Source organism: Nocardia wallacei (genome assembly GCF_029868745.1).
Taxonomy (GTDB): Bacteria; Actinomycetota; Actinomycetes; order Mycobacteriales; family Mycobacteriaceae; genus Nocardia; species Nocardia wallacei_B.
The window spans coordinates 1-47,552 of the sequence record NZ_JARWOP010000282.1 but is presented as its reverse complement, the minus strand read 5'-3'; the positions used below and the strand labels follow the sequence as shown (position 1 = coordinate 47,552).

General features: G+C 70.2%; 46 protein-coding genes and 1 pseudogene. 21 read left to right on the top strand and 26 right to left on the bottom strand.

Features of this window, described 5'->3' with window-relative positions; genetic code table 11:
• The 5 genes from QH470_RS25630 to tpiA all read left to right on the top strand — a co-directional run.
• Nucleotides 1-302: hypothetical protein (locus QH470_RS25630; protein ID WP_280274901.1), on the top strand; the 302-nt coding region annotated here is incomplete at its 5' end.
• A complete protein-coding gene (locus tag QH470_RS25625) occupies nt 299-631 on the top strand; it encodes a DUF427 domain-containing protein (protein ID WP_280274900.1) in 333 nt (110 codons plus the stop codon). The genes QH470_RS25630 and QH470_RS25625, both read left to right, overlap by 4 nt.
• Before the next feature lie 137 nt (nt 632-768).
• Nucleotides 769-1,788, top strand: coding sequence for a type I glyceraldehyde-3-phosphate dehydrogenase (gap, locus tag QH470_RS25620; protein WP_280274899.1), 1,020 nt, complete (start codon nt 769-771; stop codon nt 1,786-1,788).
• Between the two features lie 4 nt (nt 1,789-1,792).
• On the top strand, nt 1,793-3,022 hold the full coding sequence (locus QH470_RS25615; RefSeq protein ID WP_280274898.1) for a phosphoglycerate kinase: 1,230 nt from the start codon (nt 1,793-1,795) through the stop codon (nt 3,020-3,022).
• Complete coding sequence (gene tpiA / locus QH470_RS25610) at nt 3,022-3,807, top strand: triose-phosphate isomerase (RefSeq protein ID WP_280274897.1); 786 nt, start codon at nt 3,022-3,024, stop codon at nt 3,805-3,807. The genes QH470_RS25615 and tpiA overlap by 1 nt, the downstream gene beginning before the upstream one ends.
• Nucleotides 3,808-3,874: 67 nt before the next feature.
• On the opposite strand, the gene QH470_RS25605 is transcribed toward tpiA, so the two are convergent.
• Complete coding sequence (locus QH470_RS25605; protein ID WP_280274896.1) at nt 3,875-4,687, bottom strand: SAM-dependent methyltransferase; 813 nt, start codon at nt 4,685-4,687, stop codon at nt 3,875-3,877.
• A 90-nt stretch (nt 4,688-4,777) separates the two neighbouring features.
• Between QH470_RS25605 and QH470_RS25600 the strand changes: the two genes are divergently transcribed.
• Complete coding sequence (locus QH470_RS25600; RefSeq protein ID WP_280274895.1) at nt 4,778-5,956, top strand: cytochrome P450; 1,179 nt, start codon at nt 4,778-4,780, stop codon at nt 5,954-5,956.
• A 5-nt stretch (nt 5,957-5,961) separates the two neighbouring features.
• Here the strand turns inward: QH470_RS25600 and QH470_RS25595 are convergent, their stop codons facing one another.
• Together QH470_RS25595 and QH470_RS25590 are read right to left on the bottom strand one after the other, a co-directional pair.
• Complete coding sequence (locus QH470_RS25595) at nt 5,962-8,268, bottom strand: transketolase C-terminal domain-containing protein (protein ID WP_280274894.1); 2,307 nt, start codon at nt 8,266-8,268, stop codon at nt 5,962-5,964.
• The gene (locus QH470_RS25590) at nt 8,265-9,047 is read right to left on the bottom strand and encodes an META domain-containing protein (protein WP_280274893.1); all 783 of its coding nucleotides are present in this window, start codon (nt 9,045-9,047) and stop codon (nt 8,265-8,267) included. The genes QH470_RS25595 and QH470_RS25590 overlap by 4 nt, the downstream gene beginning before the upstream one ends.
• Before the next feature lie 78 nt (nt 9,048-9,125).
• On the opposite strand from QH470_RS25590, the gene secG reads away from it, so the two are divergent.
• Nucleotides 9,126-9,359, top strand: coding sequence for a preprotein translocase subunit SecG (gene secG / locus QH470_RS25585; protein ID WP_187683467.1), 234 nt, complete (start codon nt 9,126-9,128; stop codon nt 9,357-9,359).
• Nucleotides 9,360-9,586: 227 nt separating this feature from the next.
• Here the strand turns inward: secG and QH470_RS25580 are convergent.
• Nucleotides 9,587-10,519, bottom strand: a pseudogene (locus QH470_RS25580) (YbfB/YjiJ family MFS transporter); the annotation flags it as partial.
• A gap of 141 nt (nt 10,520-10,660) precedes the next feature.
• On the opposite strand from QH470_RS25580, the gene QH470_RS25575 reads away from it, so the two are divergent.
• The gene (locus tag QH470_RS25575; RefSeq protein ID WP_280274892.1) at nt 10,661-11,494 is read left to right on the top strand and encodes a LysR family transcriptional regulator; all 834 of its coding nucleotides are present in this window, start codon (nt 10,661-10,663) and stop codon (nt 11,492-11,494) included.
• Between the two features lie 4 nt (nt 11,495-11,498).
• Here the strand turns inward: QH470_RS25575 and QH470_RS25570 are convergent, their stop codons facing one another.
• The 4 genes from QH470_RS25570 to QH470_RS25555 all read right to left on the bottom strand — a co-directional run bounded on the left by QH470_RS25570 (nt 11,499) and on the right by QH470_RS25555 (nt 14,730).
• A complete protein-coding gene (locus tag QH470_RS25570; RefSeq protein WP_280274891.1) occupies nt 11,499-12,413 on the bottom strand; it encodes an alpha/beta fold hydrolase in 915 nt (304 codons plus the stop codon).
• 32 nt (nt 12,414-12,445) lie between these two features.
• On the bottom strand, nt 12,446-13,234 hold the full coding sequence (locus QH470_RS25565; protein WP_280274890.1) for a siderophore-interacting protein: 789 nt from the start codon (nt 13,232-13,234) through the stop codon (nt 12,446-12,448).
• A 41-nt stretch (nt 13,235-13,275) separates the two neighbouring features.
• Nucleotides 13,276-13,827, bottom strand: a complete 552-nt coding sequence (locus tag QH470_RS25560) for a PadR family transcriptional regulator (protein WP_280274889.1) — start codon at nt 13,825-13,827, stop codon at nt 13,276-13,278.
• Nucleotides 13,828-13,890: 63 nt separating this feature from the next.
• Nucleotides 13,891-14,730 (bottom strand): SDR family NAD(P)-dependent oxidoreductase, encoded by an 840-nt coding sequence (locus QH470_RS25555; protein ID WP_280274888.1) that lies wholly within the window; start codon nt 14,728-14,730, stop codon nt 13,891-13,893.
• A 54-nt stretch (nt 14,731-14,784) separates the two neighbouring features.
• On the opposite strand from QH470_RS25555, the gene QH470_RS25550 reads away from it, so the two are divergent.
• Nucleotides 14,785-15,762: an alpha/beta fold hydrolase gene (locus tag QH470_RS25550; protein WP_280274887.1), complete on the top strand. Its 978-nt coding sequence runs from the start codon at nt 14,785-14,787 to the stop codon at nt 15,760-15,762.
• Here the strand turns inward: QH470_RS25550 and QH470_RS25545 are convergent.
• From QH470_RS25545 to tkt, 6 genes are all read right to left on the bottom strand, one after another.
• Nucleotides 15,742-16,242, bottom strand: coding sequence for a nitroreductase family protein (locus QH470_RS25545; RefSeq protein WP_280274886.1), 501 nt, complete (start codon nt 16,240-16,242; stop codon nt 15,742-15,744). The genes QH470_RS25550 and QH470_RS25545 overlap by 21 nt on opposite strands.
• A 156-nt stretch (nt 16,243-16,398) precedes the next feature.
• Complete coding sequence (gene pgl, locus QH470_RS25540) at nt 16,399-17,133, bottom strand: 6-phosphogluconolactonase (protein ID WP_280274885.1); 735 nt, start codon at nt 17,131-17,133, stop codon at nt 16,399-16,401.
• Between the two features lie 23 nt (nt 17,134-17,156).
• Nucleotides 17,157-18,065: a glucose-6-phosphate dehydrogenase assembly protein OpcA gene (gene opcA, locus QH470_RS25535; RefSeq protein ID WP_342213843.1), complete on the bottom strand. Its 909-nt coding sequence runs from the start codon at nt 18,063-18,065 to the stop codon at nt 17,157-17,159.
• A complete protein-coding gene (gene zwf, locus QH470_RS25530) occupies nt 18,062-19,624 on the bottom strand; it encodes a glucose-6-phosphate dehydrogenase (protein WP_280274883.1) in 1,563 nt (520 codons plus the stop codon). Before zwf ends, opcA begins: the two co-directional genes overlap by 4 nt.
• 4 nt (nt 19,625-19,628) lie before the next feature.
• The gene (tal, locus tag QH470_RS25525) at nt 19,629-20,834 is read right to left on the bottom strand and encodes a transaldolase (protein WP_280274882.1); all 1,206 of its coding nucleotides are present in this window, start codon (nt 20,832-20,834) and stop codon (nt 19,629-19,631) included.
• Nucleotides 20,835-20,839: 5 nt separating this feature from the next.
• Nucleotides 20,840-22,984, bottom strand: a complete 2,145-nt coding sequence (gene tkt / locus QH470_RS25520) for a transketolase (RefSeq protein WP_280274881.1) — start codon at nt 22,982-22,984, stop codon at nt 20,840-20,842.
• 419 nt (nt 22,985-23,403) lie between these two features.
• On the opposite strand from tkt, the gene QH470_RS25515 reads away from it, so the two are divergent.
• A complete protein-coding gene (locus QH470_RS25515; RefSeq protein WP_280274880.1) occupies nt 23,404-24,390 on the top strand; it encodes a heme o synthase in 987 nt (328 codons plus the stop codon).
• 81 nt (nt 24,391-24,471) lie between these two features.
• On the opposite strand, the gene QH470_RS25510 is transcribed toward QH470_RS25515, so the two are convergent.
• From QH470_RS25510 to QH470_RS25500, 3 genes are all read right to left on the bottom strand, one after another.
• Entirely contained in the window at nt 24,472-24,870 is a 399-nt protein-coding gene (locus QH470_RS25510) for an NUDIX domain-containing protein (protein WP_280274902.1), read from the bottom strand.
• 126 nt (nt 24,871-24,996) lie between these two features.
• Nucleotides 24,997-25,389 carry a hypothetical protein gene (locus QH470_RS25505; protein WP_280274879.1) on the bottom strand — a complete coding sequence of 131 codons (393 nt, stop codon included), beginning with the start codon at nt 25,387-25,389 and terminating at the stop codon, nt 24,997-24,999.
• An 11-nt stretch (nt 25,390-25,400) separates the two neighbouring features.
• Entirely contained in the window at nt 25,401-26,849 is a 1,449-nt protein-coding gene (locus QH470_RS25500) for an NsdA family TPR-like regulatory protein (RefSeq protein ID WP_280274878.1), read from the bottom strand.
• A 348-nt stretch (nt 26,850-27,197) separates the two neighbouring features.
• Between QH470_RS25500 and QH470_RS25495 the strand changes: the two genes are divergently transcribed.
• Entirely contained in the window at nt 27,198-27,350 is a 153-nt protein-coding gene (locus tag QH470_RS25495) for a hypothetical protein (protein ID WP_280274877.1), read from the top strand.
• 526 nt (nt 27,351-27,876) lie between these two features.
• Here QH470_RS25495 and QH470_RS25490 read toward each other — a convergent pair.
• Together QH470_RS25490 and QH470_RS25485 are read right to left on the bottom strand one after the other, a co-directional pair.
• Nucleotides 27,877-29,691, bottom strand: coding sequence for a hypothetical protein (locus tag QH470_RS25490; RefSeq protein WP_280274876.1), 1,815 nt, complete (start codon nt 29,689-29,691; stop codon nt 27,877-27,879).
• Nucleotides 29,692-29,981: 290 nt separating this feature from the next.
• On the bottom strand, nt 29,982-31,448 hold the full coding sequence (locus tag QH470_RS25485) for an FAD-dependent monooxygenase (RefSeq protein WP_280274875.1): 1,467 nt from the start codon (nt 31,446-31,448) through the stop codon (nt 29,982-29,984).
• An 83-nt stretch (nt 31,449-31,531) separates the two neighbouring features.
• On the opposite strand from QH470_RS25485, the gene QH470_RS25480 reads away from it, so the two are divergent.
• Nucleotides 31,532-32,152: a TetR/AcrR family transcriptional regulator gene (locus tag QH470_RS25480; protein ID WP_280274874.1), complete on the top strand. Its 621-nt coding sequence runs from the start codon at nt 31,532-31,534 to the stop codon at nt 32,150-32,152.
• Nucleotides 32,153-32,185: 33 nt separating this feature from the next.
• Here the strand turns inward: QH470_RS25480 and QH470_RS25475 are convergent, their stop codons facing one another.
• Entirely contained in the window at nt 32,186-32,464 is a 279-nt protein-coding gene (locus QH470_RS25475) for a hypothetical protein (RefSeq protein ID WP_280274873.1), read from the bottom strand.
• Between the two features lie 189 nt (nt 32,465-32,653).
• Between QH470_RS25475 and QH470_RS25470 the strand changes: the two genes are divergently transcribed.
• Nucleotides 32,654-33,874, top strand: coding sequence for an NsdA family TPR-like regulatory protein (locus QH470_RS25470; RefSeq protein WP_280274872.1), 1,221 nt, complete (start codon nt 32,654-32,656; stop codon nt 33,872-33,874).
• Entirely contained in the window at nt 33,874-34,755 is an 882-nt protein-coding gene (locus QH470_RS25465; protein WP_280274871.1) for a phosphotransferase enzyme family protein, read from the top strand. Before QH470_RS25470 ends, QH470_RS25465 begins: the two co-directional genes overlap by 1 nt.
• A gap of 111 nt (nt 34,756-34,866) precedes the next feature.
• Here the strand turns inward: QH470_RS25465 and QH470_RS25460 are convergent, their stop codons facing one another.
• A complete protein-coding gene (locus QH470_RS25460; RefSeq protein ID WP_280274870.1) occupies nt 34,867-35,832 on the bottom strand; it encodes a quinone oxidoreductase family protein in 966 nt (321 codons plus the stop codon).
• Between the two features lie 35 nt (nt 35,833-35,867).
• On the opposite strand from QH470_RS25460, the gene QH470_RS25455 reads away from it, so the two are divergent.
• The 3 genes from QH470_RS25455 to QH470_RS25445 are packed head-to-tail and all read left to right on the top strand — an operon-like array spanning nt 35,868 to nt 37,914.
• Nucleotides 35,868-36,212, top strand: coding sequence for a hypothetical protein (locus tag QH470_RS25455; RefSeq protein WP_280274869.1), 345 nt, complete (start codon nt 35,868-35,870; stop codon nt 36,210-36,212).
• Between the two features lie 3 nt (nt 36,213-36,215).
• Entirely contained in the window at nt 36,216-36,989 is a 774-nt protein-coding gene (locus tag QH470_RS25450; protein WP_280274868.1) for a transporter substrate-binding domain-containing protein, read from the top strand.
• Between the two features lie 46 nt (nt 36,990-37,035).
• Nucleotides 37,036-37,914 carry a class I SAM-dependent methyltransferase gene (locus QH470_RS25445; protein WP_280274867.1) on the top strand — a complete coding sequence of 293 codons (879 nt, stop codon included), beginning with the start codon at nt 37,036-37,038 and terminating at the stop codon, nt 37,912-37,914.
• A gap of 15 nt (nt 37,915-37,929) precedes the next feature.
• On the opposite strand, the gene QH470_RS25440 is transcribed toward QH470_RS25445, so the two are convergent.
• Nucleotides 37,930-38,142, bottom strand: coding sequence for an FmdB family zinc ribbon protein (locus tag QH470_RS25440; protein WP_280274866.1), 213 nt, complete (start codon nt 38,140-38,142; stop codon nt 37,930-37,932).
• A 297-nt stretch (nt 38,143-38,439) separates the two neighbouring features.
• Entirely contained in the window at nt 38,440-39,408 is a 969-nt protein-coding gene (locus QH470_RS25435) for a COX15/CtaA family protein (protein ID WP_280274865.1), read from the bottom strand.
• A 76-nt stretch (nt 39,409-39,484) separates the two neighbouring features.
• Here QH470_RS25435 and QH470_RS25430 point away from each other — a divergent pair, with 76 nt between their 5' ends.
• From QH470_RS25430 to QH470_RS25420, 3 genes are all read left to right on the top strand, one after another.
• Nucleotides 39,485-40,021, top strand: coding sequence for a P-loop nucleotide/nucleoside kinase family protein (locus tag QH470_RS25430; RefSeq protein ID WP_280274864.1), 537 nt, complete (start codon nt 39,485-39,487; stop codon nt 40,019-40,021).
• A 4-nt stretch (nt 40,022-40,025) separates the two neighbouring features.
• Nucleotides 40,026-40,610 carry a G/U mismatch-specific DNA glycosylase gene (mug, locus tag QH470_RS25425; protein WP_280274863.1) on the top strand — a complete coding sequence of 195 codons (585 nt, stop codon included), beginning with the start codon at nt 40,026-40,028 and terminating at the stop codon, nt 40,608-40,610.
• Between the two features lie 81 nt (nt 40,611-40,691).
• Nucleotides 40,692-41,966: an MFS transporter gene (locus tag QH470_RS25420; RefSeq protein ID WP_280274862.1), complete on the top strand. Its 1,275-nt coding sequence runs from the start codon at nt 40,692-40,694 to the stop codon at nt 41,964-41,966.
• Between the two features lie 31 nt (nt 41,967-41,997).
• Here QH470_RS25420 and QH470_RS25415 read toward each other — a convergent pair whose 3' ends face one another.
• The 3 genes from QH470_RS25415 to QH470_RS25405 are packed head-to-tail and all read right to left on the bottom strand — an operon-like array spanning nt 41,998 to nt 44,137.
• Entirely contained in the window at nt 41,998-43,224 is a 1,227-nt protein-coding gene (locus tag QH470_RS25415; protein ID WP_280274861.1) for a cytochrome P450, read from the bottom strand.
• Nucleotides 43,225-43,269: 45 nt separating this feature from the next.
• The gene (locus QH470_RS25410; protein WP_280274860.1) at nt 43,270-43,467 is read right to left on the bottom strand and encodes a ferredoxin; all 198 of its coding nucleotides are present in this window, start codon (nt 43,465-43,467) and stop codon (nt 43,270-43,272) included.
• A 19-nt stretch (nt 43,468-43,486) separates the two neighbouring features.
• Nucleotides 43,487-44,137 (bottom strand): DUF4097 family beta strand repeat-containing protein, encoded by a 651-nt coding sequence (locus QH470_RS25405; protein WP_280274859.1) that lies wholly within the window; start codon nt 44,135-44,137, stop codon nt 43,487-43,489.
• A 163-nt stretch (nt 44,138-44,300) separates the two neighbouring features.
• Here QH470_RS25405 and QH470_RS25400 point away from each other — a divergent pair.
• On the top strand, nt 44,301-47,552 hold a 3,252-nt coding region (locus QH470_RS25400; protein WP_280274858.1), incomplete at its 3' end, for an ATP-binding protein.

Here is a 47,552-nt window from a genome sequence, read left to right as displayed (position 1 = left end):
GGTCGGCCGACAAGGGCCGGATGGACGCGATCTTCCTCGACATCGCGACCACCGAAGACCGGCCGCTGACGGATATCTACATGCCGCCGGACGCGGTGGGTGACGATCTCACCGCCTACGCCAACAATCCGCGCGCCGGGCTCCCCGCCCAATGGCTTCTAGCCGGGGGGCCGCGGGGGGGCGGTTTTATCCCCCGCCCCCGATTCCGGCGGAACGGGAAGAAACCGGCCCGTGGGCGGCGCTGTACTCGACGCGTGCCCCCACCGCACGTTTCCGCTCCCGACCGAAGGACACCATCGTGACCGTTGGACATCGCATCACCGTCGAGCAGGGCGCCCAGCACGTGCGAGTACGGCACGGCGACACGATTCTCGCCGAGAGCAGCCGCCCGCTGGTGCTGCGCGAGACCGGTTGTCCCGTGCGCTACTACCTCCCGCCGGAGGACGTGCGCACGGACCTGCTGACACCCTCGGACACCACCTCGTTCTGCCCGTTCAAGGGCACGGCCTCGTACTGGTCGGTTCCCGACGCGCAGGATCTGGTGTGGGCCTACCCGCAGCCCAAGGACGACGTGGCCGAGATCAAGGACCACTTCTGCTTCTACGACACCGAGGAAGTGCCCGCGGGCTGACGCCCGCCCGGCCGCGACCATGACCCGAGATCCGATGTGGCGCAGTGACCACGAGGGGCGTGGCGGCGGCATAATGCGCGGGCATTAGGGTGGATCTGCAACGGAACGAATCCGCTTGAAAGCTGAGGAGCGATAACGTGACTGTCCGGGTAGGTATCAACGGCTTCGGCCGCATCGGTCGGAACTTCTTCAGGGCGGTCGAAGCGCAGAAGGCGCTCGGCACCACGGATATCGAGATCGTCGCGGTCAACGACCTCACCGACAACGCCACGCTGGCGACGCTGCTGAAGTACGACTCCATCCTGGGCCGCCTGCCGCAGGAGGTCTCGCTCGACGGCGATGACACCATCGTGGTCGGCGACCAGCGGATCAAGGCGCTCGCCATCAAGGAGGGCCCCTCGGCCCTGCCGTGGGGCGACCTCGGCGTCGACGTGGTGGTCGAGTCCACCGGCATCTTCACCGACGCCACCAAGGCGAAGGGCCACCTGGCCGCCGGCGCCAAGAAGGTCATCATCTCCGCGCCCGCCAAGGGCGAGGACCTGACCGTCGTCATGGGCGTCAACGACGACAAGTACGACGGCAGCCAGAACATCATCTCCAACGCGTCCTGCACCACCAACTGCCTGGGCCCGCTGGCCAAGGTCCTCAACGACGAGTTCGGCATCGTCAAGGGCCTGATGACCACCATCCACGCCTACACCCAGGACCAGAACCTGCAGGACGGCCCGCACAAGGACCTGCGCCGCGCCCGCGCCGCCGCCCTGAACATCGTGCCCACCAGCACGGGTGCGGCGAAGGCCATCGGCCTGGTGCTGCCCGAGCTGAACGGCAAGCTGGACGGTTACTCGCTGCGCGTCCCGATCCCCACCGGCTCGATCACCGACCTGACCGCGGACCTGGAGAAGAAGGCGACCGTCGAGGAGATCAACGCGGCGTTCAAGGCGGCCGCCGAGGGGCCGCTGAAGGGCATCCTGAAGTACAGCGTCGACCCGATCGTCTCCAGCGACATCGTCACCGACCCGCACTCGTCGATCTTCGACGCGCCGCTGACGAAGGTCATCGACGACCAGGTCAAGGTGTACTCCTGGTACGACAACGAGTGGGGCTACTCCAACCGCCTGGCCGACCTGATCGGCCTCGTCGGCAAGTCGCTGTAAAGCTATGGCAGTCAAGACACTTCAGGATCTGCTGAACGAGGGTGTCGAGGGTCGGGGCGTGCTGGTGCGCTCCGACCTGAACGTTCCCCTCGACGGCGGCACCATCACCGATCCCGGCCGCATCATCGCCTCGGTGCCGACCATCAAGGCGCTGGCCGAGGCCGGAGCGAAGGTCGTCATCACCGCGCACCTGGGCCGTCCGAAGGGCGAGCCGGATCCGAAGCTGTCGCTGGCCCCCGTGGCGGCGAAGCTGGCCGACGAGCTGGGCCGCAATGTCCAGCTCGCCGGTGACGTGGTGGGCCAGGACGCGCTCGCGCGCTCGGAGGGCCTCACCGACGGTGACGTGCTGCTGCTGGAGAACATCCGCTTCGATCCGCGCGAGACCAGCAAGGACGACGCCGAACGCGGCAAGCTGGCCCGGGCACTGGTCGAGCTGGTCGGCGACGACGGCGCGTTCGTGTCCGACGGCTTCGGTGTGGTGCACCGCGAGCAGGCGTCGGTCTACGACGTGGCGAAGCTGCTGCCGCACTACGCGGGCACTCTGGTTGCCGCCGAGGTCGAGGTGCTGCAGAAGCTGACGACCGAGCCGGAGCGGCCGTACGCGGTCGTGCTGGGCGGGTCGAAGGTCTCCGACAAGCTCGATGTCATCGAGGCGCTGGCGCCGAAGGTCGACACCCTGGTCATCGGCGGCGGCATGTGCTTCACCTTCCTTGCCGCACAGGGTCTTTCGGTGGGTACTTCGCTGCTGCAGCCGGAGATGGTGGACACCTGCAAGGGCCTGCTGGACCGCTTCGCCGACGTCATCCACCTGCCCGTCGACATCGTGGTGGCCGACAAGTTCGCCGCCGACGCGGAGTCGAAGACGGTGCCCGCCCACGAGATTCCCGACGGCTGGATGGGCTTGGACGTGGGCGCGGAATCGGCCAAGCGCTTCGCCGCGCTGCTGACCGAGGCGAAGACGGTGTTCTGGAACGGCCCGATGGGCGTGTTCGAGTTCGAGAACTTCGCCGCCGGTACCCGCGGCGTCGCCGAGGCGATCGTCACGGCCACCGGCAAGGGCGCGTTCACCGTGGTCGGTGGCGGTGACTCGGCCGCGGCCGTCCGTTCGCTGGGTCTGCCGGAGGATGGTTTCTCGCACATCTCCACCGGCGGCGGCGCGTCGCTGGAATACCTGGAGGGCAAGGAACTTCCGGGCATCAGCGTTCTGGAACAGACAGCTCGGGAGTCCGAATAATGGCACGTAAGCCCCTGATCGCGGGCAACTGGAAGATGAACCTCAATCACCTCGAGGCCATCGCTCTGGTGCAGAAGATCGCCTTCGCCCTGCCGGACAAGTACTTCGCGAAGGTCGATGTCGCGGTGCTCCCGCCGTTTACCGACATCCGCAGCGTGCAGACGCTGGTGGAGGGTGACCGGCTGCTGATCACCTACGGCGCGCAGGATGTGTCCACGCACGACTCGGGCGCGTACACCGGCGAGATCAGCGCTCCCATGCTGGCCAAGCTGGGGTGCACCTACGTCGTGGTCGGCCACTCCGAGCGGCGGCAGTACCACACCGAGGACGACGCCATCGTCGCCGCCAAGGCCAAGAAGGTGCTCGACAACGGGATGACCCCGATCGTCTGCATCGGCGAGGGCCTCGGTGTCCGGGAGGCGCAGACGCACGTCCAGTACAACCTGGAGCAGCTGCGCGGTTCGCTGAAAGGCCTGTCGGCGGAGGAGTTCTCGAAGATCGTCATCGCCTACGAGCCGGTGTGGGCCATCGGCACCGGCCGGGTCGCCACCCCGGCCGACGCGCAGGAGGTGTGCGGTGCGCTGCGGGGCGAGCTGGCGCAGCTGGCCGACCCGGACATCGCCGCCACCGTGCGCGTGCTGTACGGCGGCTCGGTCAACGCCAAGAACGTCGGCGAGCTGATCGCGCAGACCGACGTGGACGGTGCACTGGTCGGCGGCGCGTCGCTCAAGGGCGACGAGTTCGCCACCCTGTCGGCCATCGCCGCAGGCGGCCCGCTGCCGTAAGTATCTGCTGCACAACGGCATTCGGCCCGGCATCGCTTCGGCGGCGCCGGGCCGATTCGTGTCGCCGTCAGGGAATGCGGGCTACCGCGCCGAGCATGGAGACGGCTTCCGGGCGGGGGTGGGCGCGCCAGCCCTCCGGTCGCCACGACATCACCGAGCCGATGCCCGGCGGCACCACCTCGAGGCCGGTGAAGAAGCGGCTGAACTCGGCGGTGGAGCGCAGCCGGAACGGGATGCCGCTGCGGCGGTTGGCCTCGTCGCTCTGGGCCAAGTCCTCGACGGTGAGATGGTCGCTGGTGGCATGGGTCATCACCAGATAGCTGCCCGAGGGTAACGCGCCGCGTAATCGCTCGACCACCTCGTAGGGCCGGTCGTCGTCGGTGAGGAAATGCATCACGGCAACCAGCATCAGCGCCACGGGGCGGGTGAGGTCCAGCGTGTCGAGCAGCTCGGGATGGGCGAGGATGCGCTCGGGCTCGCGGACATCGGCCTCGAGGTACGCGGTGCGGCCCTCGGGGCGGCTGTTCAGCAGGGTGCGGGCGTGGATCAGCACGATCGGATCGTTGTCGACGTAGACGATGCGCGATTCGGGCGCGATGTCCTGCGCGATCTCGTGCACATTGCCCGCGGTCGGCAGCCCGGCGCCCAGATCGAGGAACTGCCGGATCCCGGCTTCGGCGGTCAGATAGGTGACCACCCGCCGCAGGAAGGCACGATTCTCGAGGGCGGAGAACTGCACACTGGGAAAGGCCTCGGCGACCGCTTCCGCCGACTCGCGGTCGGCCTCGAAATTGTCCTTGCCGCCCAGCCAGTAGTCGTACCGGCGGGCCGGGTGCGGCTTGGTGACATCGATGCCGGGAGGCGCCTGCTCGGAGTCCACGCCGCCCTCCTTCCTCTCGACTACTGTGATCATGTCAGTTCGCAGTGTCGGATCCGGTAGCGCCCCGGGCGCGCCGTGCGGAGGCTTGCCATGTCAGTGCAGTACAGCCCGTATGATTTCGCCGTCCACGCCGACCCGTACCCGTACTACGCGCGGCTGCGCGCCGAGGCGCCGGTCTTCCGCAACGAGACCGACGACTTCTGGGCGCTGTCGCGGCACGCGGATGTGCTTGCGGCGCTGCGCGATTCGCAGCGCTTCTCCAGCGCGAACGGGTTGCGGATGGAGCCGGCGTTCTGGGGACCGCAGGCGGAGCAGTTCTTCTCCTTCGTCGCGATGGACCCGCCCAAGCACACCCGGATGCGCGGCCTGGTCACCCGGGCGTTCACGCAGCGCCGGGTGCAGTCGCTGGAGCCCCGCCTGCGCGAGATCGCGCGCGGACTGCTCGACCCGCTGGTGGCCCGGGGGAACTTCGATCTGATGGCCGAGTTCGCCGGACCGTTCCCGACCGAGGTGATCTCGGAGCTGGTCGGCGTTCCCGAGGCGGATCGGGAGATGCTCCGCAAGCTCGGCATGGAGATCATGTACACCGAGGAGGAGTCCACCGACCTGCGCCCGGAGGCGATGCAGGCGATCGGCGCGCTGGTCGGCTACTACACCGAACTGACCGTCGAGCGCAGCCGCAGCCGCGGCGACGACCTGCTGTCGGGGCTGCTGGACGCGGCCGACGGCGACGACCGGCTCAGCCCGCAGGAGATCGTCGGCGTGCTGATTCTGCTGGTGGGCGCCGGTATCGAGACCACGATGCTGACCCTCGGCAACCTGTGGCACGCCGGTTGGCAGCATCCCGCGCAGCGGCGAGCCGCGTTCGACGGCCGCATCGATGACTGGATCGCCGAGGGCATGCGATACGACCCGCCCACCCAGTCGAACCTGCGCACCACCACCGAGGAGGTGGAACTGCACGGCGTGCGCATCCCCGCCGGTGCGCGCATGCTGCTGCTCACCGGCTCGGCCAACCGGGACCCGGAGGTGTTCGCCGACCCGGACGGCTTCGACCTGGACCGCGACACCGGCCCCTCGCTGGTGTTCGGCAGCGGCCGTCACCACTGCCTCGGCTCCAATTTGGGCCTGCTGGAGTTGCGCATCGCATTGCAGGAGATCGTCGACCGGATCGCCGACTACGACATCGACACCGAGGGCGTGCGCCGCATCCACTCCTCCAACAATCGCGGATTCGCCGCCCTGCCGACCACGGTCGTCGCCCGCTGAGGGTGTCAGGCGCCGGTGAGTCGCTCGGCGGCCGCCTCGATCGCGGCCTCGTCGAGTAGTACGGTGTGCGCTGCGGGGCCGAGCGGGACGAAACTGTCGGCGCTGGTGACCCGGCCGATGCGGCCGTCGAATCCGACGTCGAGCAGTGCGGCGCAGACGGATTCGGAGACGCCGCCGCTGCGGCGGGTCTCGTCGGCGATCAGGACGCGGCCGGTGGCGCGGGCGTGCCGCAGCAGATCGTCCTCGGGTAGTGGTGTCAGCCAGCGCAAGTCGAGCACGCGGGCACGAATTCCCTTGGCGGCCAAGCGTCGTGCGGCGCGCAGGCTCATGGGGACACCGTTGGCGAAGGTGACGATGGTGAGGTCGGCGCCGTCGCCGTAGACGCGCGCCCGGCCGATGTCGGCGGGTGCGCCCGTGGTCGTGGCGAGCCAGCCCTCGTCGCCGGAGTCGTGCAGGTCGCGGGTGTGGTACAGCGCGATCGGTTCCAGGAACACGCACACCCGGCCGTCCACCCGGGCCGCGGACACGCAGGTGCGCAGCATGGCCGCCGCGTCGTCGGCGCGGGCGGGGGAGGCGACCACCACGCCGGGGATATCCCGCAGTGCCGCAACGGAATCGTCGTTGTGGAAGTGGCCGCCGAAGCCCTTCTGGTAGGCGTAGGCGGCGATGCGCACCACCAGCGGATTGCGGTACTGCCCGGTCGCGAAGAACTGCAGGGTCGCGGCCTCGCCCCGGATCTGGTCGAGGGCGTTGTGCACATAGGCGAGATACTGGATTTCCGGAACCGGTACGAATCCGGCCGTCCCCGCACCCAGCGCGGTACCGAGCACGCTCTGCTCGTCGAGCAGCGTGTCGAAGACGCGCCGGGCGCCGAACGTCTTCTGCAGGCCCTTGGTGACGCCGTACACCCCGCCCTTGCGCCCGACGTCCTCACCGAACACGAGCAGGTCGTCATCGCGCTCGAGGAGTTCGGCGAGCGTCCGGTTGATCGCCTGCGCCAGAGTCATCGGCGGCGGTTGCGAGTCCTGTTCCGCGACCGCCGTTTCGGTCGGCACACTGTCGCCCGCGGGGTTCGGGCGGTGCTCTGCGCGTGCGGCTCCGGACTCGGGCAATGCCTCCGGCAGGAACTCGGTGCGCAGCGCGTCGGCGCGGACGAGGTCCGGGTCGGCGGGCGCCAGCGGCGCGGTGACGGCCGCGGCCGACGTCAGTTTCGGCGCCCCCGCGACCTCCTCCGCCACCGCGGCGACCTGCTCGCCGAGGGCGTCGTACCGGGCGATCACCTCGGTGGCGTCGGCGACACCGGCGGTGACCAGCAGGCACGCGGTGGCGGTCAGCGGGTCGCGGGCGAGATCGGTGGCGATGTCGGTGGCCCGGCGATACGACGACTCGACATCCGACCCGGCATGGCCGAGCAGCCGCACCGTGCGCAGCCGGAGGAAGGCCGGTTCGCGATGCTCCCGCACCCAGTCGACCGCCTTCGCCGCGACCGACAGCGCCTGCAGCAACTGGCAGCCGTCGGCGCTGAAATACCGCATGCCCGGCCGGGACCCGTACGCGAACTCGATCCACTCCGGCGGCGTCGGGACGCTCAGTCCGACCCCGTTGTCCTCGCACACGAACAGGATCGGCATCGGAATCCGCTGGTGCGCAGTGTGAATCGCGGCATTGACGGCCCCCGCGGCGGTGGAGTGATTGGCCGAGGCGTCGCCGAAGCTGCACACCACCACGGCGTCGGCCGGCCACTCGGTGAACCGGCCCAGCCGGTCGGCCCGGTCCAGCGCGAAGGCCAGGCCGACTGCGCGCGGCAGATGCGAGGCGATGGTGGAGGTCATCGGGATCACCGCGGCGGGCTTGCTGCCGAAAACCTTGTGGCGGCCACCGGAAATCGGGTCCGCGGCGGCCGCGACCACACCCAGCAGCACGTCCCGGATCGGGTCCGAACCCGGCACCCGGCGGCTGCGCTGCACGAAGAACGCGCCCGAACGATAGTGCAGCAGTGCGGGATCGGAGACGCGCAGCGCGGCCGCCACCGCCGCGTTGCCCTCGTGCCCGGCCGATCCGATGCTGTAATAGCCGCGGCCCGAGGCGGTCAGGCGGCGTGCGGCCAGATCGAGGTGGCGGCTGGTGGCCTGAGCGTCGAAGATTTCGAGGCAGTCGGCCGCGGTGTACGGATAACCCTTGCGCACCGGTTCGTCCGGGGCGCAAGGATTTTCCGAGCGCGCCGCGGAGACGGCGGCACGGAACCGGCGGTCCAGCTCTGCTTCCCGATCGTTGATCGCGCCTCCCTCGGCTGTGCGATGGTCCGGGCTCATTCGGCGCGCAGCACCAGTCCGGTGTTGTTGGCGCGGTTGCGTAGCGTAAGGGTCGCGGCGTCGACGGTCGCGGTGGTCTTGCCGTCCAGGGCCTCGAGCACCTGCCGTTCGACCTCCATCACCTCGGGCGGGCACGCCATCCGCGTGGTGGCGATGCGGAAGGTGACATCGCTCCCGGCGATGTCGGCGCTGCCCGTCATCCGGTTGCACCCGGCGCTGCCGGTGACCTGTCCGTCCGGGCCGATGGTGAGCGTCGGCCGAGCATTGTCGAGGGCCTGCGAGCGGACCTGGCCCTCGGGCCGCAGCAGCGCGGTGACGGTCCAGGTGGTGCCGGAGAGCGAGCGGTCGGGCTCGGCGATCTTCTTGTCCAGCAGAGTGACGGTGAGGTCGGCACCGGTCAGTGTCAGGGTGTCACCGGTGAGCTGCCATCGCGGTCCGGACTGGAGGAGTGCGGTCTGCCAGCCGTCGGCGCCGGACCGGTCGTCCGGGCAGGCCATGAGCGTGGTTGCCATACCCGACACGCGCATCACGTCACCGTCGAAGGTCACCGGCCCGCTGCCGGTATTGCACCCCGAGGTGGCCGACACCCGATTGTCGGCGAAGGTGAGCCGCAACGGCCCGCCGCCGGGAATCGGCGTCCCCTCGACCTTGGTCGATACGAAACTTCGTCCCATCGGCGTCGGCCCCGGCCCGGCGTCCCCACCGTCCCCGCCGGACGAGCAGGCGGCGGCCAGCCCGAGCGCGGCCAACAGCGGAACGAGACGCAGCATCGCCGACATGGCCGCGATCCTACCTCCGGACCTGATCATCGACGGCCTGTGCGGGAGCCGTCGTGGCGAGGACATAAACTGTCCGGCATGCGCATGTTCCTGGATATCCTCCTGATCATCACCAGCGTCCTGCTGGTGCTGCTGGTGCTGCTGCATCGCGCGAAGGGCGGAGGCCTGTCCAGCCTGTTCGGTGGTGGCGTGCAGTCGAGCCTGTCCGGTTCGACCGTCGTGGAGAAGAACCTCGACCGCATCACCATCTTCATCGGGATCGTCTGGATCATCTCCATCGTGGGCATCGGCTTCGAGATCAAGTTCGCCTGACCGGCAGTACCGCCACGGCGGCGGCCGCGAGGACCGGGGGGGGGGGTGGGGAACCCCCCCCGGGAAGAGGCCGCCGCCCCCCGGGGGCCCCCCCCCGGCCCCGCCAAGTCCCCCCCCCCGGAACCGGCGGGCGGCCGGGCCCCGCGGGGGGGGGCCGGGTGCCCGGGGGGGTATACCCCCCCCCCCGCCCTTAACCCCCCCCTCCCCCCGGGCGCCCCCCCCCCGGCCCCGAGCATCTGCCCGCAGCCGTAACCGGCGGTCAGCACGGCCGCGGCGGTGGGTCCCGCGAGATCGCCGCCGATCTCGAGGGCCAGCATGGTGACTCCCATGAACGTCGCCCCGAACAGCGCCGCCGCCGCGACAGCGGCCACCACACCGGTCGACACGGCCGGAAGTAGCGCCGACAACACCTGTAGCAGCAGCGCGGCGCCCAGCGCGGTCACGGGCGTCCAGCGCCGGGCCACGGCATTCCACAGCACTGTCGCCGGCGCGGCGGCCACGCCGACCACCACCCACACGGCCGTCCCGAGCGCCTGGCGGCCGGGCGTACTCACCGCGGCGACCAGGAACGTCCCGATGACGATGTAGCCCAGACCTTCCAGGAAATACGAGACCAGCAGTGCCCGCCAGGCCCGCGCCGACCGCACGCCCGTCGCCGTGGCCCGCGCGCCCGGCACGATATCCAGCCGCAATGCCGGGAGCAGCAGCAAGGCCGTCAACGCCGCCGCGCCCAGCCACATCGCCTGCCACGACACCAGCGGCCGCGCCGCGAGCGCCAGCACTCCGGTCAGGGCGATGCCGCAGCCGACCCCGGAGAACGCGATTCCGGCTGCGCGCCTGCGGTTCTCGTGGCGTGCCGCGACTCCGGCGCAGCCGATGAACACCACCGCACTGGCCAGCCCCGCGAGGAAGCGCAGCACCATCGGCGCCGCGCTCGGCGCGGGCCACGCCATGGCCGCCTCGCTGACCACCAGCACCAGCGCGGCCGCTCGAAAGGTGTTGCGGCCGTTCCACTCCGGCCGGATCGACAGCAGTACCGCACCGACCAGATAGCCCGCGTAATTCGCGGCGGCGATCAGCGCGCCCGTATGCGGGCCGATCCGTCCGGCGTCGATCATCACCGGCATCAGCGGGGTGTAGGCGAAACGGCCGATACCCATGGCCGCCGCCAGCCCGGCGGCGGCGCGCAGTGCGGGTGTCAGGCGCTGCCGTGGAGGTGCTGCGATGGTCACCGTATCGACGGTAGGGTGCCCCGGCGATCCGGTGAAATGCTTTCTGCGCACCATGTATACGCTGGACGTATGGATCTGGAGTTGCGGCACCTGCGTGCGTTCGCCGCGCTGTGCGACGAGCGCAACTACACCCGCGCCGCGCACCGGCTGCACCTGGCGCAACCGTCCCTGACGCGGACGATCCAGCAGTTGGAGCGCATCCTCGACTGCCGTTTGATCGATCGCACGCCCCGGCGCTTCGAGCTGACCGCCGAGGGCGCGGAATTCCTGTCGCACGCGCGCCGCGTGCTCGCCGATCTCGACGCCGCGGTCGCCGACATGCAGCTCCGCTCGGCGGTGTCGGTGGGTTTCGCGTGGCTGCTGCCCGACGGCTGGTTCGCCGCCGCGCGCACTCGTTTCGAGTCGGTCGGCGGGCATGTCGAGATCCATCGCGTCGACGACCCGATCGCCGCGCTCGCCGCCGGGACCATCGATATCGCGTTGTTCCGCAAGGAGATCCGGCTGCCGAAGAATATGGCCGCCCGCACCATCGGCACCGAACGCCGGGTGCTGGCGGTGGCCGCGTCGTCGCCGCTGGCGGGCGCCACGGGCCTGCGCTGGCAGGAGCTGGCGTGTTATCCGTTGGTGGTCAACACCGTATCGGGCACCATCGACGAAACCTCCTGGCCGCAACCGGATCCCGGCCGCGAGATCGTCACCTGCACCAACTTCGACGAATGGCTGGAGCTGGTGGCGGCCGGGCGCGGTATCGGCGGCGTCCCCGAACTGGCCCGGACGCGGGCGCCCCATCCGGGCGTCGCCTACGTCGATGTGGCCGATGCGCCGCCATCCCGGATCTACCTGATCTGGCGAACCACACCGGCGCCCTCGCGCTCGGTCCAGCGGTTCCTCGAGATCGCCTGAACGATCAGGGCCGGGCGAAGGCGTGGAAGCGGCGGGCGATGCGGTCCGGGAACTCGCCGTTCACCGCGTGCGAGGCGGCGGGCCAGAGCTCGACCTGAGCGCCGGGGATCCGGCGGGCGGTGGCCGCCGCCCGCTCGGCGTCGTGCACGATGCTGCGTCCGCCGATGACGGCGAGGACCGGCACCGAAATCCCGAGCAGTTCCTCCTCGGTCGGGCGCGCGGGCTGCGGCTGTTCCGAATGGAAATCGCGCATCCCGGAGGCGATCAGGCGGCCTTCCGGCACCGAATCGTCGCTGCGGGCACCGCCGGAGATCCAGCCGAGCAGACGGTGCCGCAGGGCCATCGGCATGCCCGGGATCACGCTGCCCAGCGAGACGGCGATCATCTTCCAGGTCAGTGGCGCAAAGGTATTCGCGGGATCGAGCAGGGTCACCGAGGCCACCCGCTCCGGGCGATGGATCGCGACCTGCGTGGCCAGCCAGCCGCCGATGCTGACGCCGATCAGGTGGGCGCGCTCGATCCGGAGCCCGGCCAGCGTCTCCGCGACCCACATCGCCTGGTCGGAGCCGTCGGTCAGCGGCACCTCCTGCGTGCTCGCTCCGGGTTCGCCGATGCTGTCCAGCGACCACACCGTGCGCTCGGCGACCAGCCCGGGCAGATTGGCGCGCCACATCGGGGTGGAGGCCTGGCGCCCGGACAGCAGTACCACCGGCGTGCCGGGGCGATCGCCGAAGCGATACGCCCGCACCGGACCGAAAGTAGTTGACACCGCGCGAGTTTCGTGCGGCTCGGGCAGGGTGTCCATACCGTCGAGATAGGCGTCGGCGAACCGGTCGAACGCCTCCTGATTCGCGAAGTACCCGACCCTGCGGTTGGGCTTGCCGATATTGGGTTCGAGGAACAAATGGTCGGTCGCCATACCAAGCAGCGTAGCGGCAGGCAACCGATCGGCTACTCGAGTCCCTTCTTTCCCGGCGTCCAGAACGGCTTCATCACAACGGATTTGCGCGGCCAGCCGCGTTCCTCGACCAGATGGCGGCGGAGCGACTGGATGGTGCGGGCCTCGCCCGCGAGGTAGGCGACGCCGGGAGCGTCCGGCAGCCGGAGGTCGCGCACCGCGTCGACCAGTACTTGCGAAGAGGCGGCCGAGGCCGTGCCGCGCAGCGGGTGCGACAGGTCGGCGGCACGGGGGAGCGGGAGCCGGTCCGCCGCCGTCGCGGTCTCGACGGCGCCGTACACCGGGGCATCGTCCGGCAGGGCGGCCAGCATGGCCCCGAAGGCGACCGCGGCCGTCTCCTCACCGGCGAACAGATGGTACGGCGCGTCGGCGCGCAGGGTGAACGAGCCGGTCGGGCCCCGGAATCGCACCTGATCGCCGACCTCGACCGCGCGACCCCAGCGGGAGCCGGGGCCCTCGCCGTGGTCCAGTACACACAGGTCGAGGACGGCGGCGGCCGGGTCGAAATGCCACACCGAGTAGGTGCGCGGGTCGCCGACTCGGCCTTCGGTTCCGGTGAGTATCCGGAGCTGTTGCCCGGGAACGAATTTCAGGCTGCCCAGCGCCTCGCCGCCGAGCCGGAACCGGCGCATGCGGGCCGCAATCGGCGCGGCCTCGAGCACGGTGGCGGTCGTGACGAACAGGTCGAGCAGGCGGGTGCGCAGGTTGCGTGGCCCCGGTGGGACAGGTTGCGGCACGGGCGGTTCGGTGTCGGAGGAGGCGGGCTGGGGCGAGTGGGTCATGGGTACGCCTCGGATCGTGTCGGGAGCGGGTGTCGGGGCGGTCAGTCGCGGGATCGACGTCGGCGCCGGTGGTGTCGGCGCGTATCCGACTTCAGGTGCGCGAGTTCGTGTGTCGCGGCGACGAGGATCTCGCGCACTCGCTCGACCACCTCCGGGTCGCCGTGCGAGTGGGCGATGGTCGACGCCGCGGTCTTGAACAGGCGCAGGGCGGGGGCGAGGATTTCGGCGGCGTCGGGGTCGCGGAACATGCCCCACTCGCCGCGCCGGGTCGCGCGGGCCCAGATGCGCTCCAGTTCGGCCCGGTGGGTGCGGACCTCCTCCCGGCCGGTGGCCGTGATGTGGAAAACCTTTCGGCCGCTGTCGCTTTCGACGGTGGCCAAGCCCTCGTCCTCGAGCTGCTGCAGGGTGGGGTAGACGGCGCCCGCGCTGGGGCGGTACGCACCGCCGCAGCGCTCCTCCAGCCGCGACATCAGCTCGTAGCCGTGTCCGTACTGCTCGGCGAGCAGCGCGAGCAGGGCCAGTCGCAGCTCCCCGGGTCCGAAGAAGCGCCCCGGACCGAATCCGCCGCGCTCGGCGAACCGTCGTGGGTTCATGTATCGAAGATATATCTTACGATATAGCCGCCGCAAGAGCCGGAGGGCCGGCGACTCCCCGTGCTATCCGGTGCGCGGCACCCGCCCGTCGATATCGGTGAAGCCGTACGCCTCGGCGAGATCGGCTACGCGCCAGGGTTTTCCGGTGCGACTGCGGCGGTCCGGGTCGTGTGCCAGGGCGACGACGGCGCGGCCCGGGAAATGCGGCGTCTCCGCGTCGTTCAGATCGAAGGCGCCCTCGCCCGGCAGGGTGATCAGGCGGCGGCCGTCGGCGTCTGGCGGAACCATCTGCAAGAGTTCGGTATCGACGATGCCGGGCCACAGCGACACCGCGGTGACGCCGGTGCCGGCGAGTTCGTGCGCCATATCGGCGGTGAGGCGATCGACGGCGGTCTTCGCGACGCCGTACACGGCGTTGTGGGTGTAGTGCTCGGCGCCGGGGGAGGAGATCGAGACGATCAGCCCGTCGTTGTCGATCAGCAGCGGCGCGGCGAAATGACTTGCCACATAATGAGATCGCACGCCGATATCGAAGCTCTCGTCCCACGCCTCGGGCGGCACCTCCCAGAACGGCTTGCCCAGCCAGCGCGCCGACGCGGGCGCGTTGTAGACATTGTTCACCAGCACGTCGAGGCGGCCCTGATCGGCGCGGACCCGCGCGAACAGCGCGGCCACGGCGTCGTCGTCGCGATGGTCGCAGACGATCGGCACGCCGGTCCCGCCCAGTTCGCCGATGCGCTCCGCGGTCTCGGTGACCGTGCCCGGCAGCCGGCCCGGCGTCGCCGACCGGCCGGTGACGTACACCGTCGCGCCCGCCGCACCCAGCTCCAGTGCGATGCCCTTGCCGATGCCGCGGCTGGCCCCGGTCACGACCGCGACCCGCCCGCTGAGTATTCCGTTCACGACTTCGGGACACTACCGTGAAACAAGAACACGTTCTAGTCCTTGGGAGGCGTAGTGGAGCCGACACATCGGTTCGTGGAGACCAACGGCGTCCGGTTGCATGTCGCCGAGCAGGGGACGGGGTATCCGGTCGTCTTCTGCCACGGCTTCCCGCACGGGTGGTTCGTCTGGCATCGGCAGCTGGCGGCGGTGGCCGCGGCCGGTTATCGGGCCATCGCTCCCGACCTGCGCGGATACGGCCGGACCGAGGCGCCGGAGGGCGTCGAGGCGCACACCAACCGCGCCGTGATCGGCGATCTGCTCGGGCTGCTGGACGATATCGGCGCCGAGCGCGCGGTCTTCGTCGGGCTGGATTTCGGCGCGCAACTGGTGTGGGAGCTGGCTTTGCGCGCGCCGGAACGCGTCGACGCGGTGTTCGTGCTGAACAACCCGTTCGCCCCGCGTCCGCCCAAGCCCCCGTCGGCGTTCTGGACCAAGGCGGCCGAACGGCACTTTCTGCATCTGTCGTACTTCCAGACGCCCGGTGTGGCGGACGCCGAACTCGCCGCGCGCCCGCGGGAGTTCCTCGCCCGGGTCTTCTACGCGCTCAGCGGCGACTACCACTATCTCGACACCTGGAAGAACCCGCCGGGCCTGGGCTACCTCGACGTGCTGCCGGAGGCGCCCGCACTGCCGTGGACCTGGCTCGCCGAGGGTGAATTCGAGGTTCTGGCAAAGGAATTCGAGCAGACCGGCTTCACCGGCGGGCTCACCTGGTACCGCGCCCTGGACCGCAACTGGGAGCTGACGGCCGGCCTGCCGACCACCGTCCCCGTGCCCACGTACTTCCTCTACGGCGAGAACGACCCGGACATGGAGGGTTTCAGCGGTCGCGACCCGCTCGCCACCCTGCGGGCGCACGTCACCGATCTTCGTGCCGTCGAAAAGGTCGCGGGCGCAGGGCATCTGGTGCAACTGGAACGCACGGGTGCGGTGAACGACTTCCTCATCGCTCACCTCGCCGCGCACCGGTCAGGAGATCCAGGTCAGTAGGTCCGCGACCGGAAGGCGTCCGCGGGGGATCGCGGTGGGCGCCGAGTTCGGGGCGGGCGCCGGATATCCCATCGCGACGGCATGGCGCGCCAGCCAGCCGGGTGGCGCGCCGACGAGGCGGGCGGCACGGCGGACATTGTCGTCAGGATGGAATGTCGTGAGGCAGGTACCCAGGCCGAGGTCGTCGGCGGCGAGACAGATCGACTGCGCGACGCGGCCCATGTCGAATTCGGTGTCGGCGAAACCGTTGTCGTGCGAGAGCAGCACGAGCACCAGCGGGGCGTCGGCGAGGTGCAGGGCGAAGTTGCCGCACCGGGACAGGTCCCGGCGCACCTCGGGACCGGTCACCGCGACGAACCGCCAGGGCTGGCGATTGCGCGCGGATCCGGTCCACCGCGCCACGTCGATGATCCGTTCGACGTCCGACCGCGGTACCGCGGTGGGAAGGAAATGCCGTACCGAGCGCAACGTCCTGCTCACTCGCTCTGCTCCCACGCCGCGATATCGCGGTGCAGCCGCTCACCCAGCTCCCGCAAAGTGGCTCCCGGAACGCCCGGCCCATACGTCACCTCGATCAACGGCATACGCCGAGCCTATCGATTGCCATCGCGCTACCGGAAAGCTGCCGCGGTGAGGTCAGCGGGGGAGCTGTGCGGCGGCAGGGGTGTCGAGCAGCCATGTGGTGCTCTCGCTGCCTTGCGCACCGGCGGCGGGGATGTCGGCGGGGTCGGCGCCGGCAAGAGCCGCGGCGACGGCTTCGGCCTTGGCCTCGCCGCCGACTACCAGCACCACGTGGCGGCTGCGGCGGACAGCCGGGAGGGTGAGGGTGACCCGGACCGGCGGCGGTTTCGGCGAATTCGTCACGGCGACAACGAGTTCGTGGTCCTCGCGGACGGCGTCGGTGTGCGGGAACAGCGAGTTGACGTGACCCTCGCCGCCCATGCCGAGCAGGTGCAGGTCGAAGGCGCCGTGCTCGGACAGGTGGGCGTGCACCGCCGCCGAGTACTCCGCGGCGGCCTCGACCGGGTCCGGGTACTCGCCGTCGGAGGCCGCGACCGGATGTACGCGCGCCGGATCCACCGGGACGTGGTCCAGCAGCGCCTGCCGGGCTTGCAGGTCGTTGCGCTCGGAATCGCCTGCGGGCACGAACCTTTCGTCGCCCCAGAACACGTCCAGCCGCGACCAGTCGATATCGCCGGGTTCCTTCCGGACCAGCTCCAGCAGCCCGATGCCGGTCCCGCCCCCGGTCAGCACCACCGCCGCCGACCCCCGCGCCGCCTGGGCCGCGGTCACCACCGCGACGAACTTCGCGGCCGCCGCGGCCACCAGTTCCGTCGTGCCGGAGAAGATTTCGACATGGGTCTCACTCATCGGTCACTCCTGTCCGACTGGACTCACTCGTAGGTCACCTTCTCGATTCCCGACAGGGCCTCGGCGTAGATCTCGTCATCGTCCAGGCGGCGCAGTTCCTCGGCGAGGCAGTCCTTGGTCTCGCGGCGCGCCAGGGCGAAGCGCTGGTCCGGTTCGCCGGTGCGGGAAAGCGTTGCCGTGCGGCCCGTCTGGGGCCGCGAGATCGCGATCGAGACCGTCGGGCGGTGCAGTTCGACCCGCAGTTCGCCGGTGTGCCGCCGCACGGGGCAGTTCAGCCGGGCCGCCAGCCACCCGGCCAGGATGTCCAGCGCCGGTTCCTCGCGCAGCCCCGACACCGTCACCGATTCGACCGCCTCGTAGGGCGGTTCGTCCAGCGCGGCGGCGAGCAGCGCGCGCCAGTACGTGATCCGGCTCCACGCCAGATCGGTGTTGCCCGGCGCGTACGAGGCGACCCGCTTGCGGATCGCGTCCTGCGGGTCGGGGGCGAAGGTGGCGTCGGTGATGCGCCGGATCGCCAGGCGCCCCACCGAATCCTTCGACGGGAAATCCGGCGCCCCGCGCGGCCACCACGCCACCACCGGGGTATCGGGCAGCAGGAACGGGATCACCACGCTGCTCTCGTGATTGACCAGGTCGCCCTGTAGCCGGAGCACTATCACCTCGGCCGCTCCGGCGTCGCCGCCGACCCGGATCTGGGCGTCCAGTTTGGTCTCGGCGAACCGGTCACCGCGCGCGAGAACGATGACGCGGCAAGGGTGTTCGCGGCTGGCGTCGTTGGCGGCGTCGATGGCGTCCTCGGCCTCGGAGCTGTCCAGCGTGCAGACCACCAGCGTGAGCACCCGGCCGGTGGTGATGACGCCGTTGCTCTCCCGCAGCTTCACCAGGCGTTTGGCGACCGATCGGGTGTCGGTCGTGGGCATGTCGACGATCACGGCCGCCGCCATTCCCGCCCGGTGCGGGCAAGCATCTCGTCGGCCGACGCCGGACCCCAGGTGCCCGCCTCGTACGGCTCGGGTTTGCCGTCGGCGTGCCAGTGCTCGAGCACGGGATCGAGGATGCGCCAGGACAATTCGACCTCCTCGTTGACGGGGAACAGCGACGGCTCGCCGAGCAGCATGTCGAGGATCAGCCGCTCGTAGGCCTCCGGCGAGGATTCGGTGAACGACTCGCCGTAGCTGAAATCCATGTTGACGTCCCGGACCTCCATGCTCGACCCGGGCACCTTGGACCCGAACCGCAGCGTGATGCCCTCGTCCGGCTGCACCCGGATCACCAGGGCGTTCTGCCCCAGCTCCTCGGTCATGGTCTGGTCGAACGGCAGGTGCGGCGCGCGTTTGAACATCACCGCGATCTCGGTGACCCTGCGGCCCAGGCGTTTTCCGGTGCGCAGGTAGAACGGCACGCCCGCCCAGCGCCGCGTGTCGACGTTCAGCGTGATCGCGGCGTAGGTCTCGGTGCGGGAGTTGGGATCGAAACCCTCCTCCTGCAGCAGGCCCACCACCTTCTCGCTGCCCTGCCAGCCCTCGGTGTACTGGCCGCGGGCGGTGGTCTCGTCGAGCGGCTCCACGAGCTTGGTCGCCGAGAGCACCTTGAGCTTCTCGATCTGCAACTGCCGCGGCTGGAAGCTGACCGGATCCTCCATCGTGGTCAGCGCCAGCAGTTGCAGCAGATGGTTCTGGATGACGTCGCGCGCCGCGCCGATGCCGTCGTAATAGCCTGCGCGCCCGCCCAATCCGATGTCCTCGGCCATCGTGATCTGCACGTGGTCGACGAAATTGGAACTCCAGATGGGCTCGAACATCTCGTTCGCGAAGCGCAGCGCCAGCAGGTTCTGCACCGTCTCCTTGCCGAGGTAGTGATCGATGCGGAACACCGTCTCCTCGGGGAACACCCGGTTGACCAGGGCGTTGAGTTCCTGCGCGCTCTGCAGGTCGTGCCCGAACGGCTTCTCGATGACGACCCGCCGCCACGGCTTCTGGCGTCCCTCACCCGGATCCGGCGGCTGCGCCAGGCCGGTGCGGGAAAGCTGTTGCAGCACAAGGGGAAACGCGTTCGGCGGAATCGACAGGTAGAAGGCGTGATTGCCGCCGGTGCCGCGGTCGTGGTCGAGCTGTTTGAGCGTCGCCGCCAGCTGGGAGAAGGCGGCGTCGTCCTCGAAGGTGCCCTGCACGAAGCGGATTCCCTCGGAGAGCTGTTCCCAGACCTCCTGCCGGAACGGGGTGCGCGCGTGCTGCTTCACCGCCTCCAGCACGACCTTCGCGAAGTCCTCGTCCGCGTAGTCCCGGCGGGCGAAGCCGACCAGCGCGAACCCGGGCGGGAGCAGCCCGCGGTTCGCGAGGTCGTAGATGGCCGGCATCAGCTTCTTACGGGACAGGTCACCGGTGACACCGAAGATCACCATGCTGCACGGGCCCGCGATCCGGGGCAGCCGCTTGTCGCTCTCCTGGCGCAGCGGATTCCCCGGGGCGGCCGTCGTCTCTGCGCCGGCCATCGGGTCAGTTGTTCCCGGGTGCGGCAGACGCGTCGGGGCCGGAGGAGGCAGCTTGCGTCACCACGGAGGCCCCCGCGTCTGTCGCCGTCGATGCAGCCTGGAGTTCGGTGGCGGTCGCGGAAAGCAGTTCCTCCCACGACTTCTCGAACTTCTCGACGCCTTCGCGCTCGAGCACGACGAACACGTCGTCGATGTCGACACCGACCGCGCGTAGCTTGTCGAACACCGCCTGCGCCTGCTCCGCGGTGCCGCTGACGGCGTCGCCGCGCTGCTCACCGTGGTCGGCGTAGGCCTCGAGCGTTTTCTCCGGCAACGTGTTCACCGTGTTGGGCGCGACCAGCTCGGTGATGTACATGGTGTCGGAGTACTCGGGGTTCTTCACGCCCGTGGACGCCCACAGCGGCCGCTGCCGGTTGGCGCCCGCGGAGGACAGGTGCGCGAACGTCGAGGTGTGCTTGCCGCCGTCGAAGACGTCCTGATACTCGGCGTAGGCCAGCCGCGCGTTGGCGATTCCGGCCTGGCCGCGCAGTTCCAGCGCCTCCGGCGTGCCGATGGCCTCGAGCCGCTTGTCGATCTCGGTGTCCACCCGGGACACGAAGAACGACGCGACCGAATGGATGCGGGCCAGGTCGTGCCCGGCGATGCGGGCATTGCGCAGGCCGTCCAGATAGGCGCCCATGACGCTGCGGTAGCGGGCCACCGAGAAGATCAGCGTCACATTCACGCTGATGCCCTCCGCGATCACCTTCGTGATGGCGGGCAGGCCCGCCTCGGTCGCGGGGATCTTGATGAACAGGTTGGGCCGGTCGACGATCTTCCACAGCTCGATCGCCTGCGCGACCGTCTTGTCGGCGTCGAAGGCCATGCGCGGGTCGACCTCGATCGACACCCGGCCGTCGACGCCGCTCGTCGCCTCGAACACCTCGGCGAACACGTCGCAGGCGGCGCGCACGTCGTCGGTGGTGATGGTGCGGATCGCCGACTCGACGTCCGCGCCCCGGGCGGCCAGCTCCTTGACCTGCTCGTCGTAGGCGTGACCCTTGCTGAGCGCGCCCTGGAAGATGGTCGGATTCGTGGTGACGCCGACGACGCTGCGGGTGGCGATGAGGTCGGCGAGGTTGCCCGACCGGATGCGGTCGCGCGACAGATCGTCGAGCCACACCGACACGCCCGCGGCGGACAGTGCGGCGAGTTTCTCGTTCTGTGTCATGTCGCTTATCCCTTCACCTTGTCGAGTGAACGCTGAGCGGCCTCGACCACGGCCTCGGCGGTGATGCCGAATTCGCGGAACAGGGTCTTGTAGTCGGCCGAGGCACCGAAGTGCTCGATCGACACGATCTGGCCGTCCGCACCGGCGAAGCGGTACCACGGCATCGAGATTCCCGCCTCGACGGTGACCCGCGCGCGGACCGCCGGCGGCAGCACCTCGTCGCGGTAGGACTGCTCCTGCGTGTCGAACCACTCCACACACGGCATCGAGACCACGCGGGTGCCGATGCCCTGCGATTCCAGCGTAGTCCTGGCCTCGACCGCGAGTTGCAACTCCGAACCGGTAGCGATCAGGATCACCTGCGGTGTGCCGGTGGAGGATTCGGCCAGCACGTAGCCGCCGCGCCGCACGCCCTCGTAGCTGGTGCCGTCGAGGACCGGCAGGTTCTGGCGGGTCAGCGCCAGCGCCGACGGGCCGTCGATATGCGGCGTCTCCGACACCTCGTACGGCGAATCGTGTTCGGCGCTCTCCAGTTCCAGCACCGCGCGCCAGGCGTGCACGGTCTCGTTGGCGTCGCCGGGGCGGACCACGTTCAGGCCCGGGATGGCGCGCAGCGCGGCCAGGTGCTCGATCGGCTGGTGGGTCGGGCCGTCCTCGCCGAGACCGATCGAGTCGTGCGTCCAGACGTAGACCGCCGGGACCCGCATGAGCGCGGCCAGGCGCACGGCCGGGCGCATGTAATCGGAGAACACCAGGAAGGTGCCGCCGTAGGGGCGGGTCGGGCCGTGCAGGGCGATGCCGTTGAGGATCGCGCCCATCGCGTGCTCGCGGACACCGAAGTGCAAGGTGCGGCCGTACGGGTTCGCCTTCCACATGCCGGTGGAGATGGACTCCGGGCCGAAGCTCGGCACGTCGGGCATGGTGGTGTTGTTGGATTCGGCGAGGTCGGCCGAACCGCCCCACAGCTCCGGCAGCACCGGGGCCAGCGCGGCGAGCACCTTGCCCGAGGCCTTGCGGGTGGCGACGCCGCTGTCGTCGGCCTCGAAGGTCGGCAGCACGTCGGCCCAGCCCGCGGGCAGGTCGCGCGCCGTCAGGCGATCGAACAGCGCCTTGTTGTCCGGGTTGGCCTGCGCCCAGGAGTCGAACCGCTCCTGCCAGGTGGCGCGGAGGGCCTTGGCGCGGTCGGCGGCGTTGCGGCGGGTGTGGGCGATGACGGCGTCGTCGACCTCGAACGTCCGGTCCGGATCGAAGCCCAGCGCCTTCTTCGTCTCGGCCACCTCGTCTGCGCCCAGCGCGGCGCCGTGGGCGGCGCCGGTGTTCATCTTGTTCGGGGCCGGATAGCCGATGATGGTGCGCAGCAGGATGAACGACGGCTTGTCGGTCACGGCCTTGGCCTCGGTGAGCGCCTTCTCGATCGCGACGACATCCTCGCCGCCCTCGACCACCTGCACGTGCCAGCCGTAGGCGCGGTACCGCTCGGCGGTGTCCTCGGTGAGCGCGATGGAGGTGTCGTCCTCGATGGAGATCTTGTTGTCGTCGTAGATCACCACGAGGTTGCCCAGCTGCTGGGTACCGGCCAGCGACGACGCCTCGGAGGTCACGCCCTCCTCGATGTCACCGTCGGAGGCGATCACGTAGATGTAATGGTCGAAGGGGCTCTTGCCTTCCGGCGCGGCCGGATCCCACAGCCCGCGCTCACGCCGCGCCGCCATCGCCATGCCGACCGCGGAGGCCAGGCCCTGGCCCAGCGGGCCGGTGGTGATCTCGACGCCGGGGGTGTGCCGGTACTCCGGGTGGCCCGGGGTGAGCGAACCCCACTTGCGCAGGTTCTTCAGGTCCTCGAGTTCGAGGCCGATGCCCGCCAGATACAGCTGGATGTACTGGGTGAGGCTGGAGTGACCGCAGGACAGCACGAAGCGGTCGCGGCCCGGCCAATCCGGGTCGGCGGGGTCGTAGTTCATGACCCGCTGGTAGAGGGTGTACGCCAGCGGCGCCAGGCTCATCGCGGTGCCGGGGTGGCCGTTGCCGGCCTGCTGCACGGCATCCGCGGCGAGCACGCGGATGGTGTCGACGGCTCTGGTGTCCAGATCGGTCCAGTCGACCGGGTGGTTCGGCTGGGTGAGGGCGCGGATGTCGTCTGTGACTGACACGACCGAGGTTCTCCTGACCTTCTCGTCAACTTTGCGGTTACGGCGACGTGCTGCTTGCGGGCGCTGGATGCACCACCCACCCTAGAGCCCGTCCGAATCCCCGGACGTGGGAACCCTGCAACGACGGGCCGTGTCGTGCGTTCGTTATCGCGCGGTGGTGGTTGTCGCCGGGTTGTTACCGGCGCGTGCGGACGAATTGTGTCTTGGGCGGCCGCAATCCGGGCACGATGCCTGCGGCACCGGCGGATTCGCGCCGGGTGGGTGCTGGACCACAACCCGCGTAGGTCTACCATCGCCTGTAGTAGTTGCAGCGCCGCGTCGGCCTGTGCCCGTGGATCAGCCCCTGCGGGAATGCGGGCCGAGGGCGGCGCGCTGCTGGTTCCTGGACCGGATCGATGCACCACCTGCGAGGAGAGACAGTGCGGATTGGGCAACAGCCGGGTGGTGCACATGGCCCCTCCGCGACGGCGCTCGCCGACCGTGTCACGGGCACGGGCCCGCTGTCGGCCCTGACCCGCCGGGTACTGGCCTACATCGCGCTGACCAAGCCGCGGGTCATCGAGCTGCTGCTGGTCGCGACGATTCCGACGATGCTGCTGGCCGATCGCGGGCACATCGACATCCGCCTCATTCTGGCCACGCTGTTCGGCGGCTGGATGGGCGCCGCCAGCGCGAACACGCTGAACTGCGTCGCCGATGCCGACATCGACAAGGTGATGAAGCGGACCTCCAAACGTCCGCTGGCCCGCGATGCCGTGCCGACCCGCCACGCGTTCGTGTTCGGCGTCGTGCTGGGCGCCGGCTCGTTCGCGTGGCTGTGGTGGCAGGCGAATCTGCTGTCGGGCCTGCTGGTGGTCGCGACGATCCTGTTCTACGTCTTCGTCTACACGCTGGGGTTGAAGCGCCGCACCTCGCAGAACGTGGTCTGGGGCGGAGCCGCCGGGTGCATGCCCGCGCTGGTCGGCTGGTCGGCGGCCACCGGGACCATCGGCTGGCCCGCGCTCGTGCTGTTCCTCGTCATCTTCTTCTGGACGCCGCCGCACACCTGGGCGCTGGCCATGCGCTACAAGGAGGACTACCGCGCGGCCGGTGTGCCGATGCTGCCGGTGGTCGCGACCGAGCAGGCCGTCACCAAGCAGATCGTCGTCTACACCTGGCTGACCGTCGCCGCCACCCTGGCCCTGATCCCCGCCACGGGCGTGGTCTACGCGGCCGTGGCGCTCGCCGCGGGCGCCTGGTTCCTGCTGATGGCCCATCAGCTCTACTCCGGTGTGCGGCGCGGCGAACCGGTAAAGCCGCTGCGCCTGTTCCTGCAGTCCAACAATTACCTCGCCGTCGTCTTCTGCGGCCTCGCCGTGGACTCGGTCCTCGGCTGGCACACCATCGGCCACACCCTGTTCGGCTGACGCTCCGCAGCATCGATCGTCCTCCCGCGATACGCGCGTATCCACCCCTGCCGTACCCCTGGCCCTGGTTCGAGTGCGCGATCATCCGAGGTACGGCGTACCGCAGTACTCCGCATGGTGTTGCAATCTCAATCGCACCGTTGAGTGCACCGGCAAGGATTCGAGTTCTTCCAGGCTCAGGAACTCCACAGAGGTGGACTCGTGCGACACGGTGATCTGACCACCGATCACGCGGCCGTAGTACACAACTGCGAACTCTTGCCGCACTTCACCGTCCGCGTATGCGATCACGTGCGCTGGGTCCGAGTAGATCCCGAGCAATCCCGTTATCTCTATATCCAGCCCGGTCTCTTCTCGCGTCTCGCGAATAGCGCACTGCGAGAGCGTCTCACCCAATTCCATGATCCCGCCAGGTAACGACCAATTGCCTGAATCACCTCGACGTTGCATGAGCACGCGGCCGGAGTCGTCGGTTACCAGGGCGACAGACGACGAAGATGCAAGGCGGTGTGCTGGTATCCGCGTGCACGGAACAGATACGGGGTAACGATCATCTCGTCATCGATCATTCGGGATTTCGGCACGGTGTGCGGGTGTCCGCAGAACTCAAGCCTCAGCAGCTTCCCTCGAAGCCAAATCCCCCTCAACCGCCTTGAAGATTTCCATATCTGTCTTCTGCTGCCACTCCGGCAGCTGCTCCCACGGAGCTACGTAGCCCGGCTTCGGATCAGGGATGTGCGCGTAAATCTGCCCCACCCAGCAGATGGCCACGAATTGGCCCTTGGTTTCCGGTTCGAGGCGCGTCGCTGCACCGTCCGTGATCCGGATGAAGTCCGCCACCTGCTGATAGACGGCCTCGGCGCTGGCCTTCTCCCAGTCCGGTGTGTTCTCCCACGGCGTGATGTAGCTGTCCTTCGGTGTTCCGGGATAGTGCGTGGTGACGCCCTTGATCCAGGCTTCCCGAAAGACCTTGCCGCCGTGTGCGGTATCGGTGCTCACTGTGCTCCTCATCAGTAGGTGGGTGACGTTGCCAGCGTCTTGATCTGTTGTTCGAGGTGGACAATGTGCCGGTCGCCCTGGAAGCCCGTCAGGCGCTGTCGCAGCTGCCCAAGTCGCCGACCGACGTAGCCGGATTTGGTGCGGCGGGCAATATCTACCGCCGTGCCGCCGTACCACACGACTTGAACCGGATCGTTGCGCAGCGCCCCGGCCGCGGCCAGGTCGACCAGTACACTGGCCCGCCTGCGGGTAGACAGCGGACGGTCCGAAAGCGGCGCCAGGATGTCCTCGGCCTGTTCGGGTCGCGCCAGTTGCACCAGGCAACTGGCGCGTTCTTCGTCGATGCGTGTCCCGTTGAATCGCAGCCAGCCAATGGATGGGGTGTCGGCTAGGTCGAGGACACCGCGCGCTGCATCGAAGGCGCGTTCGCATCCCGCAGTGTCACCGAGGCCGGCGAGGACTTGCCCCCGCACACTCTCCACCCAGTAGCGAGTGGGTAGCTCGCTATTCCCGTTGCGGGCGATCCCGGCCGCTTCTTCCACCAGTGGCAGCGCGTCGTCGTAACGGTTGTCGAAGATGCCGATGTAGGCGTGCCGGGTGAGCGCACACGCCCAGAGGTCGTAGGCCCTCGCTTCGGCCGCGAACGCGCCCGACAGGGCGTAGCAATGCGCGGCCTCAGCCAAATGGTTGGCATCGAGCAGGATCTCGCCGGACAACTGCAAAACGTCAGCGATCAATTCCTGCTGGCGGCGGCGCATTCCAGGGGTACGTGAGTTGCGCAGGCACTCCACCAACATGGTCAGCTGTTCCCGGGCGGCGTTGAACACAGCGGTCTTGGTTTCGGCCTCGCCGTAGTCCTGCCACAGCAGCCGATTGACCGTGCCGCAGTGATCCAGCGTGGCCGCATCCGCTTGGCCCGAAGCGGAGGCAAAGTGCAGCCGGCCCCAGTCGATCGTGGTTGTAGTGGCGAGAGTGGTTGTGGCAATACTTAACAGCCGCAACAACTCTCGTCGGTTCATATCCGTAATCTCCGTGGGGTACGCACCACCGGGTCCGGTGGCGTGACTGCCTCCCACAGTAGTAGATGCGACACCGCGAACCAGGCGAGCGGCTGGTGCCTTCACCGCTTCGACGTTCAGCAGCTCGCTCCTGATCGAGGCGCGGTTGTCGGTCGAATTGCACCGGGAAGGAATATGGTGCCGCTGCCGCCAGACCGCCTCGCCTTCTTGCAGTATTTGTTCGAACCTGGCCCGGTCTTCTGAGGTGGCGCGTTGTTCCAGCGCCGTATCGAGGATGGCCTGTGTGGCGGAGCGCGGTTTCACGGTGCTGAGGCCCGCCCGCCAGTTCATCACCGTGGTGGTTTCGAGGCCGAGTAGCACCGCGAAGTCGCGCACAGATCGCCGCATCGCTTCTTGCAACGCGGCTGCCTCGAATCCTGTCCATTCCCGCCCTCTGACCATCGCCCCGCCTACGGTACGCCATCTGACCTGGGGAAACCCATACGAAACCCACACACTACGCCACCACCAGGCACTCGCGAGGAAAACTGCCGCGCCGTCAGGCTGAAGAGGCACTATTCGCTGCATATGAGGGGAATTCCCATGCCTCGCAATCTGTTTCGCCACCTCGTCATGGCTGTGGCAGTGACAAGTTCGGCTCTGAGGAGCGCCGGTGACGGATACTGCGATCGTCGGTGCTACAGAGAATCCGGCTGGCGACTACTTCGGGGGACGTGAGCCGGCATGCGACCCGTCACCCCGCCGCGTCCGACTCGGCGTGTTCGGCACATTCATATCGAGTCCGGCGCTTTGAAGCTCGATTTCCAGGCCGGCGCAGAGCAGGCGCAAGACGTCGCCGATGAACTCGCGGGCACCTTCGCCGACATGGAGTTGCAGGTCACGGTGGATGACGAGGTGCATACAGATCTGCCGCCGCTGCCGTGCGCATGCCTGTGGGACTGAGGCTGCTTGCTGTTGCCCTCCCGCCCGAACGTTCGAACACGTTCCTCCCAAAATTCATCCTGCTGCCGGAGAGCGGCAGCGTCGCCGAAGTGGAGAGCACCTCGTGATCATGCCGGACCCGTTGCCGCACAGGACATTTGTTCAAGCGGACGGCAAGCTTGCCGAGTTCATGTGCCAGGTGTCGCTCATGGATCTGACTCTGAACCGGGCGCGGGAACTGAGGAATATCCACCGCTTTCACCACCCGGACGAGTGCATCGTGCACCTGGAAGCGGCGTACCTGCTGCTGGACGAGTCCGATCAGTAACCGTCGTGGCACCATCCGTCAGCGCACGTTGGTGTACTTCACGCAGACCTGAGCCTCCGGATCGGAGTGTGGTGGAAGGGCGCTGGTCGGCATTCTGTATCGGTGGGCACTGACGTGAGCTGCCGATAGGGAAGGGCGGGTACGTCCGAACCTTCGCGCAGCACAGGTGTATTGACCCTGTTCTGGTGTTTCCGGGTGGGGCGGATTGGACCAGGCAGGTTACTCGGTCGGAGGGAGTTCGGCGGGCTCCACCGGTACGGCAGGGGCTGCGGGCGCGGCGGGCTCTACCGGCGTGGCGGGTTCGGCCGGTGCCGCGGGTCCGGCTGGCGCAACGGGTTCCGCGGGGGCGGGCGGCTCGGCGGGCGGGACCGGTTCGGCCGGTGGCGCGGGTTCTGCGGCTGCGGTGCGTTCCGCCGGTACGGCCGGTTTCGGCGAGACCGCCAGGCCGACCGGTGCTGCGGGTTCCGCGGGGGCCGGGGGCGGTAGCTGTTCGGCGGGGGCTGGGCCGGGGGGTGGGATCTGCTCGGCCGGGACCGGGGGCTCGGCCGGGGGCGCGGGTTCTGCCGCCGGGCCCGAGGGTGGGCAGTCGGGTTGCAGCGGGAAGCAGGCCGGGGCGGGGGTTTCCGACGGGATGGTGATATCGGGGGCCGTTGTATGCGGGGCGGTGGATTGGGTGGTGCGGGTTCCGGGCGCCGGTGCGGGAGTGGACGGTTTGTCGTCGTTGCCGCCGGTGCACATGGCGACGGTCGCCAGAATCAGCACCAGGAGCGCCAGCAGAACCAAAGGCACGATGCCGCGACCGCGGGCTCGGGGTGGCTTGGGCGGACGGGGTTCGAAGGGCACCGAGTACGGCTGGGCGGGAGAGTTGTAGGAGGGCGGACCGCCAGAGAATCCGCCCGGCGCGAAACTCGGTGCGCCGGACGCGAATTCCCGTTGGGAAGTCCCGGGACCGGACGCGCCCGCCCGGCCGGACGCGCCGTAACCCGCTGCCGCCGCGGCCGATTCGCGCCGGGAGCTACGGCGGCGGCGCGGCGTGTCGGGGGCGGGTGAACCGTAAGCGGGCGCGGGCGAACCGTATGCAGGGCCGGACGAACCGTGGGCAGCCCCGGACGAACCGTAAGCGGCCGCGGGTGAACCGGCAGCAGGTGCGGGCGAACCGTAGGGTGCGGCGGACCCGTAAGCCGGTGTGGCCGCGGTGTATTCGCGCGTCGGCACGGCCTGCTGTCCGCCGGGCGGCGGCGCGGACCGGCCGGGCAGCGGGATCGGCGCCCCGCCTGTCGGCGGCGTCCCCGAACCGGGAGCCGGTGCGGGCGTACCGGCGGAAGCGGGTGCCTGGGCCGCGGCGGCGGTCTGCGCGCCGGACGGCCCGCCGGTGCGATCGCCGCGCGGCGGCGGGAAGCCCTCCGCGACGAGATCGGAATACGTTGCCGCGGCCGCGAATCCGAGCGCGCCGAGGGCCTGGCTCACCTGCGCGGCGTCCCACGCGTCGGGACGGGGCTGAACCGTTCCCGCACCGCCCTCGGCCTCGTTCGCTCCCGTGAGCTGGGTGAAGTAGGCGCGCAGCGACGACGGGCCGTCGCCGACGACCACGTCCAGCCCGGGCGCCAGCGCGCCCTTCTCCAGACTGACCCTCGTCCCGAGATGTGGAATCACCAGCACCACACCCATGACCGCGACGTGCTGGCGGCCCGGCGCCGCCCGCAGCACCCGTTCGATCTCGGTGGTGCGGGTGCGGATCTCGTCCATCGGCTCGGTGCCGGTCTGCACGCCCTCGAGCGGCGCGATGTGCCCGTCGATGGTCCACGGCGCGGTGTCGGCGACGGTGAGCGGACCGTTGCGGCGCTCGGTGAAGCCCTTCACCACCACGACCACACAGGCTCTCGGGGTCCACACGATCAGGTCTGCGCCGTGCGCCTTCACCACCGCGATACCGGACAGCGCGTGCGAGCCGGTCCACGACTTCAACCAGTTCACCACCGTCCGTTCGGTGCTGGACAGTCGCGACGGGTCGTCGTTGCGGACCTTCACCAACATCCTGATCAACCCCTGGTCGATACGTATCTGCCTGCCGCCCGAGCGACTGCCCGGTCCGTCCGTGGGTGCGGCGAACCGGGCGAATCGGCTTGCGCGGCAGCACAGATCATCCAGCATCGGCGCGGCCGCGTCGCGAGCGGGTCACCCCTCTTTACACCAGCCGTCGCCCGCTCGGAGTGAATACGCCGGAGTAGCAAAGGCTTCGCGACCGCCCATCTTTCGCTACGGCACTGGTCGAAGGGCCTCGGCCGGGGATGCTGTCCGCGCGTGCGAACGATCCGGCACCGCGTTCAGGCGTCGGCGCGCCAGGCCAGATATCCGTCGGGCCGGACGAGCACGCGAGTGCCCGACCCGGCGGCGTAGTCGTCGAAGGCATGGCCGGAGACGGCGACCAGTTCGCCCTCGCCGGGCGTGGCGCCCGGCGGCAAGATCGAATACCCCTGGACGGCCGCGGTGTCCGTGACGGCGGACGTGCCGAATCCGAGCAGCGTCGCGTGCGGTCCGCGGAACAGGTCGAACAGGCGCAGCTCGGTGCCGTCGGCCCGGCGCAGGGGAGCGTCGGGGGCGCGGTCGCCGGCCACCAGCGCGCCCGTCGCGCCCACACCCCGGTAGCTGATGTCGAGCTGCTGGGTCTCCGCGCCGCGTCGCAGCGCGTCTTCGTCTCCCGCGGTGTGCTTTTCGAGCAGTTCGGTACTGATGCCCAGTACGCGGGCCGCGACGGCTCGCCGTTCGGTCTCGTAGCTGTCGAGCAGCGCGCCGATGTCGGCGGGCCCGGCCGCGCCGGCGAGCGGAGCCGCGCCGCCGAGCGCGGCCGCGAGTTTCCAGCCGAGGTTGTAGGCGTCCTGGATGCCGGTGTTCATGCCCTGGCCGCCGGTCGGCGGATGGACGTGCGCGGCGTCGCCCGCCAGGAACACCCGTCCGTCCCGGAACCGTTGCGCCAGCCGCACGTTCGGCCGCCACACCGTCGACCAGACGGGTTCCGCGATCTCGAGGTCGGTGCGGCCGGTGAGACGGTCGACGTAGCCCTGCAGCACCGCGCGGGTCGGCTCGGTGTCCTCCGCGAGCGGGGCCGCGAACTGGAACAACCGCCCGCCGGGCAAGGGGCTCAACGCGATTCCGTTCATCGGCGCGTCGGCCGCGGCGAACCAGTATCCGTAGGCGTGGTCGAGCGCGTCGGCGCGGACGTCACCGAGCAGCATCCGCAGCGACTCGTCGGTGCTGCCCTCGAACGCGATGCCCAGCGCCTTGCGCACCGTGCTGCGCCCGCCGTCCGCGCCGACGAGGTAGTCGGCGCGCACGGTCTCGGCGCCGCCGGGACCAGCGAGCGTGGCGGTGACGCCGGACTCGTCCTGGGTGAAATCGGCGAGCGCCGTGGACAGTTCGACGTGCACACCGAACTCGGCCAGCCGCGCGCGCAGGACGGCCTCGGTGTCGGACTGCCCGAGCATCCACGGATTCGGGTACGGCACGGTCGGTGTGGGGTCGCGCGGTTCGGTCATGCGGCGCTCGGTCACGTACTGCCCGTCCAGATAGACCCGCATCGGCGCCGGCGGGGCGCCCGCGGCCAGGATCGCGTCGATCACGCCGAGGTCGTCGAACACCTCGAGGGTGCGCGGCTGGATGCCGTCGCCGCGGGATCCGGCGAAGAACTCCGCCGCCCGGTCGACGAGGCGGACCTCGACGCCGCGCCGAGCGAGATCGATGGCGAGGGTGAGGCCGGTCGGACCGGCTCCGGCGATGAGTACCTGCGGTGACACGACATCCTCCAAAACTGAAATAAAATTCACTGAAACTGGATTCAGTATTCTGGTTGATAGGGTCCGCTGTCAAGGAGGTGGTCATGGCCACGGGTCGCGCGGAGACGGGCCGGCGCAAGGAACGCTCGGCGGAAACCGAACAGGCGCTCAAGGACGCGGCGCGGCGGTTGTTCGCCGAGCGCGGATACCTGAACACCAAGATCACCGACATCACCGCGGCGGCCGGGCGCGCGGCCGGTTCGTTCTACAACCACTTCGCGAGCAAGGAGGAGTTGCTCCAGGCGCTGCTGGCCGACTTTGCCGCGCAAGGGGATACGGCCGCGGAGGGGGAGTCGCACAATCCGGACTTCACCGATCCGGACGCCGTGCGCTTCCACGTCGAGAACTACTGGACCTTCGCGCGCCGCAACTGGCCGGTGCTGCGCGCGATGAATCAGGCCGCCCTGGTCAACGAGGAATTCGCGCAGCGCACGGCCCGGTTCGCCGTCGAGCAGCGCAAGGACATCGACGATCACCTGGACGGGTTCGATGCGGCCGGACTGCGGTTGCCCAGCAGCCGGGACGCCAGCCTGGCCATGATGTTCCTGTCGCTGCAGGCGCTACTGGAGGCGGTCGAGCAGGGCACGGTGCGGCTCACCGACGAGCAGGCGATCGAGGGCCTGACCCGGTTCGTATACCGCGGCCTGACCGGACGCGACTACTGATCGAGGCCGGCGCGAAAGGCCCTGGCGCGGAGCCTATTCCCAGGCGTGCATGTTGGGCAGAGGCGGATGCGCGGCCTGCGCGTCGTCGTCGATGGTGACCTCGACGCCGTAGCGCTGCAGTTCGACCGCGACGCGGCCCGCGACCCGCCGGGGCGCCCGATAGTCGACAGCGACGCCGCCGAACGGGAAGCGCAGCCGGATGTGCACCTCTTCCGAGGGCGGGCGCGCGGGTTCCTGCGGTCCGCGGCACAGTCTGGGCGGCGCACCGGCAATCGTGGGCGTACGGCCACTGCTGTCCCCGATGTTCGCCATGGTCTGCCTCGTCGCGATGCCGTTGTTTCCCCTTCGGTTCCGGGCCCATCCCCGAGCCCGGACGCCGAAATGTTTGTGCAATTGTGCTTGCATTCGAGAGTGATGCGATAGCGTTGCTGTGTTGCCGGTCGTTGCCAAGCACTGCAACGCTGGTCGAAGTCGTTGCGCTGGAACGGAACAGATAGCTGGATGAACGACTGGCAGGCATTCGGTGGTGAGCTGCGGCGGTTGCGCCTGCAGCGGGGCCTGACGCTGCGCGGCCTGGCGAAGAGTATTCGCTACGACGTCGGCGCGTTGTCGCGGATCGAGAACGGCATCCGCAAACCGCCGCCGCAGATCGTGCGGGCACTGGACACGGAGCTGGACGCCGCCGGTTCGCTGATCCGGCTGGCGAGTGGCGGCGATACGGTCGCCGTGGACGATGTCAGCGCGGCCGCCGCGGATTCGCTGGCCTTCGCCGACTGGGCTGCCGATGACCGCTCCGGCCTGTCGATCGAGAGCCTCAACTACGAAATCGCCCGCATCGCCACCAGTTACGTGCACGCGCCGCCGCGCCCGCTGCTCGCGGATCTGCAGACGCTGCGGGACCAGGTGTGGCAGCTGCTGCGCGGCGGCCCCGCGCCGACGCAGGCCCGGGAACTGATGTTCCTCGGCGGCGTCGCCGTCGCCCTGCTGGCCCAGCTGTCCGGCAATCTGGGCCGGCCGATGGCGGCAATGCAGCACGCGATGGCCGCCGAGCGGCTGGCGGATCGCGCCGAGCACACCGGGCTGCTGGCCTGGCTGGCCGGTACCAAGGCGCTGATCGCCGAGTGGAACGGAAACCCCGCGCGCGCTCTGGAATTCGCGCAGCGCGGCACCGCGGTGGCGCCCGCCGGGGAGCAGCGGGTCCGGCTGGCGGCGCTGGAGGCGCGCTGCGCGGCGCGGCTGGGGCGCGTCGAGGAGGCCCGCGCGGCGATCGCGCGCGCCGTCGCCGCGGCGCAGCAGCCCGCGGACCGCGACGATGTCACCGGCTTCGGCGGAGTGCTGCGGTTCCCCGCGGCGAAGGCTTCCTACTACGCGGGCAGCACTTTTCGCCTGATCGGCGACTATCCGCAGGCCGAACGCTGGGCCGCCGACGCCATCGCCGCCTACGCCGCGGGCCCCAGTGACGAGCGCAGTTACGGCGACGAGGCCCTCGCGCGCGCCGACATCGCCATCGCCTCGATCGCCCGGCACGCGGTGGACGACGCCGCCGAGATCCTGGTTCCGGTTCTGAATCTGCCGCCCGGCCAGCGCATACACCCGGTGATCGAGGGTATCAAGCAGGTGGGACAGCACCTCGGTGCCGCCGCGTGCCCGCCGTCTCCGACCGTCGCGAGCCTGCGGGAGGCACTCGCGTCGTTTCCCACTCACGAATCCCCGGCATTGTGATGATCGACGTATCGACCGAACAGATCCTGATTTCGGCGTGTGGCCAGGTGGGTCTGCGCGCGGACAGCGCGAGCCTGTTGCGCGCGCACTCCAACGCCGTGTTCGTCATCGGCGACCGGGCCGTCGCCCGGGTCTCGCGCTCGCCGGAGCACGGCATCCGCGCCGACACGGCCGTCACCGTCGCGCGCTGGCTCGCCCAGCACGGGCTGCCGGTGACCGAGCCGCTGATCGATCGGCCCGTGCACTGTCACGGCGCCACCGTCACGTTCTGGCGGTACTACCCGCAGTGCGACCGGCCGCGGCCACCGGCGCGGGAACTCGGCCGCATCCTGCGACGGCTGCACGAAACCGCCGCGCCCCCTTTCCATCTGCCGCGCTATGTGCCGCTGGCGGGCCTCACCCAGACCCTCGCGGCCGCGCCCCGCGTGCTCGCCCCGGCCGATCGGTGCTGGCTCGCCGAACAGGCGGCGGTGCTGGTGGCGGAGTACGACCGGCTGGACTCCGTGCTGGGCGTCGGCCCGGTGCACGGCGACGCGTATCCGGGCAACACGCTCTGGCACGGTGACACGGTCCTGCTCGGGGACTGGGACGAGGCCAGCATCGCCCCGCGCGAACTGGATCTGGTGAACACCTACCAGGGCGGAATCCGCTTCGGCCACACCGAGAACGAGCTGCGCGAATTCGCCCTGGCCTACGGCTGGGACGTGCGCGCGTGGTCCGGTTTCCCGATCCTGCGCGCGATGCGCGACCTGCACACGCTGACCTCCTACATCCGCCGGGCCGAGAGCGGCGACGCGGCCGCGGGCACCGAATTGCGCCACCGCCTGCGCAGCCTGCGCGACCCGGGGCAGACCGACCCCCGCTGGCACGCCGTCGCCTGAGGGATCGTGCGGGGTATGAAGGGGTCGTCTGTGGCCTGCGGGATCGCCCAGGGCATAAGGGGATCGGCCGTAACCTGGGGGATCGGCCGTGACCTGAAGGGATCGCGCCGGTCAGGGCAGCAGGACGATCGAACCGGTGGTCTTGCGGCCCTCCAGGTCTCGGTGCGCCTGTTCCGCCTCGGCCAGCGGGTAGCGGGCGCCGATCCGCACACGGAGGCTGCCCGCGGCGACGGCGTCGAAGATATCGCCTGCGCGCCAGCGCAATTCGGCGCGGTCGCGGGTGTAGTGGGCGAGCGTCGGCCGGGTCAGGAACAGCGAGCCGCCGCGGTTGAGCCGTTGCGGATCGACCGGCGGCACGGGTCCGCTCGCCGCGCCGAACAAGACCAGCATGCCGCGCACGCGCAGTGCGTCGAGACCGGCGTCGAAGGTCGCCTTGCCGACACCGTCGTAGACCGCCGCCACCCCGATTCCGTCGGTCAGCTCGCGTACCCGCCGGGCCAGGTCGTCGCCGTACCGCAGCACCTCGGCGGCGCCCGCCTCGCGCGACAGCCGCTCCTTCTCGTCGGTGGACACGGTCGTGATCACCCGCACGCCGCGCGCGGCGGCCAACTGGGTCAACAGCAGGCCCACGCCGCCCGCGCCGGCGTGCACGAGGATCGTCTCGCCCGGTTCCGGCTTGTAGATCGTCTCGATCAGGTAGTGCGCGGTCATGCCCTGCAGCAGTGCCGATGCGGCGACGGCGGCGTCGACGCCCGCGGGTACCGGCACGGCCACGTCGGCCGGGACCACCACCTGCTCGGCGTAACTGCCGGGCGCGGACGCCCAGGCCACCCGGTCGCCGACGGCGAAATCGGTCACCTCCGGCCCGAGGGCGGCGACCACGCCGGTGCCCTCGGCGCCCGGAATGTAGGGCACCTCCTGCGGATACGTGCCGGTGCGGATGTAGGTATCGATGAAGTTGACGCCGATCGCGTCGGTGTTCACCAGCAGCTGTCCGGGTCCGGCCGCGGGCGCCGGAACCTCGACCGGCCGCAGGACCTCGGGGCCACCATGCTCGGAAACCTGAATGGCGCGCATACGAGCCGAACCTACCGGACGGTAAACTCGGCCGCATGAGCGAGACCGCCACTGCCACGAAGCTGTCGCCCTCCGTCGTCGACTCGGTGAAGGAGTTCGTCGCCGACCACGGCGGTTCGGCCACGGCCGTGCTGCAACCCATCGGCCGCGCCGGCGTCCGGATCACCCTGGTGGGTTCCGACGGTGTGCTCGGCGACCGCGTCGTCGATACTCTCGCCGCCGCGAAATCGCTGGTGGAAGCGGTGAATGGGCTGAGCGAGACCGAGCACTGGGACCGCGAGCTGACCTCGGTCGTCACCCCGGCGCGCGGGCATTGGGCGCGGATGGCCGGCTGGGTGGCCCGCCAGTCCCGGTATCCCAAGGCCCGCAACGAGCGCTGAGCCATGCGGGTTCATCATATCGCGGCCGGGTTTGCGGCCGTCCTCACGGCTGTGCTCTCGGTGGCCGTTCCGGCGGGCGCCGAGGCCCCCGCGCTGCGGGTCTGCACGACCGGTGACTACCCGCCCTATTCGGTGAGCGACGGCCGCGGCGGGTTCCGGGGCGTCGACATCGATCTGGCGCGCGGCCTCGCGGACGCGGTGCGCCGGCCGATCGAGTTCGTACCGACCACCTGGGCGTCGCTGAAGGCCGACTTCCAACCGCTGAACTGTGACATCGCCGCGGGCGGCATCTCCGATTCGCCTGCGCGGCGGGCGTTCTCGGACTTCTCGATCGCCTACGGCACCGACGGCAAGGCGCCCATCACCCGCGCCGCCGACGCCGCCGCGTACGCCACCGTCGAGCAGATCAACCGGCCCGAGGTGCGTGTCATCGTGAATCGCGGCGGCACCAACGAGGAATTCGCGCGGAAGAACTTCCCGGACGCGCGGCTTACCCTGTGGCCCGACAATGTCACCCTCTTCGACGAGATCGCCCAGGGCCGCGCCGACGTGTTCGTGACCGACTCGGTGGAGGGACGCTACCGGGTGCGCACCCACCCGGATCTGACTGTGCTGCACCCGGAGCGGCCGTTCGACTCCTTCGGCAAGGTCTTCCTGCTGCGTAAGAACGACCCGCTGCTGGCCGCCGAGGCCAACGCGTGGCTCGCCGCGCAGGGCGCCACCGGTGGCGTGGATCGCCTGTTCGCCGACTGGATCGGTCCCGGCGCCACCGCTTGAGCCGCGCGTCTGCGCTGTCGGCGCGCGCGGATCCATAATGGCGGCCGTGACGGACAAACAGGCAAGCCGGACGGCGGTGCTGGTGTGTCAGGCCCGGGCGGTCGGCGACGGCCGGATGGCCCCGGACCGGTTCGGTGACGAGGTCGCGGCGCGGTTGCTGCGGCCCGACGAACGGGTAGTGGTCGAACGGGTGCGCTCCGGAGAGGTGCCGCGTCCCTGGCGCGACCGCATCGATTACGAGTTGGTCGCCGCCACCGCGTCGGTGCTGGTGACGCGCACCGTCTTCATCGACGAAACCGTTCGCGAGCAAGCGAATCCGCAGCTGGTGATACTCGGCGCGGGCCTGGACGGACGCGCGTGGCGGATGCCCGAACTGGCCGGCGCCGACGTCTTCGAGATCGACCACCCGGCCTCGCAGCGCGACAAACGGGAGCGGATCGGCGAAGTGCCACCGGTCGCGAAGTCGCTGACCTTCGTGCCGGTGGATTTCGGTCGCGACGAACTGGGAAAGGCGTTGGCGGACGCCGGTTTCCGGGACGAACCCGCGACGTGGATCTGGGAGGGCGTGCTGCCGTACCTGACTCGCGCCGCGACGGAGCGGACCCTCGACGCCGTGGCCGAGGTGTCCGCGCCCGGCAGTTGCCTGATCGCGACCTATCAGCCGTCGAATCGCCAGGCCCGGCTCGGGCGGCTGCTGTTGCGCGGGATCGGCCGTGTCGCCGGTGCCCGGGATCCGTTGCGGAACGAGCCGCACGTCTCGGCGTGGACCACGGAGCACATGCGGGAGTTGCTGGGCGCGCGGGGCTTTCGGATCGTCGCGGACGAGGACCTGCTCACCACGGCGCGGCAGCTGTCGATTCCGATCCGCCCGTCGCAGCGGTACGGGCTGGGCCGCGTCGTAGTCGCCGACCTGCCGAACGCCTGATCCTGAGATAGGGGCTTATGCGCAGCAACCGCCGCCGCAGCAGCCGCCCGCGGCCGGTGCGGACGCCGGGGCCGCGCCTGCCGAACCCGTCAGCGCGATCGTGGTGAGGAGCTTCACGGTGTCGGCGTGGCCGTCCGGGCAGGGGGCGGGTGCGCTCGATTCGCTCATCGGCCGCATGACTTCGAATGTGTCGGTGCATTCCCGGCAGCGGTACGCATAGGTCGGCATGCCTGGATTATCGCCGGACGGGCCGGGTGGAGACAATCGCCCCCGGCGCCGGGAGCGCAGGGTGGGCGCGGTTGACATCGTCGTCGACCACCGCGCACCGCCCGCGCCTCGCAGGATGCGCCGCAGGGATGGCGTGCTGGGGTTCATCGTGCGAGGCAACCCCTGGCCGCGGGACCTCACCCGGTCGCGCGGCCGCTTCACAGTGTGGGGCGACCGGGCGGTTTCCGGAAGGACACAACGCGCCAACTTCGGGACGAACGCGCCGATATCGTTGCGGCGCTGCGGGATCGGAGGCGGTCAGGAGGCGTGTGCGACCGGCGCGGCGGCGCTCACCCGCTCGCGGTTACGCAGTGCCGCCCACAGCGCCGCGGTGGCGGCGGTGCAGGCCGCGGCCCCGCCGACGTGCACGGCCACCAGCGCGGCGGGCACGTCGGTCAGGTACTGGACGATGCCGACCAGGCCCTGCGCGCAGACCAGCGCGATCACCACGATCAGCCGCACGCGGATCGCCCGGTTCATGCCGACCGCGGCCAGGCCGCACGCCAAGCCGACCAGTAGCGCCAGGTAGGCGATCAGTAGTTCGGCGTGCAGGTGCACCAGCGTCACGATCTCCACCTGCAACCGCTCGACGGTCCGATCGACGCTCTTGTCACCGGCATGGGGACCCGCGCCCGTCACCAGCGTTCCGGCGATCAGAGTGGCGCACAACGCGATCGCGCCGAGCGCGGTGAGCAGGCGCAGCGGACGCGGCACCTGGGCCACGTCGACGCCCTCGTCGGGTTCGCCGATCTTCGCGAACAGCAGCACGGCCAGCCACACCATCACCATCGACGCCAGCAGGTGCACAGACACCGTCCACCACAGCAGTCCGGTGCGCACGGTGATGCCGCCGATCACCGCCTGCACCACGGTGCCGCCGGGCATCAGCCAGGCGTACACCGCGACCTCGCGCCGCCGCCGCGCCCGCAGCACCGCCAGCACGACCAGCGCCGCGCACAACGTCACCGCGAAGGTCAGCAAGCGATTGGAGAATTCGACCACCTGATGCAGCACCGGCACCTCGGCATGCGTCACCGGCGTGAAACTCCCCGGAAAGCACTGCGGCCAGGTCGGGCACCCCAGCCCTGACGACGTGACCCGCACGATCGCCCCGGTCACCGAGATCCCCGCCTGAGACAGAATCACCGCGAACGCGATAACCCGCTGCACCCGCAACGAGGGCAGCGGCAGCAGATCGACCAGTCGCAGAAACGCGCGAGACAGCACGCCGCCATGCTAGTCGACCCTCAACTACAGCCTGTAGTGGGTCTACCCGGACGCTGTCCGGTCCATCATGGCGGCCATGGAGAAACTGCTCGTGCTCGTGAACGGCCTGCCGGGATCGGGCAAGTCGACGCTGGGACGCGCGCTGGCCCGGACGCTGGAGGCCACGTTCCTGTCGAAGGACGCCGTCAAGGTGGCGCTGGCGGACTGCGCGGGTTCGGACGCCGGGGTTCCCGGTCTGGGCGGCATCGCCATGGACGCGGTGTGGGCGCTGGCGCGGGCCGTGCCGGGACCGGTGGTCGTGGACTCCTGGTGGTTCCGGCCGCGTGATCTCGAATTCGCCCGAGCCGGGATCGAACACACCAGAGCGGATCGTGCCGTGGAGGTCTGGTGCGCGGTCCCCGCCGACGTGGCCCGGCGCCGGTACGCGAGCAGGCGGCGGGCCACGCTGTACGAGGACGACCTGCGCCTGGCACGGGATTGGGACACCTGGGCGGCGCATGCCGAGCCGCTGGGGTTGACGCCGATCGTGCGGGTCGACACCGGTGGGCCGGTGGATTGTGCGGTGGTTGGCGGGTGGGTGCGGCGGGCGGCGGGGTGGGGTCGGGCAGACTGAGGGGATGGGTTCAGGTGGAATCTTTCGTCCGACGGCGGCCGATCTGGCTGCGGCGGAAGGGAAGACGATTTCCGATCTGGTGGGACCGGATCTGCGGGTGCTGTTCTGCGGGATCAATCCCGGGTTGTGGTCGGGGGCGACGGGGCATCATTTCGCACGGCCGGGGAACCGGTTCTGGCCCGCGCTGTTCCGGTCGGGGTTCACGCCGCGGCAGTTCCGGCCGGACGAGGAAGCGGAACTGCTCGGGCTCGGGCTGGGGATCACGAATGTCGCGCCGCGCACGACGGCGAAGGCGGATCAGTTGTCGGCGCAGGAACTGCGCGAGGGTGGCCGGGCGCTTGTCGAGCGAGTGACGCACTACCGTCCGCGTGTCCTCGCCGTGCTGGGGCTGGGCGCCTACCGCACCGCGTTCGGCCGCCCGCGCACCGCTGTCGGTCGTCAACCCGATTCGCTCGCTGACACCGAGGTCTGGGTGCTGCCGAACCCCAGCGGGCTGAACGCCCATTACACTCTCGACGCGCTGTCGGCCGAATTCCGCAGGCTCCGTGAGGAAGTGGAGCGGATCTGCGGCGGCCCGGTCGAGCGGTAGGGGCGACCGCCGTCGTGCCGTAGTCCGGTCGAAACCCGAGGCAGAACACCGACTTGAACGGTGTTAAAGTTGGCGGCGCTCATGAACACTGTGATCGAAACGCGGCGTACCCGGCGGATTGTCGCCTCCTCGGCGGGCGCGGCCTTGGAAAGCTACGAGTGGTCCCTGTACGCACTGCTGGTGACCTACTTCTCGCCGCGCTTCTTCGGCGGCGATCTGCGGCAGTCGGTGCTGTACGGATTCGGGATCTTCGCGGTCGGGTTCCTGATCCGGCCGATCGGCGCGCTCGTGCTGGGGCAACTCGCGGATCGGCGCGGGCGGCGTCCGGCACTGGTGCTCTCGATCGGACTGGCCGGGCTGGCGACACTCGGGATGGCGCTGACGCCCGGCCGCGAAACCCTCGGCGCCGCCGCCCCGATCCTGCTACTGGTGTGGCGGCTGGTGCTGGGCTTCTCGTTCGGCGGCGAGCAGGCCGTAGCGCAGGCCTACCTGTACGAATCGGCCCCGCCGCGTCGGCGCATGCTCGGCACCAGCGTGTACTCGATCTTCTACGGCCTCGGCACGATCACCGCCAACCTGCTCGTGGCCGCGCTGGCGACCTGGGCGGGCACCGACGCGCTGCGCGACGGATATTGGCGAATCCCGTTCCTCGTCGCGGCCGTCCTGTCGCTGGTGTTCATGCTGGCCCGGCGGAACATCCCCGAGACCCTCGACGGCGACCCGCACGACGAGCCCGTCCTCCGGTCCCGCGAGTGGCGGGCGCTGATCTGTCCGGGCCTGGCCGTCGCCGGGCTCACCGCGGGCTGCCTGGCGTCCTACTACCTGTGGATCAGCACCCCGACCAGCTACGGGATCACCGTCCTGAAACTGCCTGACGCGCAAGTGCTCTGGGCCGGCGTGGTGGCTCAGCTGGCCTACATGGCGGCCGCGCCGATCTTCGGCGCGCTCGCCGACCGGATCGGCCCGCTGCGCTGGGTCGGTGGCGCGGCGCTGGTGCTGGCCGGATTGACGCTGCCGATGCAGGTGCTGCTGAATTCCGCTACGCCCGTGACGTATTGGGTCTTGATGATCGTCGGATCGATCGGCGTCGTGTCCCTGGCCGCCACGGTGACCGGCGCGACCGCCATGATCGCCCCGGCCCGCCACCGCGTGACGGTGATGGCCCTGCCCTACAGCATCACCAGCGCCCTCTTCGGCGGCACCACACCCGCGCTGAAGCAGAAGTTCGCGGCGCACCCGGCGTTGTTCTCCGTCTACATCGTCGCGCTGCTGCTCATCACGGTGGTCACGGCGCTGGCGTCTCGGCCGCTGCTGGGCGGCGGGCCCCGCGAGGTGAGCACGGTCCCCGCCGCCTGACGGAGCGGGGTTCCCGTTGTCCGCCAAGGGTTTACCCGCCGGTTTCGGTCCAGGTGACCGGCAGTTCGTGGACGCCGTAGATGTTCATATCGGTGCGCAGCCGCACCTCGGCGGCGTCGACGGCGAGCCGGAGCGTCGGGAAGCGCCGGATCAGCCCCGCGAACCCGGCGCGCATCTCGATACGGGCCAGCTGCTGCCCGAGACACTGATGGACGCCGTGGCCGAACGACACGTGCCCCCGTGCCGTGCGGTGGATGTCCAGGGCGTCCGCGTCGTCGAAGCGCCGCGGGTCGCGGTTGGCCGCCAGCAGCGAGACGACGACGGTCGACCCCTTGCCGATCGTCTCCCCGCACAGTCCGATGTCCTCGGTGGCGTAGCGATAGAAGATGTCGGCGACCGACAGATAGCGCATGAGCTCCTCCACCGCGCCCGGCACGAGCTCCGGATCCGCGCACAGCTCCGCCAGCTGCTCCGGGTGCTCGAGCAGCGCGAAAGTGCCCAGCGCCAACATGTTCGCGGTGGTCTCGTGACCCGCGAGCAGCAGCAGGAACGAGATCCCGGTCAGTTCCTCGACGCTGAGATCCTCGTCGCGGGCCAGATCCGACAGCAGGTCGTCGCCGGGTTCGGCGCGCTTGCCCATGACGAGTCCAGCCAGGTAACTGGTCATCGCGCCGTACGCGGCCATCTTCTCCTCCAGCGGCTGATCCTTGACCAGGAACTTGGCGGAGTTGGCCTGGAAGGTCTCCCGATCGGCGTAGGGGACCCCGAGCATTTCGCAGATCACCAGCGAGGGCAGCGGCAGCGCGAACTCCCGGACCAGATCGACCGGCGGCGCCAGCTGTGCCATGGCCTCCAGTTGCCGCTCGGCGACCTCGACGATGTGCTCCTCGAGCTGCTTCATGCGACGGACGGTGAACGCGCCGGTGAGCTTGCGCCGCAACCTGGTGTGGTCCGGCGGATCCATCGCGATGAACAGGCCGGGAATCACCGGCGACGGTTCGGTGGCGGCGGGCATGCCGGGCGTCTCGTACGGCACGTGCACGATGCCGATGTCCTGACGGGAGCTGAACCTGGTGTCGGCCATCAGCTTTCGGACCGCCTCGTAACCGGTGACGAGCCAGCCCTCGTGGCCGTCGGGAAAGACCAGCGGGCTGACGGGCCGCGTCTCGCGCAGCCGGGTGATCGCGCTGGGCGGGTCGAAGGGCCCGGCGTCGCGGTCCATGGGGAGGCCGTGCGGGACGGTGGCGGTCTGGCTCATCTGATTCTCCTGATGCGGTAGTCGGCCCTGCGGCCGGAAATTGATCTAGTCGACGGTGATCGCGCCGGACGGGCACATCTGGGCGGCCTCGCGGACGTCCGCGCGGCGCTCGGGTGCGGCGTCCAGCAGCACCACGAGCCCGTCGTCGTCCTGGTCGAACACCGCGGACGCGGTCAGGACGCACATGCCCGCGCCGATGCAGCGCTGCCGGTCCACCCTGATTTCCATCGGTTGCTCCTTCATACGGTGTCGGCCCTGGTGATCAGTGCCGCGCGGGAGTGGCGTGCCGGATGATGACGTTGCCGTAGGAGTTGCGCGCGAACACCTGCACGGTGTCCTGGTTCCCCGCCGAACCGGCGACCGGTCGCATCGAGTTCTGCACGGTGCCGTGCTGGGCGTTGGTCTCGAGCCGCACCGCGCTGTCCGGATGGATGCCGACCTCCAGGTCGCCCATGGACGTCTCCAGCCGCAGCACGCCGCGCGACGCTTCGCCGATGCGGATGTCGCCCTTGGCCGCCTTGGCCGTCACCGCCTCGCGCGGTCGCTCGACCTCGATATCACCGGCGGCGATCTCGAGCTCGCACGGGCCGAGGTCGCCCGCGCCCACCAACCGGCCCACACCGGCGGTGGCTCGCAGCCGGGAACCGGCCGGTACCTCGATGGTCACCTCGACCGAGGGGTTGCCGCCGAACGGCGTGTAGGTGCGCCACTCCTTCGCCGATTTCACCGTCAGGGTCCCGTCGGTGAAGGCGATCCGGGTCTGCTCGGCGGCGCGTACATCACTCTTCTTGGACGCGTCGGCGGGCCGTACCTCGACGACGGTGTCGCTGCGGTCCGAGGCGACGACCTCGACCCGTCCGGAGAGGATGTCGACGGTGACGGCGATCGGTTCGGGGGTCGGGAAAGCGGGCATCGCGGTGCTCCTTCATCGTGTTGATTCGTTCTCGCGTCACTACTGTCGCGAGCCCGCCTGACATCGACCTGACGCCGCCCTGACACGCTCCCCGGCGCGGTGTCGGCCCTGGATGGGCGGGGCGGCCCGCCGGCCCGGCGCGCGCCCACGGCAGAATGGCCGGGTGCAGATCGGGATCCTTGGGCCGCTCGAGATCCGAGTGAACGACGGCGGATTGATCGAGATACCGGGTACCCGGTTGCGGGCGTTGCTGATCGCCCTCGCGCTCGAACCCGGCCGTGCCGTGTCGAAATCGGCGCTGGTCGATTGGATCTGGGGCGAGCAGCCGCCCTCCGACGCCGCGAATGCGTTGCAGGCGTTGGTATCCCGGCTGCGCCGGGTACTGCCGGACGGTTCGCTGGACGCGCAGCCGGGCGGCTACCGGCTGGCGGTGGAACCCCGCGCCGTCGACGCGATGCGCTTCGAACGGCTCGTGGAACAGGCTCGCGGCGGCGACGACCGCCGGCAGGCCGAACTGCTGGGCGAGGCCCTCGAACTGTGGCGCGGCGCGCCGATGCAGGACGTCGGCGTCCAGGACAGCGAGGCGTTCGAGGCGGTGATCACCCGGCTCGAGGCGCTGCGCCTGGCCGCCACGGAGGATCGGTACGAAGCGGAGATCCGCCTCGGCCGGAGCCCGGAGCTGATCGGCGAGCTGACCGAGGTCGCCGCCCGGCACCCCGTGCGGGAACGACTCGCCGCCGCGCTCATGCGGGCGCTCGCCGCCGCGGGCCGCGGTCCCGAGGCGCTGACCGTGTACCAGCGCACCCGCGAGGCACTCGCCGACACACTGGGCGTGGACCCCTCACCCGAGCTGTCCGATCTGCACGTCGCGCTGCTGCGTGGCGAGGTGGGCGCGCAGGAGCACGAACGCCGGACCAACCTGCGCGGCGAACTGACCGAATTCGTCGGCAAGCACGCCGATATCGCCGCCGTGCGCGCGCTGCTCGCCGATCATCGGCTCACCACGCTGACCGGGCCCGGCGGGTCCGGCAAGACCCGGCTCGCGCAGGAGACCGCGCGGACGCTGCTCGACGATCTGCCCGACGGGGCCTGGCTGGCGGAACTGGCGTCGGTCGGCACGGGCGGCGATGTGGCGCAGTCCGCGCTCGCCGCCATCGGCCTGCGCGACGCGCTGCTCGGCGGCCCCCCGAACGCCGAACCGATGGACCGGCTCGTCGCGGCGATCCGCGACCGCGAAACACTGCTGATCCTGGACAACTGCGAACACGTGATCGACGCCGCCGCGGCCTTCGCCCACCGGGTGCTAGGGGAGTGCCCGCGGCTGCGGATCCTGGCCACCAGCCGCGAGCCGCTCGGCATCACGGGCGAGGCGATCTGGCGGGTCGAGCCGCTGGCGCTGCCCGCGGTGGACGCGGACCCCGGGCAGATCGAGTCTTCCCCGGCCGTGCGGCTGCTGCGCGACCGGGCCGGCGCCGTCCGCACGGATCTCGCCGACGATCCCCGCACCCTGGCGACGATGGCGCGGGTGTGCCGCGCGCTCGACGGAATCCCGCTGGCGATCGAACTGGCCGCGGCCCGCCTGCGCACCATGTCCCTCGACCAGCTCGCCCACCGCCTCGACGACCGGTTCCGCCTGCTCACCGGCGGCAGCCGCACCGCAATGCCACAGCACCGCACGCTGCGCGCGGTGGTCGACTGGAGCTGGGAGTTGCTCACCGACGCCGAACGGATGGTGCTGCGCCGGCTCTCGGTCTTCGCGGGCGGCGCGAGTCTGGAAGCGGCCGAACAGGTTTGCGCGACCACGCCGGAGGAGCCGGGCGGCGCGACCACGACGGTCGAGTCGTGGGAGATACTCGAGCTGCTGACCGCGCTGACCGAGAAATCGCTGCTGCGCGCCGAAGAGACCGACGGGCCGCGTTACCGGATGCTCGACACGATCAGGCAGTACGCCCGCGACCGGCTCGCCGAGTCGGGCGAGGCGGACCTGGCCCGGCGCGCGCACCTGGCGTACTTCACCCGGTTGGCGAACACCGCGGATCCGCACCTGCGCCGCGGCGAACAGCTGGAGTGGCTCGCCACGCTCGCGGCCGACCACGACAACATCACCGTCGCGATGCGCGAGGCGCTCGCGGCCGCCGACACCGCCGGGGCGATGCGGCTCGCCGCGGCCGTGGGCTGGTATTGGTGGCTCGGCGGCCACAAGGCCGAGGGCCTGGAGTTGGTCACCGCTACCGCCGAAATGCCCGGCGATGTCGAGGACGAGACCCGGGCCATGGTGTACGGGCTGGTCGTGCACTTCGTGAGTTCCGGCCGCAATGACGCACAGCAATTGGAGGATTGGATCCACCAGGCGTACCGGTTCGGCCGGAACGTGCGGGCCCGGCACCCGCTGCTGGGGTTCGTGGACGCGCTGGAACGCATGCTCGAGGGCCCGGACGCGCTGCTGACCGCGTTCGAACCGCTGCTCACCGACGACGACCCGTGGGTCCGCGCGCTCGCCCGGCTGCAGATGGGCAAGACGCGGATCATGCTCGGACAGGACGGGCAGGATGCCGACGCCTACCTCGAGACGTCGCTGGCCGAGTTCCGCGCCCTGGGCGAGCGCTGGGGGACCTCGTTCGCGCTGACCGAACTGGCGAACCGGATGGCCGTGCGCGGCGAATTCACCGGTGCCTGCGCGCTTTTCGACGAGGCGATCGCGGTGGTCACCGAGGTCGGCGCGATCGAGGACGTGGCCGGGATGCGGTCGCGGCAGGCCCAGCTGTACTGGCTGTCGGGCGAGGCGGAGGCGAGCGCGGCCGCCATGACCGAGGCACAGCGCCACGCGGATCAGTCCGCCTGGCCCAGCGCACTGGCCGAACTCGCCTTGGCGCGAGCGGAACTGGCCCGCTGGCGCGACGACGGCGCGGAGGCCCGCCGGCAGCTCGAGGTCGCGAGGACCCTGCTCGGCGTCGACGCGGAACAGCCGAACGCCGGCGCGGTGATCCACGACCTGCTCGGTTACCTCGCCACGGATCTCGACACGGCCCGCGCGGAGCGGGCCGCGGCCTTCCGGGCGGCCGCCGCCGCGGGCCACGCGCCCCTCGTCGCGCAGATTCTCGTCGGCGTCGCGGACCTGGCGCTGCGCGGCGAACAGGACGAGCAGGCCGTGGGGGGGGGGGGGGGGGGGGGGGGGGGGGGGGGGGGGGGGGGGGGGGGGGCGGCCGGGGCGGCGCCCCGGGGGGCGGGGGGGGGGGGGGGGGGGGGGGGGGGGGGGGGGGGGGGGGGGGGGGGGGGGGGGGCGGGGGGGGGGCGGGGGGGGGGGGGCGGGCGGGGGGGGGGGGGGGGGGGGGGGGGGGGGGGCGGCGGGGGGGGGGCGCGGGCCGGCCCGCGCCCCCCCCCCCCCCCCCCCCCCCCCCCCCCCCGCGGCCCCGGG

Coding starts and splice junctions, on each gene's coding strand:
- QH470_RS25615 (WP_280274898.1), top strand. CDS start 1,793: ATGGCAGTCAAGACACTTCAGGATCTGCTGAACGAGGGTGTCGAGGGT.
- tpiA (WP_280274897.1), top strand. CDS start 3,022: ATGGCACGTAAGCCCCTGATCGCGGGCAACTGGAAGATGAACCTCAAT.
- QH470_RS25600 (WP_280274895.1), top strand. CDS start 4,778: ATGTCAGTGCAGTACAGCCCGTATGATTTCGCCGTCCACGCCGACCCG.
- QH470_RS25595 (WP_280274894.1), bottom strand. CDS start 8,268: ATGAGCCCGGACCATCGCACAGCCGAGGGAGGCGCGATCAACGATCGG.
- QH470_RS25590 (WP_280274893.1), bottom strand. CDS start 9,047: ATGTCGGCGATGCTGCGTCTCGTTCCGCTGTTGGCCGCGCTCGGGCTG.
- secG (WP_187683467.1), top strand. CDS start 9,126: ATGCGCATGTTCCTGGATATCCTCCTGATCATCACCAGCGTCCTGCTG.
- QH470_RS25575 (WP_280274892.1), top strand. CDS start 10,661: ATGGATCTGGAGTTGCGGCACCTGCGTGCGTTCGCCGCGCTGTGCGAC.
- QH470_RS25570 (WP_280274891.1), bottom strand. CDS start 12,413: ATGGCGACCGACCATTTGTTCCTCGAACCCAATATCGGCAAGCCCAAC.
- QH470_RS25565 (WP_280274890.1), bottom strand. CDS start 13,234: ATGACCCACTCGCCCCAGCCCGCCTCCTCCGACACCGAACCGCCCGTG.
- QH470_RS25560 (WP_280274889.1), bottom strand. CDS start 13,827: ATGAACCCACGACGGTTCGCCGAGCGCGGCGGATTCGGTCCGGGGCGC.
- pgl (WP_280274885.1), bottom strand. CDS start 17,133: ATGAGTGAGACCCATGTCGAAATCTTCTCCGGCACGACGGAACTGGTG.
- zwf (WP_280274883.1), bottom strand. CDS start 19,624: ATGGCCGGCGCAGAGACGACGGCCGCCCCGGGGAATCCGCTGCGCCAG.
- tal (WP_280274882.1), bottom strand. CDS start 20,834: ATGACACAGAACGAGAAACTCGCCGCACTGTCCGCCGCGGGCGTGTCG.
- QH470_RS25500 (WP_280274878.1), bottom strand. CDS start 26,849: ATGGTCAGAGGGCGGGAATGGACAGGATTCGAGGCAGCCGCGTTGCAA.
- QH470_RS25490 (WP_280274876.1), bottom strand. CDS start 29,691: ATGTTGGTGAAGGTCCGCAACGACGACCCGTCGCGACTGTCCAGCACC.
- QH470_RS25480 (WP_280274874.1), top strand. CDS start 31,532: ATGGCCACGGGTCGCGCGGAGACGGGCCGGCGCAAGGAACGCTCGGCG.
- QH470_RS25475 (WP_280274873.1), bottom strand. CDS start 32,464: ATGGCGAACATCGGGGACAGCAGTGGCCGTACGCCCACGATTGCCGGT.
- QH470_RS25470 (WP_280274872.1), top strand. CDS start 32,654: ATGAACGACTGGCAGGCATTCGGTGGTGAGCTGCGGCGGTTGCGCCTG.
- QH470_RS25465 (WP_280274871.1), top strand. CDS start 33,874: ATGATCGACGTATCGACCGAACAGATCCTGATTTCGGCGTGTGGCCAG.
- QH470_RS25460 (WP_280274870.1), bottom strand. CDS start 35,832: ATGCGCGCCATTCAGGTTTCCGAGCATGGTGGCCCCGAGGTCCTGCGG.
- QH470_RS25455 (WP_280274869.1), top strand. CDS start 35,868: ATGAGCGAGACCGCCACTGCCACGAAGCTGTCGCCCTCCGTCGTCGAC.
- QH470_RS25450 (WP_280274868.1), top strand. CDS start 36,216: ATGCGGGTTCATCATATCGCGGCCGGGTTTGCGGCCGTCCTCACGGCT.
- QH470_RS25440 (WP_280274866.1), bottom strand. CDS start 38,142: ATGCCGACCTATGCGTACCGCTGCCGGGAATGCACCGACACATTCGAA.
- QH470_RS25430 (WP_280274864.1), top strand. CDS start 39,485: ATGGAGAAACTGCTCGTGCTCGTGAACGGCCTGCCGGGATCGGGCAAG.
- mug (WP_280274863.1), top strand. CDS start 40,026: ATGGGTTCAGGTGGAATCTTTCGTCCGACGGCGGCCGATCTGGCTGCG.
- QH470_RS25420 (WP_280274862.1), top strand. CDS start 40,692: ATGAACACTGTGATCGAAACGCGGCGTACCCGGCGGATTGTCGCCTCC.
- QH470_RS25415 (WP_280274861.1), bottom strand. CDS start 43,224: ATGAGCCAGACCGCCACCGTCCCGCACGGCCTCCCCATGGACCGCGAC.
- QH470_RS25410 (WP_280274860.1), bottom strand. CDS start 43,467: ATGAAGGAGCAACCGATGGAAATCAGGGTGGACCGGCAGCGCTGCATC.
- QH470_RS25405 (WP_280274859.1), bottom strand. CDS start 44,137: ATGCCCGCTTTCCCGACCCCCGAACCGATCGCCGTCACCGTCGACATC.